The 56,951-nt window shown below is 68.4% G+C and carries 50 protein-coding genes, 1 tRNA gene and 2 pseudogenes (1 of these 53 cut by a window edge); 31 read left to right on the forward strand and 22 right to left on the reverse strand.

The window, feature by feature from the left end:
* From KVT44_RS27155 to KVT44_RS27165, 3 genes are all read right to left on the reverse strand, one after another.
* Positions 1–784: the 5' portion of an NUDIX hydrolase gene (locus KVT44_RS27155; protein ID WP_099921410.1), read on the reverse strand. The gene continues 86 nt to the left of window position 1, outside the view; only the first 784 of its 870 coding nucleotides appear in the window; the start codon lies at positions 782–784; the stop codon falls past the left edge of the window.
* 102 nt (positions 785–886) lie between these two features.
* Complete coding sequence (locus KVT44_RS27160) at positions 887–1,357, reverse strand: RidA family protein (protein ID WP_217569276.1); 471 nt, start codon at positions 1,355–1,357, stop codon at positions 887–889.
* The gene (locus KVT44_RS27165) at positions 1,354–1,515 is read right to left on the reverse strand and encodes a DUF4177 domain-containing protein (protein ID WP_075033571.1); all 162 of its coding nucleotides are present in this window, start codon (positions 1,513–1,515) and stop codon (positions 1,354–1,356) included. The genes KVT44_RS27160 and KVT44_RS27165 overlap by 4 nt, the downstream gene beginning before the upstream one ends.
* A 95-nt stretch (positions 1,516–1,610) precedes the next feature.
* On the opposite strand from KVT44_RS27165, the gene KVT44_RS27170 reads away from it, so the two are divergent.
* Both KVT44_RS27170 and KVT44_RS27175 read left to right on the forward strand, forming a co-directional pair.
* Positions 1,611–2,588, forward strand: coding sequence for an ArsA-related P-loop ATPase (locus KVT44_RS27170; protein WP_099921412.1), 978 nt, complete (start codon positions 1,611–1,613; stop codon positions 2,586–2,588).
* Positions 2,585–4,018 (forward strand): ArsA family ATPase, encoded by a 1,434-nt coding sequence (locus tag KVT44_RS27175; RefSeq protein ID WP_217569278.1) that lies wholly within the window; start codon positions 2,585–2,587, stop codon positions 4,016–4,018. Before KVT44_RS27170 ends, KVT44_RS27175 begins: the two co-directional genes overlap by 4 nt.
* 259 nt (positions 4,019–4,277) lie before the next feature.
* Here KVT44_RS27175 and wblA read toward each other — a convergent pair whose 3' ends face one another.
* Complete coding sequence (wblA, locus tag KVT44_RS27180; RefSeq protein WP_028799159.1) at positions 4,278–4,616, reverse strand: transcriptional regulator WblA; 339 nt, start codon at positions 4,614–4,616, stop codon at positions 4,278–4,280.
* A 408-nt stretch (positions 4,617–5,024) separates the two neighbouring features.
* Here wblA and KVT44_RS27185 point away from each other — a divergent pair, with 408 nt between their 5' ends.
* Positions 5,025–7,337: a transglycosylase domain-containing protein gene (locus tag KVT44_RS27185; RefSeq protein ID WP_217569280.1), complete on the forward strand. Its 2,313-nt coding sequence runs from the start codon at positions 5,025–5,027 to the stop codon at positions 7,335–7,337.
* A 297-nt stretch (positions 7,338–7,634) separates the two neighbouring features.
* Here the strand turns inward: KVT44_RS27185 and KVT44_RS27190 are convergent, their stop codons facing one another.
* Entirely contained in the window at positions 7,635–8,099 is a 465-nt protein-coding gene (locus KVT44_RS27190; RefSeq protein WP_060901596.1) for a GatB/YqeY domain-containing protein, read from the reverse strand.
* Positions 8,100–8,252: 153 nt separating this feature from the next.
* Between KVT44_RS27190 and KVT44_RS27195 the strand changes: the two genes are divergently transcribed.
* The 5 genes from KVT44_RS27195 (at position 8,253) to KVT44_RS27215 (ending at position 12,606) form a co-directional block, all read left to right on the forward strand.
* Positions 8,253–9,179 (forward strand): metallophosphoesterase, encoded by a 927-nt coding sequence (locus tag KVT44_RS27195; RefSeq protein ID WP_099921415.1) that lies wholly within the window; start codon positions 8,253–8,255, stop codon positions 9,177–9,179.
* Positions 9,180–9,460: 281 nt separating this feature from the next.
* Positions 9,461–10,261 (forward strand): Pr6Pr family membrane protein, encoded by an 801-nt coding sequence (locus KVT44_RS27200; RefSeq protein WP_217569282.1) that lies wholly within the window; start codon positions 9,461–9,463, stop codon positions 10,259–10,261.
* Between the two features lie 28 nt (positions 10,262–10,289).
* A tRNA-Pro gene (locus tag KVT44_RS27205) sits at positions 10,290–10,363 on the forward strand.
* 355 nt (positions 10,364–10,718) lie between these two features.
* The gene (locus tag KVT44_RS27210; protein ID WP_217569284.1) at positions 10,719–11,345 is read left to right on the forward strand and encodes a hypothetical protein; all 627 of its coding nucleotides are present in this window, start codon (positions 10,719–10,721) and stop codon (positions 11,343–11,345) included.
* Positions 11,346–11,460: 115 nt separating this feature from the next.
* Entirely contained in the window at positions 11,461–12,606 is a 1,146-nt protein-coding gene (locus KVT44_RS27215) for an exonuclease domain-containing protein (RefSeq protein WP_217569286.1), read from the forward strand.
* Positions 12,607–12,730: 124 nt separating this feature from the next.
* On the opposite strand, the gene KVT44_RS27220 is transcribed toward KVT44_RS27215, so the two are convergent.
* Complete coding sequence (locus KVT44_RS27220) at positions 12,731–13,870, reverse strand: hypothetical protein (RefSeq protein ID WP_217569288.1); 1,140 nt, start codon at positions 13,868–13,870, stop codon at positions 12,731–12,733.
* A 210-nt stretch (positions 13,871–14,080) separates the two neighbouring features.
* Here KVT44_RS27220 and KVT44_RS27225 point away from each other — a divergent pair, with 210 nt between their 5' ends.
* The 3 genes from KVT44_RS27225 (at position 14,081) to KVT44_RS27235 (ending at position 16,620) form a co-directional block, all read left to right on the forward strand.
* A complete protein-coding gene (locus KVT44_RS27225; RefSeq protein ID WP_217569290.1) occupies positions 14,081–14,887 on the forward strand; it encodes a hypothetical protein in 807 nt (268 codons plus the stop codon).
* The gene (locus tag KVT44_RS27230) at positions 14,874–16,043 is read left to right on the forward strand and encodes an ImmA/IrrE family metallo-endopeptidase (RefSeq protein ID WP_217569292.1); all 1,170 of its coding nucleotides are present in this window, start codon (positions 14,874–14,876) and stop codon (positions 16,041–16,043) included. Before KVT44_RS27225 ends, KVT44_RS27230 begins: the two co-directional genes overlap by 14 nt.
* 70 nt (positions 16,044–16,113) lie before the next feature.
* Entirely contained in the window at positions 16,114–16,620 is a 507-nt protein-coding gene (locus KVT44_RS27235; RefSeq protein WP_217569294.1) for a hypothetical protein, read from the forward strand.
* An 86-nt stretch (positions 16,621–16,706) separates the two neighbouring features.
* On the opposite strand, the gene KVT44_RS27240 is transcribed toward KVT44_RS27235, so the two are convergent.
* The 3 genes from KVT44_RS27240 to KVT44_RS27250 all read right to left on the reverse strand — a co-directional run bounded on the left by KVT44_RS27240 (position 16,707) and on the right by KVT44_RS27250 (position 18,956).
* Positions 16,707–18,227: a LacI family DNA-binding transcriptional regulator gene (locus KVT44_RS27240; RefSeq protein ID WP_217569297.1), complete on the reverse strand. Its 1,521-nt coding sequence runs from the start codon at positions 18,225–18,227 to the stop codon at positions 16,707–16,709.
* A 39-nt stretch (positions 18,228–18,266) separates the two neighbouring features.
* Positions 18,267–18,575 (reverse strand): helix-turn-helix domain-containing protein, encoded by a 309-nt coding sequence (locus KVT44_RS27245; protein WP_217569359.1) that lies wholly within the window; start codon positions 18,573–18,575, stop codon positions 18,267–18,269.
* Between the two features lie 123 nt (positions 18,576–18,698).
* Positions 18,699–18,956 (reverse strand): helix-turn-helix domain-containing protein, encoded by a 258-nt coding sequence (locus tag KVT44_RS27250; protein ID WP_217569299.1) that lies wholly within the window; start codon positions 18,954–18,956, stop codon positions 18,699–18,701.
* A gap of 483 nt (positions 18,957–19,439) precedes the next feature.
* Between KVT44_RS27250 and KVT44_RS27255 the strand changes: the two genes are divergently transcribed.
* From KVT44_RS27255 to KVT44_RS27270, 4 genes are all read left to right on the forward strand, one after another.
* The gene (locus KVT44_RS27255) at positions 19,440–20,288 is read left to right on the forward strand and encodes a helix-turn-helix domain-containing protein (RefSeq protein WP_217569301.1); all 849 of its coding nucleotides are present in this window, start codon (positions 19,440–19,442) and stop codon (positions 20,286–20,288) included.
* Between the two features lie 7 nt (positions 20,289–20,295).
* Positions 20,296–20,985: a hypothetical protein gene (locus KVT44_RS27260; protein ID WP_217569303.1), complete on the forward strand. Its 690-nt coding sequence runs from the start codon at positions 20,296–20,298 to the stop codon at positions 20,983–20,985.
* 641 nt (positions 20,986–21,626) lie between these two features.
* A complete protein-coding gene (gene mobC, locus KVT44_RS27265; protein ID WP_308314124.1) occupies positions 21,627–22,160 on the forward strand; it encodes a plasmid mobilization relaxosome protein MobC in 534 nt (177 codons plus the stop codon).
* Positions 22,157–23,845 (forward strand): relaxase/mobilization nuclease domain-containing protein, encoded by a 1,689-nt coding sequence (locus tag KVT44_RS27270; RefSeq protein WP_217569307.1) that lies wholly within the window; start codon positions 22,157–22,159, stop codon positions 23,843–23,845. Before mobC ends, KVT44_RS27270 begins: the two co-directional genes overlap by 4 nt.
* Positions 23,846–23,878: 33 nt before the next feature.
* Here the strand turns inward: KVT44_RS27270 and KVT44_RS27275 are convergent, their stop codons facing one another.
* The 4 genes from KVT44_RS27275 to KVT44_RS27290 all read right to left on the reverse strand — a co-directional run bounded on the left by KVT44_RS27275 (position 23,879) and on the right by KVT44_RS27290 (position 26,922).
* Positions 23,879–24,457: an HAD domain-containing protein gene (locus KVT44_RS27275; RefSeq protein ID WP_217569309.1), complete on the reverse strand. Its 579-nt coding sequence runs from the start codon at positions 24,455–24,457 to the stop codon at positions 23,879–23,881.
* A gap of 29 nt (positions 24,458–24,486) precedes the next feature.
* The gene (locus tag KVT44_RS27280) at positions 24,487–25,179 is read right to left on the reverse strand and encodes a bifunctional 2-polyprenyl-6-hydroxyphenol methylase/3-demethylubiquinol 3-O-methyltransferase UbiG (protein ID WP_217569311.1); all 693 of its coding nucleotides are present in this window, start codon (positions 25,177–25,179) and stop codon (positions 24,487–24,489) included.
* Positions 25,180–26,091 (reverse strand): aminoglycoside phosphotransferase family protein, encoded by a 912-nt coding sequence (locus KVT44_RS27285; protein WP_217569313.1) that lies wholly within the window; start codon positions 26,089–26,091, stop codon positions 25,180–25,182.
* Between the two features lie 72 nt (positions 26,092–26,163).
* Positions 26,164–26,922 carry a hypothetical protein gene (locus KVT44_RS27290; RefSeq protein WP_217569315.1) on the reverse strand — a complete coding sequence of 253 codons (759 nt, stop codon included), beginning with the start codon at positions 26,920–26,922 and terminating at the stop codon, positions 26,164–26,166.
* A 231-nt stretch (positions 26,923–27,153) separates the two neighbouring features.
* Here KVT44_RS27290 and KVT44_RS27295 point away from each other — a divergent pair, with 231 nt between their 5' ends.
* Positions 27,154–28,509, forward strand: coding sequence for a helix-turn-helix transcriptional regulator (locus KVT44_RS27295; RefSeq protein WP_217569317.1), 1,356 nt, complete (start codon positions 27,154–27,156; stop codon positions 28,507–28,509).
* 1 nt (position 28,510) lies between these two features.
* Positions 28,511–29,047, forward strand: coding sequence for an NUDIX domain-containing protein (locus KVT44_RS27300; RefSeq protein WP_217569319.1), 537 nt, complete (start codon positions 28,511–28,513; stop codon positions 29,045–29,047).
* A gap of 144 nt (positions 29,048–29,191) precedes the next feature.
* Here the strand turns inward: KVT44_RS27300 and KVT44_RS27305 are convergent, their stop codons facing one another.
* Complete coding sequence (locus KVT44_RS27305; RefSeq protein WP_217569321.1) at positions 29,192–30,187, reverse strand: hypothetical protein; 996 nt, start codon at positions 30,185–30,187, stop codon at positions 29,192–29,194.
* Between the two features lie 814 nt (positions 30,188–31,001).
* Here KVT44_RS27305 and KVT44_RS27310 point away from each other — a divergent pair.
* The 3 genes from KVT44_RS27310 to KVT44_RS27320 all read left to right on the forward strand — a co-directional run bounded on the left by KVT44_RS27310 (position 31,002) and on the right by KVT44_RS27320 (position 34,894).
* On the forward strand, positions 31,002–31,529 hold the full coding sequence (locus KVT44_RS27310) for a hypothetical protein (RefSeq protein WP_217569323.1): 528 nt from the start codon (positions 31,002–31,004) through the stop codon (positions 31,527–31,529).
* A gap of 15 nt (positions 31,530–31,544) precedes the next feature.
* Complete coding sequence (locus KVT44_RS27315) at positions 31,545–34,121, forward strand: hypothetical protein (RefSeq protein ID WP_254649922.1); 2,577 nt, start codon at positions 31,545–31,547, stop codon at positions 34,119–34,121.
* A gap of 299 nt (positions 34,122–34,420) precedes the next feature.
* The gene (locus KVT44_RS27320) at positions 34,421–34,894 is read left to right on the forward strand and encodes a hypothetical protein (protein WP_217569325.1); all 474 of its coding nucleotides are present in this window, start codon (positions 34,421–34,423) and stop codon (positions 34,892–34,894) included.
* Between the two features lie 601 nt (positions 34,895–35,495).
* Here KVT44_RS27320 and KVT44_RS27325 read toward each other — a convergent pair.
* Positions 35,496–36,086, reverse strand: a pseudogene (locus KVT44_RS27325) (site-specific integrase); the annotation flags it as partial.
* Between the two features lie 582 nt (positions 36,087–36,668).
* On the opposite strand from KVT44_RS27325, the gene KVT44_RS27330 reads away from it, so the two are divergent.
* The 5 genes and pseudogenes from KVT44_RS27330 to KVT44_RS27350 all read left to right on the forward strand — a co-directional run bounded on the left by KVT44_RS27330 (position 36,669) and on the right by KVT44_RS27350 (position 39,529).
* Complete coding sequence (locus KVT44_RS27330; protein ID WP_308314125.1) at positions 36,669–37,037, forward strand: GNAT family N-acetyltransferase; 369 nt, start codon at positions 36,669–36,671, stop codon at positions 37,035–37,037.
* A 430-nt stretch (positions 37,038–37,467) separates the two neighbouring features.
* Positions 37,468–37,767, forward strand: a pseudogene (locus KVT44_RS27335) (IS630 family transposase); the annotation flags it as partial.
* Positions 37,768–37,788: 21 nt separating this feature from the next.
* Complete coding sequence (locus tag KVT44_RS27340; protein WP_217569327.1) at positions 37,789–38,202, forward strand: cytidine deaminase; 414 nt, start codon at positions 37,789–37,791, stop codon at positions 38,200–38,202.
* A 467-nt stretch (positions 38,203–38,669) separates the two neighbouring features.
* Positions 38,670–38,951 (forward strand): hypothetical protein, encoded by a 282-nt coding sequence (locus KVT44_RS27345; RefSeq protein WP_217569329.1) that lies wholly within the window; start codon positions 38,670–38,672, stop codon positions 38,949–38,951.
* Positions 38,952–39,178: 227 nt separating this feature from the next.
* Positions 39,179–39,529: a hypothetical protein gene (locus tag KVT44_RS27350; RefSeq protein WP_217569331.1), complete on the forward strand. Its 351-nt coding sequence runs from the start codon at positions 39,179–39,181 to the stop codon at positions 39,527–39,529.
* Between the two features lie 256 nt (positions 39,530–39,785).
* On the opposite strand, the gene KVT44_RS27355 is transcribed toward KVT44_RS27350, so the two are convergent.
* Positions 39,786–41,060, reverse strand: coding sequence for a glycoside hydrolase family 3 protein (locus tag KVT44_RS27355; protein ID WP_190171291.1), 1,275 nt, complete (start codon positions 41,058–41,060; stop codon positions 39,786–39,788).
* Positions 41,061–42,028: 968 nt separating this feature from the next.
* On the opposite strand from KVT44_RS27355, the gene KVT44_RS27360 reads away from it, so the two are divergent.
* Both KVT44_RS27360 and KVT44_RS27365 read left to right on the forward strand, forming a co-directional pair.
* Positions 42,029–42,460 (forward strand): (2Fe-2S) ferredoxin domain-containing protein, encoded by a 432-nt coding sequence (locus KVT44_RS27360; protein ID WP_254649925.1) that lies wholly within the window; start codon positions 42,029–42,031, stop codon positions 42,458–42,460.
* A gap of 112 nt (positions 42,461–42,572) precedes the next feature.
* Complete coding sequence (locus KVT44_RS27365) at positions 42,573–44,519, forward strand: NAD(P)-binding protein (RefSeq protein ID WP_217569366.1); 1,947 nt, start codon at positions 42,573–42,575, stop codon at positions 44,517–44,519.
* Positions 44,520–45,308: 789 nt separating this feature from the next.
* On the opposite strand, the gene KVT44_RS27370 is transcribed toward KVT44_RS27365, so the two are convergent.
* On the reverse strand, positions 45,309–47,183 hold the full coding sequence (locus KVT44_RS27370; protein ID WP_217569333.1) for a prolyl oligopeptidase family serine peptidase: 1,875 nt from the start codon (positions 47,181–47,183) through the stop codon (positions 45,309–45,311).
* Positions 47,184–47,335: 152 nt separating this feature from the next.
* Between KVT44_RS27370 and KVT44_RS27375 the strand changes: the two genes are divergently transcribed.
* Complete coding sequence (locus tag KVT44_RS27375; protein WP_217569335.1) at positions 47,336–48,229, forward strand: SURF1 family protein; 894 nt, start codon at positions 47,336–47,338, stop codon at positions 48,227–48,229.
* On the opposite strand, the gene KVT44_RS27380 is transcribed toward KVT44_RS27375, so the two are convergent.
* From KVT44_RS27380 to KVT44_RS27395, 4 genes are all read right to left on the reverse strand, one after another.
* Positions 48,199–49,476 carry a hypothetical protein gene (locus KVT44_RS27380; RefSeq protein ID WP_254649926.1) on the reverse strand — a complete coding sequence of 426 codons (1,278 nt, stop codon included), beginning with the start codon at positions 49,474–49,476 and terminating at the stop codon, positions 48,199–48,201. The genes KVT44_RS27375 and KVT44_RS27380 overlap by 31 nt on opposite strands.
* Positions 49,473–50,048, reverse strand: coding sequence for a SigE family RNA polymerase sigma factor (locus KVT44_RS27385; protein ID WP_054231405.1), 576 nt, complete (start codon positions 50,046–50,048; stop codon positions 49,473–49,475). Before KVT44_RS27385 ends, KVT44_RS27380 begins: the two co-directional genes overlap by 4 nt.
* Before the next feature lie 622 nt (positions 50,049–50,670).
* On the reverse strand, positions 50,671–51,729 hold the full coding sequence (locus KVT44_RS27390; RefSeq protein ID WP_075033097.1) for an aspartate-semialdehyde dehydrogenase: 1,059 nt from the start codon (positions 51,727–51,729) through the stop codon (positions 50,671–50,673).
* A 34-nt stretch (positions 51,730–51,763) separates the two neighbouring features.
* Positions 51,764–53,041: an aspartate kinase gene (locus KVT44_RS27395; protein ID WP_067374019.1), complete on the reverse strand. Its 1,278-nt coding sequence runs from the start codon at positions 53,039–53,041 to the stop codon at positions 51,764–51,766.
* 298 nt (positions 53,042–53,339) lie between these two features.
* On the opposite strand from KVT44_RS27395, the gene KVT44_RS27400 reads away from it, so the two are divergent.
* Positions 53,340–54,125: a response regulator transcription factor gene (locus KVT44_RS27400; RefSeq protein WP_308314126.1), complete on the forward strand. Its 786-nt coding sequence runs from the start codon at positions 53,340–53,342 to the stop codon at positions 54,123–54,125.
* On the forward strand, positions 54,122–55,417 hold the full coding sequence (locus KVT44_RS27405; protein WP_217569337.1) for a HAMP domain-containing sensor histidine kinase: 1,296 nt from the start codon (positions 54,122–54,124) through the stop codon (positions 55,415–55,417). Before KVT44_RS27400 ends, KVT44_RS27405 begins: the two co-directional genes overlap by 4 nt.
* Here the strand turns inward: KVT44_RS27405 and KVT44_RS27410 are convergent.
* Positions 55,383–55,883, reverse strand: a complete 501-nt coding sequence (locus KVT44_RS27410; RefSeq protein WP_217569339.1) for an SgcJ/EcaC family oxidoreductase — start codon at positions 55,881–55,883, stop codon at positions 55,383–55,385. The genes KVT44_RS27405 and KVT44_RS27410 overlap by 35 nt on opposite strands.
* A 223-nt stretch (positions 55,884–56,106) precedes the next feature.
* On the opposite strand from KVT44_RS27410, the gene KVT44_RS27415 reads away from it, so the two are divergent.
* Positions 56,107–56,814: a sulfite exporter TauE/SafE family protein gene (locus tag KVT44_RS27415; protein WP_217569368.1), complete on the forward strand. Its 708-nt coding sequence runs from the start codon at positions 56,107–56,109 to the stop codon at positions 56,812–56,814.
* The last annotated feature ends 137 nt before the right edge of the window (positions 56,815–56,951 follow it).

Consider the following 56,951-nt stretch of genomic DNA (forward strand, 5'->3'; position numbering starts at 1 on the left):
GGGCCTTGGCCAGGACGGGGGTCAGATCACGGGCGGGCGCGGCGGCCAGGACGTCGGCGGCGCGGTCGTACGGGATGAGCTGGCGCAGGGTCGCGACGGTGGGCGGCATCATCAGGAGCTCGCCCTTGTCGTACCCGTCCGCCGCGTCCGCGGGGCGGATCCAGACCGTACGGTCGGCCTCCGTGGAGGCGTTGCGGGTGCGCTGGCCCTCCGGGAGGGCGGCCACGAAGAACCAGGTGTCGTAGCGGCGGGTTTCGAACTCCGGGGTGATCCAGCGGGTCCAGACGCCCAGGAGGTCGGACCTGAGCACGAGTCCGCGGCGGTCGAGGAACTCGGCGAAGGAGAGGTCGCGGGCGACCAGGGCCGCGCGGTCCGCCTCCCAGTCCTCGCCGGTGGTGTCGCCGACCACGGTGTCCGGAGTGGGCCCGGCCAGCAGGACACCGGCCTCCTCGTACGTCTCGCGGACCGCCGCGCAGACGACGGCCTGGGCGGACGTCTCGTCGGTGCCGAGCCTGTTCGCCCACCACGCGCGCGTGGGGCCCGCCCACCGGATCTGGTGCTCGTCGTCGCGTGGGTCCACGCCGCCGCCCGGATACGCGTACGCGCCTCCGGCGAAGGCCATGGAGGCGCGTCTGCGCAGCATGTGCACCACGGGGGTGGTGGGGGTGTCCTTGAGCAGCATGACGGTGGCCGCGCGCTTGGGGGGTACCGGGATCAGCGTGCCCTCCGCGAGCGCGCGGATCCGCTCGGGCCACTCCGGTGGATACCACTGCCCATTCGCCATGGCCGGAGGCTATCCCGAGCCGGGCGAATGTTCGAGGGGCCCTTGGGGATCCCCGGGCCGGGGGTGGGGGCGGCGAAGAAAACCGCCACCGGTCCCGACCGCCTACGCCCCCGTCAGCTCCACCTGGATCTCGACCTCGACCGGGGCGTCCAGCGGGAGGACGGCCACGCCGACCGCGCTGCGGGCGTGGACACCCTTGTCGCCCAGGGCCGCGCCCAGGAGCTCGCTCGCGCCGTTCAGGACACCCGGCTGGCCGGTGAAGTCCGAGGCCGAGGCCACGAAGCCGACGACCTTCACGACACGCGCGATGCGGTCGAGGTCGCCCGCGACGGACTTGACCGCGGCCAGCGCGTTCAGCGCGCAGATGCGGGCCAGGTCCTTGGCCTCCTCGGCCGTGACCTCCGCACCCACCTTGCCGGTGAGCGGAAGCTTGCCGTCCACCATCGGCAGCTGCCCCGCCGTGAAGACGTACACGCCGGACTGCACGGCGGGCTGATAGGCGGCCAGCGGCGGTACGACGCCCGGCAGCGTCAGACCGAGCTCCGTGAGCTTCGCCTCGACGGCGCCGCTCATGCCGACTTCTCGCGCTTCAGGTAGGCCACCAGCTGCTCGGGGTTGTTCGGCCCGGGCACGACCTGGACGAGCTCCCAGCCGTCCTCGCCCCAGGTGTCCAGAATCTGCTTCGTGGCATGGACGAGCAGCGGCACGGTTGCGTATTCCCACTTGGTCATGTCGCCGACTGTAGTCGTTGCCGCGGGGGGTCTCGCGCGCACGTTGTCCACAGCCTCCTGCGTAGTACGGCGGCGGACTGGTTAGGCTCGAAGACGTGAGCAGGCTCCAGGTCGTCAGCGGCAAGGGCGGTACCGGCAAGACCACGGTAGCCGCGGCCCTCGCGCTCGCCCTCGCGACCGAGGGCAAGCGCACCCTCCTCGTCGAGGTCGAGGGCAGACAGGGCATCGCGCAGCTCTTCGAAACAGAAGCGCTGCCCTACGAGGAGCGGAAGATCGCCGTCGCTCCGGGGGGCGGGGAGGTGTACGCCCTCGCCATCGACCCCGAACTGGCCCTTCTGGACTACCTCCAGATGTTCTACAAACTGGGCGGCGCCGGCCGGGCCCTGAAGAAGCTCGGCGCCATCGACTTCGCGACCACCATCGCGCCCGGTCTCAGGGACGTGCTCCTCACGGGGAAGGCGTGCGAGGCCGTCCGCAGGAAGGACAAGAGCGGGCGGTTCGCGTACGACTACGTCGTCATGGACGCGCCACCCACGGGCCGCATCACCCGCTTCCTGAACGTCAACGACGAGGTCGCGGGGCTCGCCAAGATCGGGCCGATACACAATCAGGCGCAGGCCGTGATGCGCGTCCTGAAGTCGCCGGAGACGGCGGTGCACATGGTGACGCTGCTGGAGGAGATGCCCGTCCAGGAGACCGCGGACGGCATCGCCGAGCTGCGGGCGGCGAAGCTGCCGGTGGGACGGATCATCGTGAACATGGTGCGACCCGCGCTCCTGGACGACGTCGACCTGGAGCTCACGAGCGCCGTCTCGCGCAGCGCCATCGCCAAGTCGCTGTCCGCGGCCGGGCTCGGCGGCGCCCGCCGCGGCGGGAACGCCGAGCGGCTCGTCGGGCCTCTCCTGGAACAGGCCGAGGAGTACGCCGAACGGCACACCCTGGAGCGCGAGCAGCGGGCCGTCCTGACCGAGCAGGACCTCCCGCTGCACGAACTCCCCCTGCTCGCCGAGGGAATGGACCTGGCGGGCCTGTACGAGCTCGCCACGGAACTGCGCACTCAAGGGATCTCATGAGTCTGGACCCGGCCCGCGTACTCGACCTCGACCCGCTGCTCGACGACCCCGACACCCGCATCGTGGTGTGCTGCGGCTCGGGCGGCGTCGGCAAGACGACCACGGCGGCGGCCCTGGGGCTGCGCGCCGCCGAGCGGGGCCGCAAGGTGGTCGTTCTCACCATCGACCCGGCGCGCCGGCTCGCCCAGTCGATGGGCATCGACTCCCTCGACAACGTGCCACGCCGGGTGAAGGGCATCGACGACTCCGCGGGCGGCGAGCTGCACGCCATGATGCTCGACATGAAGCGCACGTTCGACGAGATCGTCGAGGCGCACGCGGACGGCGAGCGGGCGGCCGTGATCCTGAACAACCCCTTCTACCAGTCGCTTTCGGCGGGCTTCGCGGGCACGCAGGAGTACATGGCGATGGAGAAGCTGGGGCAGCTGCGGGCCCGGGACGAGTGGGACCTGATCGTCGTCGACACGCCGCCGTCCCGCTCGGCGCTCGACTTCCTGGACGCGCCCAAGCGGCTCGGGTCCTTCCTCGACGGACGGCTGATCCGGCTCCTGACCGCGCCGGCGAAGCTGGGCGGGCGTGCGGGGATGAAGTTCCTGAACGTCGGGATGTCCATGATGACCGGCACCCTGGGGAAGCTGCTGGGGGGACAACTCCTGAAGGACGTGCAGACGTTCGTGGCGGCGATGGACACGACGTTCGGAGGCTTCCGTACGCGCGCGGACGCCACGTACAAGCTGCTCCAGGCACCCGGGACGGCGTTCCTGGTGGTGGCGGCCCCGGAGCGGGACGCGCTGCGCGAGGCCGCGTACTTCGTGGAGCGGCTGGCGGCCGAGGACATGCCGTTCGCCGGTCTCGTACTCAACCGGGTGCACGGCAGCGGTGCCACCCACCTCTCCGCCGAGCGGGCGCTCGCGGCCGCGGAGAACCTCGATGCCGAGGCCGCGGAAGATCTTGAATCCACGGCTGTAGAAAATCTTGACGACGCCCGCATTGTGGATCAGGAGGGCGGGAAAGCTGGACTTCGTAACTCTCCCGACACGTACGGCAGTTCAGAATCTCCCGCTTCCGAGACATCAGCTCCCGACGGCTCCGAAGGTCCAGCCGGCTCCGACGGTTCCGATGAAGGCTCCCCCGCCGCCACGGACAGCACAGACGCCACGGACAGGACCGACGCACCGACCGACACGCCGCCGCACGGGCACCGGACCGTCGAACAACTCACCGCAGGCCTGCTGAGGCTGCACGCCGAGCGCATGCAGCTGCTCTCCCGCGAGCAGCGCACGCGTGACCGCTTCGCCGCGCTCCACCCGGAGGTGGCGGTTGCCGAAGTGGCCGCACTGCCCGGCGACGTACACGATCTCGCAGGACTGCGGGACATCGGAGACCGGCTCGCGGCCAACCGGCCGGAGCTGCCTGAAACCGGCGCCTGAGCGGCGCCGTCCACGGGCCCGGGACCGGGTCTGAGTCATGAGCTCTGAGTCATGAGCTCTGAGTCATGAGCTCTGAGTCATGAGCTCTGAGTCATTAACTCGTGGTCATGAGTTCGTGGTCATGAGTTCATGGTCATGAGCTCATGGCCGGCCCGAGATGGCCTGAGGCAAGTGGGTCCGAGGCGGTGAGTGGGTCTGAGGCGGCGGGTGGGTCCGACGCGAGCCGAGGTGGCCCCGCGGGACGCCCTCCGTGGCGCCCTCAGCCCACCGCCGCGTAGCGCTCGTACACCTCTTCCTCGTCGAGGGGCAGCAGGCCCGCGCCGCGCTCGTACTCCGTACGCGCGGTCTCCAGCAGGCGACGCCACGAGGTGACGGTGGGACGCCTGCGCAGCAATGCGCGACGCTCCCGCTCCGTCATGCCACCCCACACGCCGAATTCGACGCGGTTGTCGAGCGCATCGGCGAGGCACTCCGTGCGTACCGGACATCCGGTGCACACTGCCTTCGCCCTGTTCTGCGCTGCTCCTTGAACGAACAGTTCATCCGGATCGGTAGTGCGGCAGGCCGCCTGCGCACTCCAGTCGGTTACCCAGCCCATACCGGCGCCGTCCTCTCCCGAATCGAGGCTCCCCCACGGCGGCAGCGGCATATTCACCGCCGCCAGTTGAGGACGTTACGGAAGGCAGGCACAGCGCAACACCCCCTGCGGGCCCAATCTTGAATGGCCCGAACGGACTATGCGTAAGCGGCAGATCACCCGGGGGAGTGAGCGGCGGACATACGTGAGTACCCCGGCAAACCGGGACAGTTCAGTTGAGTCACAACGGACGCCTGGTGACGCATGAGGCTGATTCGGACACGACCTCCCCAAAAAAGTTGGGGAACCTCCGGAACGATTCGGGGTCGCCGGACGTATTGATACGTGGCCATACTGCTGTGACAGTTGAGAGCAGCTTAGGCCAAGGCATATACGCGTGTCCGGCGAATGAGAACGTAGGCTGCCCCTATGCCAAAGAAGCGCTCGGGCGGTGGTCTGTCGCCAACGCAACAGGCCGCCAAGTTCCTCGGTGTCAGCGTGCTCGCTGGAGCAGTCATGGCCGGAATCGCGCTGCCCGCAGCGGGCGCGCTCGGTCTCGCGGCCAAGGGTTCCGTCCAGGGGTTCGACGAGATTCCCGACAACCTGAAGAGTCCCGCGCTGAGTCAGCGCACCACCATCCTGGACAACAAGGGCGGTCAGATCGCGACGGTCTACTCGCGCGACCGCACGGTGGTCGACCTCAAGGACATCTCGCCGTACATGCAGAAGGCGATCGTCGCGATCGAGGACTCCCGCTTCTACCAGCACGGCGCGATCGACCTGAAGGGCGTCCTGCGCGCCCTGAACCAGAACGCGCAGAACGGCGGGGTCGCCCAGGGCGCCTCCACGCTCACCCAGCAGCTGGTGAAGAACTACTTCGTGGAGGAGGCCGGCGACGACCCGACGAAGGTCGCCCAGGCCACCCAGCAGACCCTCGGCCGCAAGGTCCGCGAGCTCAAGTACGCGATCCAGCTGGAAGAGAAGCTCGGCAAGAAGAAGATCCTCGAGAACTACCTGAACATCACGTTCTTCGGCGAGCAGGCCTACGGCATCGAGGCCGCCGCCCAGCGTTACTTCTCCAAGCCCGCCAAGGACCTGAACCTCCAGGAGTCGGCACTGCTCGCGGGCATCGTCCAGTCGCCCAGCCGGTACGACCCGGTGAACGACGAGGCGGAGGCCACCAAGCGCCGCAACACCGTGCTGCAGCGCATGGCCGAGGTGCACGACATCTCCCAGCAGGAGGCCGACCAGGCCAAGGAGGCGAAGCTCGGCCTTAAGGTCAGCCAGCCGAAGAACGGCTGCATCACGGCGGTCAAGGGCGCGAGCTTCTTCTGCAAGTACGTGGAGAACGTGTTCCTCACCGACCCGGTCTTCGGCAAGACCAAGGAGGCCCGGGCGAAGCTCTGGAACCAGGGCGGCCTGACCATCCGTACGACGCTGGACCCGCAGGCTCAGAAGTCGGTGCAGTCCTCGATCAAGTCCCACGTCAACAAGTCGGACTCGGTCGCCACGGCGGCCACCCTGGTCGAGCCGGGCACCGGGAAGATCGTCGGCATGGGCCAGTCGAGGCCGTACGGCTACGGGAAGAACGAGACGGAGTACAACTACTCGGTCGACCGTGACATGGGCGGTTCGAACTACGGCTTCCCGACCGGTTCGACCTTCAAGCCGTTCGTGGCCGCGGCCGCGCTGGAGGAGGGCCGGCCGGCGACCCAGCAGTACCCGTCGCCGTACGAGATGGCCTACCCCAGCCCCGTACAGACGTGCAGCAGCAAGCCCTGGACCAACCTGACCAACGAGAAGCTGTCGAACGAGAGCACCGAGGAAAAGGGCCCGTACGCACTGAAGACGGCGATGGCCAAGTCGGTCAACACCTACTTCGTGCAGATGATCTCGGACATCGGCATCTGCCCCGTGGTGAAGATGACCGACAAACTGCACGTCGTGCAGGGCAATGGCGACAAGCTGCCCGAGGTGCCCGCCATCACCCTCGGCTCCAAGGGCATCTCCCCGCTGACCATGGCGAGCGCGTACGCCACCTTCGCCTCTCGGGGCATGTACTGCACGCCGATCGCCATCGAGTCGATCACCCAGAAGGCCGACGGCAGGGAGAAGTCGCTCGAGGTCCCGAAGTCGACCTGCTCGCGGGCCATGTCCGAGAAGACCGCGGACACCGTCAACACGCTGCTTCAGGGCGTGATCGACTCCGGTACGGGTCAGCAGGCCGGCCTCTCCGACCGCGACAACGCCGGTAAGACGGGTACGACGGACGAGCGCAAGAACGCCTGGTTCGTCGGGTACACGCCGAACCTGTCGGGCGCGGTCTGGGTCGGCAGCCCCAAGCAGAACGTCAAGATGACGGGCATCCGCATCGGCGGTGTCTACCACGACCTCGTCTACGGCGGTCAGGTGCCCGGCCCCATCTGGAAGGACGCCATGACCGGCGCCCTCTCGGGCAAGGACTCCCCGTCCTTCAACCTCATCGACATTCCCGACGAGAAGCCCAAGGACAACGGCCACGGCCCGGGCGACGGGAACAACGGCGACAACAACGGCAACGCGAACGGTGGGAACACCACCAACGGCAACACCGTCAACGGGAACACGATCAGCGGCAACACCGTCAGTGGCGCCAACGGCGCCACAGGTGACACGAACGGTGGCGGGTTCCCGACGCCCACGTTCTCGATCCCCTCGGGCTTCATTCAGGGTCAGAACGGCAACGGGGGGCGTCGCGGGTAACCCGCCCCGTCACGACCGCTGACAGAGAACGGCACAGCACAGCCGTCGGCCTCGGCGCTCCCCTGATCGGGAGCACCGAGGCCGACGGCTTTTGGTGAGCGGGGTGGTGTGGGTGCGGTACGGGTGCTCGTGCGGATTCGGGTGCGGGTGCGGGTGCGGATTCGGGTGCGGATTCGGTGCGTGCGGATGCGGAATCGGGTGCAGGTACGAGTACGGGTGCAGGTACTCGTACAGGTCCAGGTACCGCGTCTACTACTGGTTCCGGTCTTCCACCACTGTTTCCGGTCCCTCTCGGACTCAGCCCGCGAGCAGCTTCTTGACCACGGCGGCGACACGGCCGCCCTCGGCCAGCCCCGCGACCTTCGGGTTCACGATCTTCATGACCTGACCCATGGCGCGCGGCCCCTCGGCACCCGCCGCCCTGGCCTCCTCGACGGCCTGCCCGACGATCTGCTGGAGCTCCTCGTCGGACAGCTGCTTGGGCAGGTACGTGGCGAGGACCTCTCCCTCCGCCTTCTCCCGCTCGGCCGACTCGGGACGCCCGCCCTGCGCGAAGGCGTCCGCGGCCTCGCGGCGCTTCTTCGCCTCGCGGGTGATCACCTTCTGTACTTCGTCGTCGGAGAGCTCGCGCTTCGTCTTGCCGGCGACCTCCTCCTTGGTGATCGCGGCGAGGGTCAGCCGGAGCGTCGCGGAGCGGAGCTCGTCGCGCTCCTTGATGGCGGCGTTGAGGTCTTCCTGCAGCTTCGACTTGAGCGTGGTCATGCCGTCGATTGTCGCAGGTGTGGTGCGGCGGTCGCCTGCTGATTTCAGTGCCGCGCCCAGGGACTCGCCGTCGATGGGCGCGAGGCCGTCCACAGGTTCGAGGTTGTCCACAGGGCGGCACGCGGGGCTGTCAGGGTCTGACACGATGGACGTATGCAAGCGCGATACGGAGTACCCCTGGGAATCACGGCGGTGGGCGCCGCCGGACTGTTGTACGCGGCAGGTTTCGAGGCCCGCTCGTTCCGCCTCCGACGGGTGACGGTCCCGGTCCTGCCACCAGGCATGCGGCCACTCCGCGTCCTCCAGGTCTCCGACATCCACATGGTGAGCGGTCAGCGCAAGAAGCAGCGCTGGCTGCGCTCCCTGGCCGGGTTGCGCCCCGACTTCGTCATCAACACCGGGGACAACCTCTCCGACCCGGAGGGCGTCCCCGAAGTCCTGGACGCCCTCGGCCCGTTGATGGAGTTCCCCGGTGCGTACGTCTTCGGTTCGAACGACTACTACGGCCCCAAACTCCGCAACCCCGCCCTGTACTTGCTGGAGAAGTCCCAGGGCCGCCACGGTCTGAACGGCAACAAGCCGGCTGTGGGCGCCATCCACAACCCGTGGGAAGACCTGCGCGACGGCTTCGACACGGCGGGCTGGCTGAACCTGACGAACACCCGGGGGACGCTCAAGATAGAGGGCGCCGAGATCGAGCTGACCGGCCTCGACGACCCGCACATCAAGCGGGACCGGTACGCGCGCGTGGCCGGCGGCCCGTCGGAGTCGGCCGACTTCTCGATGGGCGTGGTCCACGCCCCGTACCTGCGTACGCTCGACGCGTTCACGGCGGACGGCTACCCCCTGATCCTGGCCGGTCACACCCACGGCGGCCAGCTGTGCCTCCCCTTCTACGGCGCCTTCGTCACCAACTGCGACCTGGACACCGACCGCGTGAAGGGCCTGTCCACGCACACGACGGAGGGGCGGACGTCGTACATGCACGTCTCGGCGGGCTGCGGTACGAGCCGCTACACGCCGGTACGGTTCGCGTGCCCGCCGGAGGCGTCACTGCTGACGTTGGTCGCTCGGCCGTAGGCCGGACGGCGGTAGACCGGACGGCGGTAGACCGGATGGATGCGGGTCGGACGGAGTGTGGCGGTCGGGCGTAGGGGACGAGCGTGGGGGGGGGCGAGCGTGGGAGGGGAGCGATCGGAAGCGGCGCCCAGGGCGACGGCGCCGTGCGGGTCGACCCGGTCGATCAGAGCGTTGATGTTGATGTTGATGTTGATGTTGATGGGACGCGGGTCCACGCTCGGCCGTCACCCGCTCGGGTGACCCATATCGCCCGATTCGCCCCCCGCGCTTAGCGTGGGGGCATGATCCCCCCGATCCCCAGGGACATACCCGACCTGCCCGCTATACCGGGCATCCCCCCGCCGACCCCCTTCATCGTCCCGGCGACGGCAGTGGTGGCCCCCGTGCGCCGCCCCCTGGTGGCCGTCTTCCGCCTCCTGGTCGCCCTCGTCGCAGCCGCGGGCGTGGCCATCGAGATGCGCCTGGGCAGTCCGCTCCACGTGCTCAGCTACTTCACCATCCAGGCCAACCTGCTGGTGGCGGTGGTCTTCGTCGCCTCGGCCCGGCGGGCATGGACGGCGCGTCGCCCGCTGCCCGCGGCCCTCATGGGCGGCACGCTGCTCTACATCTCGATCACGGGCCTGGTCTACCACCTGATCCTGGCGGACCCCTCCAGCGGCTTCTCCATGACCGGGGGCATGACCCCGCACACCGGCTGGCAGGCGGTGTCGAACCAGATCCTGCACACGGTGATCCCCATCGCCGCGGTGATCGACTGGCTCCTGCTGACCCGCCCGGCGCCGTTCGCGGTCCGGCATGCGACGACGTGGCTTGTCTACCCTCTCGTCTACCTGGTCTTTTCCCTCGTCCGCGGAAAGATGCTGCCGCCGGGCACCCCGGCGCGCTACCTCTACCCCTTTGTGGACGTCGACCGACACGGCTACGTGGGCATCCTCGGCAACACCGCGATCCTCGGCGTCGCCTTCTACGCCCTCGCCCTCCTCGTCATCGCCCTGGACCACGTCCGCCCCGACCCGTTCCGCCACCGCGGCCGACGCCCCGAAAACCGGATTTCGTCTCCGGCCACCGGTGGGCTAAAGTAAACGACGTCGCCGCGAGAGCAGCGACAATCGGGGTGTAGCGCAGCTTGGCAGCGCGCTTCGTTCGGGACGAAGAGGTCGTGGGTTCAAATCCCGCCACCCCGACAGAGAAACACCAGGTCAGGGGCCTGATCCGCTTAGCGGATCAGGCCCCTGACTCGTTCCCAGTGATCGTTTGGGAGAAAACTGGGAGACGATCTTGGTCGAGGTCTCCCAGCCCAAAGCGATCACCGCGGCGCAGCACACGTCACGGTCGGCTGCAGGGTACTGCGCGTTCGTGAATTTGGAGCAGGGGCAGCGGCGGAGCTGTGCAACTCCCCGGGGACCACCCCCCATACACGTCACGCCAGCCGACGCGGCCACCCGTTTGGCGGAATGCAGCGGCTTCACCGAAGCCACCAAGCACCGATGCCGTTGGACAGAGCTCCAACACCAGCATGTCGAAAGAACAGGACGGGCCATGCCTGACGACCAAGACGCATCACGCATTCACCCCGGTATCGAGGCACTGATCTGCGCCGAGCTGGACGGGCTTGGGGGCGGCTATTCCGCCGTCTTGGACGCTCGCGGACAGACTGGTGCTCACAGTGGTGAGTGGGTGCGGATCCTCCTAAGCCGACTCGACAGCCTTCACTTCTCGATCGAAACCTTGCGAGCGCTTCTGACGACGTACGCGATCAGTTGCAAGGTCGAGCGGCCGACCGTGGCACGCTGGCTCGGCCTTCCGGTCTCCGACGTGGACCTATACGTCACACGGTGGGCCACCGCGCAGATCGCTGGCGCCATCGGTTCGCAGTGCCCGTCCAAGGACGTGGATTCCCAGGAAGCGTTTCGTGGCGCGATTCTCATCTCCGAGCAGCCCGACCGGTACGTCAACAAGGCCGAGCAGGTGATGGAGCACCTGGCACTGCTCTACACCAGCGACTGGGCAGCAGACCAATGCACCTGGGTCTCCGAGAAGACCAGGAAGGCGATCAAGTCCGGATGGTATGTGCAGCCCAAGCGCGCGGCATCGCCAACGAAGTCCCCGTCACGCATCCCCCCTTCGCCCTCCCCTGACGCCGGAGAAGAGGCGGAGGCCGCGTGACTGTGGGCCGAGGATGACACCAGCACCGTAGCCGCGGAGGCAGACCACTTCTGGACTCATGGCCCCCGAACTCCACCGAGCATGTGAAGATCCCATGGAGTCCGGGGAGGGGATCATGAGCAACGACTGGGTTTCAATCGACTTCGAGACAGCCAACTACTGGGCCGGCAGTATCTGTTCGGTCGGTATGACTGCTGTCGTGGGCGGAAAGATCACAGGCAGGTTCTCCACCCTGGTGAGCCCTCCCGGAGACGGTGGCTTCGCGGCGTACAACACCTCGATCCACAGAATCACTGCGCAGATGGTCGATGGCGCGCCCTCCTGGCCAGCGGTTCTGAACCAGATCCTCGACTTCGCAGACGGCCGTCCCTTGGTTGCGCACAACGCTGCTTTTGACATCGGAGCGCTGCGCGAAGCCTGTACGAAGACGGCCGTGAAGTGGCCGGAACTTCAGTACGCCTGCTCCCTGGTTGTCGCCCGTCAAACGTGGAGGCTGCTGGCATACCGCCTTCCGTTCGTCGCCGAAGCCGCTGGTGTAGCCATGACGGGTCCCCACCACGATGCTCAGGCGGACGCCGACACCGCTGCTCGCATCATGCTCGCCGCCATGGCTGAGCACGGGGCAGACGAACTCGACGACCTCCTTAGGAAACTCCAGATCCGCTACGGCCAGCTCTACCCGGCTTCTGGTTCGTGGTCGAACTGCCGCCGACGCGTCCAAGAAAAGCGGCCGCCCATCCCGACGGCGAACCCGGACGCGGATCCAGAAGGCCCCCTGTACGGGCGCCACGTCTGCATCACGGGCACGCTCAACTCCCTCTCCCGCACGGATGCCCAGCAGCGACTGGCGGACGTCGGAGCACAAGCCACAGCTGGAGTGAGCCGCAAGACCGATGTCTTGGTCGTCGGCACCGCCGACCCCACACGCTTCGCCCCCGGTATGACGCTCAGCGGAAAACACCGGAAGGCGCAGGAACTCCTCGACGCCGGACACGAGATCGAGGTCATCTCCGAGACCGACTTTCTGGAGCTGCTTTCCCTCTGTGCCGCCAGTGCGCTTAGCCCAGAGGCTCTACAGCGGGCAGAAACTCTGTCTCCTACGGAGGCAACCGCCCGACACGCGAGCCTCAGCACGGAGATCGACGACCACAGGTTCCGCTACCACGTCCAGGATGCCCCCGTAATCAGCGATGCGGCGTTCGACCAACTCGTAATCGAGAGACGGGCACTTGAGAAGGCACATCCCTCGCTACGGCTCTGACCCGGTACGCCAGGCTGAACGGCTAACCCCTCCTGGCCTGCACACACCACTAACGAGCGGTGGCACTCGGGTTTGTGCGCCACCGCTCCAGGTCTCCGAAACCTGACCAGTCCAGTGGGGCAACTCATTGCGCCCCCACCTCTGGTTCGTCCGCTGCGGACGGATGGACGTACCTGCCCTCGTTGAACGGGGAGAACCACGCTTTGAATCCCATCGGCGCAACTCCAAGAGCCGCTCCGGCGGCACTCTCGTCAATCCCGTCCATGGAGTCGTCGTAGAGCCACTCGTGGTCCATGTCTTCGTAGACGTTGTTCGTGAAGGCATCGAGCGCGGCCGAGACGCCGTCGTCGAGCAGCCCGAAGGTCTCCAGGGTTACGTTCGTCTCGTTCAGTAGGAGCCTCAGGGCGAGTTCCTCGGCGACGCAGCTCAGCTGCTGGAAGCTGCCGTCCGTGAAGCGGGTGGTCATGGCGATCACCGTGACCAGGAAACGGCGGGCGAAGCGTGCGTCGTACTGGAGGGCGTACCGCTCGGGAAGGTCCTCGAAATGCCACAGAGGACCCTCGCATTCCGCTGCGCTGGTGTCCTCCTGCGTCAGAGTCTGCACGTCTTGGAACAGCTCATCCACCAAGATGTCCGTCGCGTAGACCAGGGCACCGGCAGCGAGCCTGGCCTCCTCCGGCGAGACAGCAAACTCACTGCCGATGTCTTCCTCGTCATCTTCGCCGTCGAGGACACCGAACATCACGGGCGGGAAGGCGCGCAGCTCATCTGCCAGCGTCAGCATCTGACCGCGTACGGCCTTGGCTTCTGCCTCAGCGTCATAGTCGTCTCCGTCGCTCTCTGCCGCGGCAGACTCCGCGTGCCGGGCCTTACGGGCAACTGGATCATCGGGCGGGGCATCGGGGCCGTCGGCAGCGGCCAGGCTCTCCTGAGCCAGCTCAGGATGCAGTTCGACCTCGCATCGCTCGAGGCGCCAGTCAGACAACAGCTCGGATCGATCCAGTAGTTCCCCCACGACCGACCGCACTGCGTCCTCGGCGAACTCCAGAGCGGGGGCATCCACGAACACTTTCAGGAGGGCCCCGCCTGGGTACACAGCCACGATGCTGTCGAGGAGGTCGACTTCTATGCCGTCGGGACCCTCGATGCCTTCGACCGAGGCAAAGCCGTCCTCGATCAGCGCGACAGCGCCCACACGCTGAAGCGGGTCCATCTCCGTCGCACCTTCAGGAAGTTGGACGTCCACAGTCACCACGTATGTCACGCGTCCGAGCCTGGCAGCCCAAATCTCCTGACGGAGAGGAATCCCGCCAATTGCCAGCGCACTTGCTTCGTGCCCTCACCCAGGCCATCGCAGTGCCGTGCGTGATCGGCGGGCTCCAACAAAGCAGTTGTGAAATGATATCGACATCAACTAAAGTGACCTGTGGCGCTGAATGGCCCGATGTGAAGTGCGACCGGAGGAGTCGTCCGCATGAGTGTTCCTCTTCCCCCTTGGGCGACTGAGGTGTTCGGCAAGCAGGCTGCAGCAGTGCGAGTAGGGCTCGGCCAGGCGCTGCGGAACATGCAGGCCAACGCCCAAGCGGCACAGGAGCAGGCCGACTCCAGGACCAACCACACCTATGGCTCCGCCCGTTGGCAGGGCCAGTACGAGCGGGTGCAGGAGGAGCTGCGGCATCTGCCGGGCGCCACTCCCGTGAAGCCCTTCCAGTTCCCGTTCGAGTTGATGCGTGTCGGGCGCGGCCTGATCTACCCGTTCTCCTACTCGAAGAAGAAGTTGGATGTCCGCATCGCGCGCATCCCGAACGAATCCCAGTTGGTGAAGGAGCTGTTCACCTTCGCGCCGGAACCGGCCGAGGTGCAGGGCATGTTCGAGTTCGACGGCTTCGGCGACAGCAGCCCTGCCGTCGAGGTGCGCGGGGGCCTCGCATCCTTGCCGCCCGACACGCGTCTCGTCCTGGTTCCATTCGTTTGCAACGCCTCAGGACTGCTGGAGGCGTACTGGGGAGTCGCCGCGCTGGGTGAAGATCTTCGCCTGCAGTGGGAGACAGACCCCGAGCCGCTCACCCTCCCCGAGGCCGTCACCTCCCACGAGCGTCTCACCGTGATTCCCCAGCAGCCGGCCTCGGCTGATCTGGAGCTGACCAGCTTCGACCATGGGGCGGAACCCACCCTTACGCTGTCGTCGCGATCGAACGTCGACCGGCAGCGAGACGTTCCGCCACTGACCGAAGCAGAGCCAGTCGACAACCAGATCAGCGAAGACGATGCGACCCATTGAGCAAGACCTCATCCCGGGCCTGGAAGAGCGGGGCACTACACCCCGCGCCATCTCGGATGGCTTCGACCCGACCCGGTTGACACAAGCCCGGCGGCTGGCCGAAATGACGAAGAAGGACGTTGCAGCTGCCCTCGGGGTGACTCCGGCCGCTGTGGGGCAGTACGAGACAGGGGTCTCCCATCCTCGTCCGGACCTGATTCCCCGCCTTGCTGAAACCCTCGACGTACCCGCCACCTTCTTCCTGGCCGGGCGTCCGGCAAACCGGCTCGACGCCTCCATGGCCCACTTCCGCAGTCTGCGCAGCACCCCCAAGTCGAAACGCGAACGGGCCCTGGCGTTCGCCGAGCAGGTGTGGGAGCTCACCTACGCACTGGAGCTGAGAGTCCAGCTCCCGCTGGTGGACCTGCCTGGCTTTGCCGGTGGCGAGGTCCACCCCGGAGCAGAACTGTCGACGGATCCAGCCGAGGCTGCGCGCGAGTTGCGGCGTCGCTGGGGCCTGGGAGACGGGCCCGTCACCTACCTGGTGCGGCGTATGGAGTCTCACGGAATCGTTGTGGTGATGCCGTCGGCCTCGGATCCTTCGGCCGCGACTGTAGACGCATTCTCCACCCGGGCGGCGCGACCACTCGTGATCCTCACCGCCAGCAGGGCCGACGACGTGTACCGCCACCGGTTCACGGCCGCTCATGAACTCGGCCATCTGGTCCTCCACGGCGACGCCACCGGCGACAGCCGCCAGGAGAAGGAAGCCGTCGCCTTCGCCGCCGAGTTCCTGACCCCGCAGGACAGCATCCTTCCGTTGCTGCCCAAGCGCATGGATCTCGCCCGGCTCGCCGAGCTGCGCCGCGTCTGGGGAGTGTCGATCCACTCTCTCATCTACCGGTGCCGCGAGCTCGGGCTCATCTCCGATGCCACGACGAGCCGCACTTACCAGCGCCTTCGCGCCTTGGAAGGACAGCCCGGCTTCGGTCCCGAGTCCGTATCGAACTACCCCGGTGAACGGCCCTCCCTGTTGCATCAAGCCTTCGACCTGGCCTCCAAGGAAGCCGACCTGTCCGTTCCGGCACTGGCACACGAACTGGCCTGGACACCACAGCGCGTCCGTGACCTCATCGGCGTTCAGGAACAGCGGCCAGTCCTTCGCCTCGTTCGGTGAAGCTCGGCACCTGAACGAGGCCAGAGGCTAGTGTCGAGTCACAGGAAGACGATCACTACTAGGGGGGCCGATGGAGCCGAGAAGTGCTGCAGCCGTGGGGAGGGACTTTCCGTACACGGCAGGGACAACTTGCTATATCGAGATCCACGAGGACGGCAGAGTCACCCACGGAGACTCTCGGGCCGCGTACGAACGTGCCGTTGCAGGCAAGTCCCGGTTGTTCGCCGTATGGCCTGGCCAGTGGTCGAGCGATCTGTTCGAGATCGACGACCTCGACGAGTACGCCAAAGCCCATGGGCTCAAACACGACCAGGACCGCACCGGACTTAATGAGCATGTCCATGATGTGCAGTGGACTGAGGACACGGCTTACAACACCAACCCTCGCAGCCCGTACATCAGCATCGATCTCACGATGACGTGCGGGTGCGAGATCCGCGACTTGGACGCCTTCGCGAAACAGATTAGGCAGCAGCGAGGGTGGGATGTCGCCACCAGCGTCGGCTGGAGCAGAAGCGGCGGCCCCGAGGGCATGACCTACTCCCTGCGGGTGCGGCGGAAGAGTCTCGGTGCTTGAGGGAGCCGGACGGGTGCCTGGTCGCTGTCAGGACGGCAGCTAAGGGCTCGATCAGCTCTGCGGCGGATCAAGCCCCCTAGCCTTCATCATGCGACGGTCACAAAGTCAGGTGCCCGCAGGAGCCGGTCCAGGACTATGACGGATGACCGAGGATGCAGACTCCGGCGAGCATCGAGCGACGTCTCCCACTGCTCGGTCAGGCCGGCCATGAGGCGCCTGCGCATGCCAGGGGTCACGTGCGAGTAGCGCGCCGAGACCGAGCCGTCGATGTGGCCCATGCGTTCGTCCATGAGGACCTTCTCCGTGCCGAGGTCCTCCATGTGGGTACGGTGGGAGTGGCGCAGGCCATGGGGTGTCAGGCCCGTGGCGATGGGGAGCCAGCAGGAGTCGGCGCGGTCCTTGGCGTTGCGGCCGCGGACCGGGATGCCCGGCCAGGGGTCACCGAGCAAGGGGACGGGGCGGGCCTCCTGCGGTGCCTTCTTCGGGTACCAGCCGGACGTGGCCGGGGTGAAGAGCCAGGTGGCGAAGCCGTTGCGGCGCCAGTGTGCGGCGTTCTCGGTCGGCAGACCGCCACGTACGAAGTTCAGCTCGGCGATGGCAAGTTCCACTCGGGTGCGTGTCTCCTCTCTTACGCGCTCTGGGTGGTTGAGGACGTTGGATACCGTGCCGGTGGACACGTCCGCGCGCCGGGCGACGTCCACCAGCTTGGCGCCTTGGTGGCCGCCGGTGCGGGCGGTGCCCTGACCTCGGAAGACGTACCGCTTGCCGTGGCAGGGGCAGGGGGTCGGCTTTGTACGGGCTATGTGATCGGCGACCAGGGCCGACAGCCAGTCCGTCGCGTCGATAGTGCGGTAGCTGTCGTCCTTGGGCGGGCAGCGGACCAGCTCACCCGAGTCCAGCTCGTACAGCTGGTGCTCCACGCGCATGGCGTCGCGGCGGGCGAACTCGGTCTCCAAGCCGACGATTTCGCCCCACCGCATGCCCGTGTATCCCTTGAGGATCACCGCGACGAACTCGTCGTCGCGGCCGGACAGCAGGGCTGCACGCTCGGCGATCAGGAGCAGGCCGAGCGGGTCGGTGATGACCTTCTCCGGTCCCCGGTCGCGGGAGCGGCCGGCGCGCTTGCCACGGCCTCGCCGCTTGGCCGCGGGGTTGGAGGCGATGAGTCCCTCGTCCACGGCGTCTTCCAGGATGAGGTGGAGCGTCGAGCGCCACGTCTTGACGCTGGATGCCGCGTAGACCGCCTTCTCCCGCTTTTCCCAGGAGTCCACGTCGGTACGGAGGATGCCGACGAGTGCCTTGTCCTCGAACTCCGGGAGCAGATGCTCCTCGATGTGGCGCCGGTAGTTCTGCATGGTGGACGCGGCCAGGTCCTGGGCGTCGTACCAGCGGCTGGCGTACTCGCCGAAGGTCTCCTGTCCGGCCGCCGGATCGCGCCAGGTGCCGCGTCGGACTTTGGCCTCTTCCTCGTCGGCAGCCTGCTTCGCCTCCCGCTTGGTGGCGAACTTGATGACCGCGCCGGTCGGGTCGACGACCGTGCCGTACTTGCCCTCGCTGACCTTGTATCTGCCGCGCCAGTAACTGCTGCGCTTCTCGGCGTAACCCACGCTCCGTGTGCCCTCCCTTCTGTGCTGTGCCGAGTGCTGTCAGGCGGCAGTGCCGTACTGGGACCTGCGGGGCGGTCGGGCCCGGAGGCGTGGGGTGGAGGAGGTCGAGGGCTGGGCTTGGCGGGTCACGGGCGCGGAGGGACCGGCCGACGGGAGCATGCGTTGTGCACGCTGTAGCCCCGGCTCCTCGTGGATGCGGATGATCTCGGCGAGGTGATCGGCGGTGAAGCGGTACGCGCGGCCGACTCGGGTGTGCGGTATCAGCCGCCGACGTGCGCGGTCCTTGACCCACCAGGCCGAGCAGCCGAGGGTCTCAGCGATCTCCTCGGGGCGGTAGAGACGGGGCAGAGCGAATTCGCCGTTAGTGCGATGCGGAAGGCGCGCGAGGGCAGGGGGCGTCGCGGAGTGGGGCAAGAGAGGTCGGTCCTTACTCGGGGAGGGTGCTTGATCGGTGGCGCTGGGCCGCTCTTCTCAGGCGGTGCCCGATCCCTGCAGCAGCACGAGCGGGGAGACGACAAGGGCCTCGGCTATCGCGGCGAGATCGTCGATGTCGCAGCGGCGTTGGGCGCGTTCGATCCGAGACAGCATCGTGTTGGTCATCGGACGGCCGAGGGCGGTGACGCGGGCGGCGAGCTCGCGCTGGGCAAGGCCGCGTTCAGTGCGGAGGATTTCGATGGTGCGGGCGGTCCGTATTCCGGCCGGTCCGATTTCCAGGGATCGTGCTGCCATGGCTCCATTTGTAGCTTGCATTCGCCGGTTTGGTTAACCGGCGATCGTCGGCTATGTTCCGCCCGGCGGACGGCCAGGAGTTACCTCTCGGCTGGGGTTCCGGGTGTCCGGCGGGCGCTATCTTCGCCAGCCCGATGGTGGGCTCTGACGTGGGGTGTTGTGTTGTAGCTTGCGCTCGCAGTGGGAGTCAACGGTCTCCCAATGTGATCCTTCTGGCTTTAGCTGACGGACCATTATTTCGGCAACCGGCGATCCGGGTTTATGGTTTTGGTGATGCCTCGCAGCACACGTTCGCCGTCAGCTGTCCGATTTCCCTGCGGAATGCTGGACTTGCGCGGCATTGATCTGGCTGTCTTGGCTATACGACGCCACCAGCCCTCCCCCGCGCCTTCGGACCGGGGCTGTGCGCCACCCCCCTTCCCCGTGCACCGCCCGACGAGGGCCGCCGCACCGCCACGCCCTCAACCTAGGAGCCGCCGCCCGATGAGCTACGACGCCCGCGAATGGGTGTGGGACCACAGCCACAGCAAAGGCACCGCCCGCATGGTCCTCGCCCTCATCGCCGACCGGTGTCGCGACCGGCACTGCGTCGCGTACGCGTCCGTGCCCACCCTCATGAAACGCGCCAACGCCTCCCGCACCGCCGTGCGCGACGCACTGGCCAAGCTGATCGCCAGCGGCGAGCTGGTGCAGCTCCCCGGCCGCAAGGGGCCCCGAGGAGAGACGTACTACCTCCTCCCGGTCGCCGCCCGGTTCCTCGCCGATCAGCTCCGGGAGGGGGACCAGAATCCGGCCCCCAAAGGGGGTCAGTTTCCGACCCTCGGGGGGTCGGAATCCGACCCTGCCGAGCACTTTGAGGGGGGATCGGAATGTGACCCCGGGGAACGGAATCCGACCCCCGGGGGGTACGGATTCCGACCCGAGGGGGGTGCAGATTCCGACCCCCAGAACTGTAGAGAACCGAAGGTGAACGGTAAGAGCAGCAGCAGCTCTGCCCCGCTCATCTCCGCCATCGAGTGGCAGATCGACGACGACGCCCGTGCCTGGCTGCAGCACCACGGCCACCTCGACCGCCTCGGCGAGGACGCGCTGCAGGCCGCCGACGAGAAGTGGCGCACTTACCGGGCTGCCTGGGCGCCCCGCACCGCCGCCGCGTGGGCTGCTGACTGGCGCGCGTGGATTGCCCGGGAACACACCCCTGCCCCCGGCCGCCCCAGCCTCAACGCCCTGCCAGGCGGCAAGCCCTCCCCACCAACGCCCGCCATGACGCGCTCCGAGGCGCACATGGCCGCCCTGCTCGCCGCCCTCGACGAACCGACCGGAACGGAGTAACCCGCCTTTGGACCGACGTGAAGTCGCCGCCGTCCTCGCCTACATCGGGCGCCTCGATCCCCGCACCATCCGCACCGGCACGGGCGAGGCCCGTGACCAGATCGCCCAGTGGCAGGCGCTGCTCGACGACGTACCCTTCGCTACCGCCCACGGCTGGGACGTCCGCGAGGCGATACGGTCCCACGTCCTCGACTCGCCGTACCCGATCCTGCCCGTTGACGTCGCCCGCAGATGGCGTGCCCATCGACGCGATCGCCTCGACCGGCACACCGACCCCAATCCCGCCGCCGACCCGGACCATCCGGCCGCCTGGCGAGCCGAGCTGCTCCGTGCCCGGAACGCGGTCGCCGCCGGCATACCCTCCCCTTCGACGCATCGGCAGATCACCAGCGGTAGCCGGCCACGCGACGTCGAGGAGCGGCTGCGCGAGATCGGGTCGTGCATCCCGCCAGCCGTCCGCGCCGATCTGGCCCGCTACCGTCCGAGCCGCGCCGCGCGCGAGGCCGCCGTAGCCGAGGGCGTCCCCGACGCGCTCGGTGCCCGGTGCGACTGGTGCCACGCACCCGTGGGCTCCCCTTGCCGTCAACGAAGGGCGAGCCCCGACGGAACCGCCCGGGGCCACGCCATACGTGCGACTCCTCACCCGTCACGCGTCGACCTCGCCGCTGCCCGGATCAACCGAGTGCGGACTGTGTGACGAAGCCAAGCCTCGGCCCCCGCGGTAGCCACCTGGGGCTACGACCGTCGGTCCCCGAACCGTGTACACGGTCTTCGACGAACACTTTGGGGACCGTGTCCCGGAGAAGTGAGGACGACTTTCGGGGACGGTCCCCTCTGAAACCGCAGCTCATAGGGCCTTTTATGCCGGTCCCCAGAGCGTCCCCGAACGGGGACCGTCCCCACAGCGGACCCTTCGGTCCCCTCGGGGGACCGGGACCGCGCAGTGGAACGGGGACGGTCCCCGTGACGACGTGTCAGGGGGACCGTCCCCGATGAGCACCGTGTCCCGGTCCCCAAGGGTCTGGGGACCGTGCACCGCAGCGCTTTGGGGACCGGTCTCCGTCCCTCTCGTTTCAACAGAAGCCCTCGCTCGGACAGCGCCTCTCTCGGTTGACCTGTCCAGACCTCAGCCCACCACAGCTGAACTGCTCCGGTCGCTGCCCTCGCACGGCGCCTCAGCTCCCCTACCGAACACGCCCAGGAGAACCACACGTGCACGACCGACACCATGAACACACCAACAAGCAGGAGACGCCGATCGCCTCAGACAACCGCGCAGCAAGGTATCCCGCTGGACCGTCCACAGGCCGGCCCCACGGGGAAGCCTCCGCCCCAGGGGTGGCGGAGGCACTCGGGCACCAGGGGGTGCCCGAGGAGGAACAGCCCGCCGACGCCGATCCCGCCGCTGCTGCCGAGCCGCTGCCGCGTGCCGCCGAAGCAGCTGCCCTGCAGCGCGTTGCCCACCGTCGCAAGCCCGACCCCAACGGCCAGCGCAAGAAGCGGGTCGATGCCCGCTACAGCGTCGAAGAGAAGGCCGCCATCCTCGCCAAGGCCAGGTCGCTGAACGTCAGCGGCGCCCACTACGTCGCCGTCGTCACCCTGGCCCACGTCCACGGCGACCTCACGGTGCCCGGCCAGCGCACCCAGCTGGACGACTACATCGACGAACTCAACGCCCTACGCCAGCAGGTCGCCTTCATCGGCCACAACGTTAACCAGATCGCCAAGAAGCTCAACTCCGGCGGCCATCCACACCCTGGGGACAGCGCCCTGCTGGCCCAGACCGACCGGACCCTGGATGCGGTCGGTGAGGCTGTGCGCCACATCGCGGCAGCCGCGAACCAGTCCGTCAGCCACAAGGCGGCCCGATGATCGCGAAGATCACCGGCGGCCAGAACACCGCCGACTTGATCCGCTACCTGTACGACACGAAGAAGAAGGGCCACAGCGACCCGCACCTGGTCGCCTCCTGGGATGGCTTCGCCCCCAACCCCGGCCGCGCCGATGACTTCGACGCCACCAAGAGTGCCCTCGTCGCTGACCTCGACCTGCACGTCAAGCAGGCCGAACGGCTCGGCCGTGCGCCCGAGAAGCACGTGTGGCACTGCTCGATCCGTGCCGCCGAGACCGACCGTCACCTCAGCGACGAGGAGTGGGGCGACATCGCCCGCCGCGTTGTCGCAGCCACCGGCATCGCCCCCGACGGTGATCCCGACGGCTGCCGCTGGGTCGCCGTACGGCACGCGTCCGACCACATCCACATCGCCGCCACCAAGGTCCGAGCCGACCTGCGCGCCGCACGCCACTGGAACGACTACCTCACCGCCGACCGCGAACTCGCGGCCATCGAGAAGGAGTACGGCCTGTTCCAGATCGTGCGCGGGGATCGCACCGCCGCGAAGCGGCCCACCCGCGCCGAGCAGGAGAAGGCCAAGCGCGCAGGCCAGGCCCGCACTGCCCGCGAACGGCTGCGCACCACGGTGCGTACCGCGGTGGCCGCCGCCACCAGCACCGAGGAGTTCGTCCGTCTGCTGGAGCACGCTGACGGCGTCTTGGTCGACGTCAAGCACTTTCCATCCGGGGACGTACGCGGCTACACCGTCGCACTCGAAGGCGACGTCAACGGCAAGCAGGAACCGGTCTGGTACTCAGGCTCCGAACTCTCCCCGGACCTGTCCTTGCCCAAAATCCGAAAGCGCCTTGACGCCACCGAGCCGCAAGGCTCACGCAAGCCGAATCCGTGGCGCCAGGCCACGGCCGCCGCGGAACGCATCCCCCATCGCCTCGAGCACGGTGACGACGCAGCCGCTCAGGCCCACCTGGCCGCGTTCGGCGAGGCCCTCGACGTCCTGCCTCTGCTCGCGCCTCAGACCGTTGGGTTCCAACTCCGACAGGCTGCGGAGGTCTTCGAGCGCGCCACCCGATCCCGCATCCAGGCCGAGCACCAGCACGCTCGCGCCCTACGCGGCGCCTTGCGAGCCATGGTCCGCGAGCCCGCTCCCAAGGACGGCGCCCTGCTGGCGATGTTCCTCGACGCCGCGATCCTCGTCGTCATCGCCGCCGCCCGCTGGCACCAGATCCGTCATCATGACCAGCAGGTGGCTGCGGCCCACCAGACCCTGGTCCACCTACACGCCGTCTATGAACAGACAGCTGTCGCGCCGCTGTCCGTGCTCGCCCAGCGCCGGCCACCCCGGCAGGTGGTGGAGCGGCACATCCTCCTCATCCGGCAGGCAGTGCCCGATCACGCGGAACAGGTACTGGAGGACCCGGCCTTCGACGCACTCGCTGCTGTGCTGGCGGACGCCGAGAAGGCTGGTCACGACCCGAAGCAGCTCCTGCAGCAGGTCGCCGACCAGCGTGCGCTCGATGATGCCCGTCGGCCCGCGCGGGTCCTGACCTGGCGCGTCGAACGCCTCAGCACGAGGGCGGCACCCAGCGACCGCGCACGCGCGGCACAGGCACAGAGTGCCGCACGCCGTCCCGGCACGCCGGTGTCATCACCACCTACTGCCCCGGCAACTCAGCCACAGCCGCCGCAGGCACGGCGGCGCTGACACATCCGCCGTGGGCCGCACCTGGACTCGTCGCTATGCGGCTTCGACTCCAGGTGCGGCGCCGGGTGCGCCTGTCCCGACTCGGGACAATCGATCTACCCACACGGTGGCCTGGGCCAGGTGCTCGACCTGCAGCCCGACGTGCGGGTCGGGTTGGATGAGGAGGGTCGCCATGCCACGGGCGGTGCGCTCGACGGCCCATGCGTGGTCGAGGCTGGCGAAGTCGTCGTCGATCCAGATCGCGGGTGCATCGCCCAGCCACGTGTCGACGTAATCCCGCTTCCACAGGTAGCCGTTCGGATGGCTGGTGGTGATCTGCGGGCGCGGGAGATCGACGTACGGCAGCGGCGGGAGCCCGAGGAGCGGGCCGATCAGGGTGGTGGCGTCCCGGCGCCAACTGGTGCACCAGACAGGGCTGACCGTTCCGTTTCGGAACACATCCACGAGCAGGCGCCCGTGGTCGGGGTTGAGCCAGACGGCAACGGGGTCGTCAGCGCTGCGGCCAGCGGGTACGACGTCGTGCCTTACATGAGTGGCCGGAGTGGTCCCGTCGTAGTCCGGGAACGGTATGAGGACACCGTCTATGTCGAGGAGCAGGTAGGGCTGGCGCATCGGTTCCTCCAGGAGAGCTGGAGCGGGGGTCAGACCTTGCGGGCGGTGATCAGCAAGGTGGTAGGCCAGCGGCCGTGGCGGGCGTCGTGGAACTCCTGAGTTGAGGTGAGCCAGAAGCCCGCACGGGAGAGGTGTGTCTCCCAACGGCTGGCGTCGAAGTCCCATCGAGCGACAGGGAGCCGGGTGCGGTCCGGGAGCATCACGTGATCACGACGTGGCCGATCATCCGCTGGGGGACGGCGGCCTCCACGCTCGGGGTGAGGCACCGTGAAGGCCAAGATGCGGCCGGGCTTCACGTGCTGGGCTATCGCCGGGAGCAGGAGTTCGGGTGCTACCAGGCCGATGGCGCCGAAGACCGAGTAGATGGCGTCGAACTGCTCGTCGCTGGCTTGTAGGTAGTGCAGAGCGTGGCCGGCGACGAAGGTGAGGTTGCCGAGCCGTCCGTAGTGGGAGCGGGCTCGACGGACTTGAAGACCGACGAGGTCGAGGCCGGTGACGTGTGCTCCGTGCCGGGTGGCGAGGTGGGCGGCGTTGTGGCCGGGGCCGCAGCCGAGTTCGAGCAGCCGCCTCCCTGCCAGGTCTGGGCCGAGTATCTCGCCGCCGGGGCCACTGCCGGGCCTGGTGGTCCATTCCATACGGGCTGGCACGGGAAGCGCTTCGGCGGGGCGAGCGGTGCGCTGGAGTGCGTGTGCGTGCCAAGGCGACACCTGAGCGAGCGACATCTAGACCTCCAGGAGCCGGAGGGCATCGGTGAGATGGCGGCGTACGACCTTGATGTACGCGGGGTCGGTAGTCGGATCGTTGATCCAGCGGATGGCCTGCTCCATGAACCACTCCACCGCCCACATGCGGTGCCAGCCCAGCGCCCACTTCTCAGCGGGGAGACCACCGCGCTCGGCAAGGGCGTCGGGAGTGCCGCCTTCGGCGACGTAGGTCTCCAGGAAGACACGCAGACGTGCGGGGTCGGTCTCCTCGAGGGTGCCGTGCCAGCTGGCGAGGTCGAGCAGGCCAGGGCCAGTGAAGGCGCGGGCGAAGTCCAGGAGCCGCCAGCCGCGTTGGCCGATGTGGAGGCTGGTGGGGTGGAACTCGGAGTGCACCCAGCCGAATGGCTCCGTCATCGCTCCGGCCGAGCGTGCCTCGGCTGCCTGGGCCAGCCGGTCGAGCGCACCTTCGACGTCGTCTGCGTCCGGCCACCGCTCGGCCTTCCACAGTTGGTCGAGGTGGTCCAGTGCCCTGCTGGGCAGGGCCCGCAGGGCTTCCTGGTCGAGGAGGGGCAGGGCCGGCGCGCTACGCGTGCGGTGCAGGACCACGGCTGCGGCGGCGCCGTCGAGGTCGTCGGCTTCGCGGATGGGGGTGCCGAGGTCTTCCAGCAGCATCCCCAGCCAGCCGTCCAGTGCGGCGGAAACGTGGACCTTCGGGACGGGTACGCCGAGGGTGTGAGCAAGGCGGAGGGCTTGGTCCTCGCTGTCGAAGGGCTTCTTGGCGTACTTGAAGATGGCGGTGGAGCCGTCGGAGAGTGTCAGGCGTTCGACGCCGGACATGGACCAGACGCGCACCTCGTCGCGCGCTACGGCGGACTGGCCGGTGGCGGTCAGTACGTTGTCCAACAGTTCGGCATTGAGGTTCGCGTCCATCAGGGACTCCTGTGGTTGAAGGCGTCCGGGGCGGGCGAGAGTGCCGGCCCGCCCCGGAGCCAGGCGTACGGGCTATACGGCGGGGGCTACCCGGTGGGCGTAGACCTGCTCGATCCATCCGGCCTTGAACTGGGCCAGGTCATCACGGAAGTTGGCCATCGACGCACCGTAGGGCGCGACGACTCCACCGGACTGATCCGGCACGGACTGGCACCCGTGCACGAGCCGTCCGCCGAGCGCGGCGTGGGCCTTGATGGACTCGATGCGGCGGTGCTCGTTGAACCAGCCGCCGTGGTAGACCTCGTCCAGCAGGCCGCCCATCTCCTCGTCCAGGTCGAAGACGACGGAGGTCGCGGCGGGGAAGAACCAGCACGCGCCGACGTTGGAGATGTGTCCGTCCAGCTCGACCTTGTTCAGTGCCATCAGCGTGGCCGCCTCACGCAGCATCCGCAGGTGCTCGGCAGTGATCTGCGGCAGGCCGAGGCCGGCGAGGTGCTCCTCGCGGAACAGGTACGCGTACACCTCGTACGCGATGGACAGCACCCGGGCCGCATCCGAGGTGGACTCGCTGTGCTGCTTGATGAAGTCGAGAGCGAGCTGCTCGACTGCACTCTCGGTCGTCTCGTCCACCTCCAGGAGCTGGGACTTGACCAGCGCCCAGTCGGCGACGAGCCAGCTGTTGGACTCGAAGCGGAAGAAATACTCCGCCGGGTCGATGGTGATGCGCCGACCCTCGCCCTGGATGCCGGGCAGGCGGCTCCAGCGCTCGTCGAAAGCCTCGGGGAGTTCGACCGTGATGGCCGTGCGGGTTGCGATATCGGTGGTGATCACCGGGGTCTCCGTCTCTGTTCGGCCGGGTCCGGGCACAGGAATGCCCGAACCCGAAGCGGATGTACGGAACTTGGGAGCCGCCCGGCCAAGTGGGGAGCCTGGATTCACGGTCGGACCTGGAACCGTTCCGGGCGGCTGATGATTAGTGAACCCGCCATCACGCACAGTGGGTACGGTGATGGGCAGTTGAAGCGGTATACGCGGTTTACAGCCCCAGACACGGAGGCGATCGTGGCAGTGCAGAGAGCCCCCAACTCCCGCCTGCGCGAGATCATCGACGCCATCGGCTGCACGTACGAGGCCCTGGCGAAGGACGTACGGCGCATCGCCGCCGAGAACGGCGAGATCATCCAGACCAACAAGTCGGCCATCTCCCATTGGGTGAACGGCACTCGCCAGCCCAGCGGCCGGACCGGCCGGTACCTCGCCGAAGCCCTGACCCGCCGCACCGGCCGCATCGTCACTCTGACCGAGATCGGCTTGGGCACAGCGGACGGCAACGAACAGGACGAGGGCGACCCAGTCCTGGCGGTGGCCGATCTGGGCCGCGCAGACGTCGAGCGCCAACACTTCCTCGCGGTTGCCACCTTCACCACCACGGGCGTCGCCATGCCGCTCGCCTACGACCACGAGGCCACCGCCCGCATGCTCCGTGCCCGCACCGGCACCACGCTGGTCGGCGCGGAGGACGTGGACGTCGTACGTCAAATCACCGCCGCATTTAGCGCAGCCGACGAACGCCTCGGCGGCGGCCACGGCCTGACCACCGTCACCGCCTACCTCGCCGACACCGCCGCCCCCATGCTCCGCGGACGCTTCACCACCGAACCCTTACGCCGGGCAGCCTTCGGCGCCGTCGCCGAACTCGCTTACTTGGCAGGCTGGAAGCACCACGACCTCGGGCAGGAAGGCGCCGCCCAGCGCTACTACCGCGTCGGCTACCAGCTAGCCTGCGAAGCCGACCCGCACGGCCACGCCGCCTGGATGATGCGCGCCCTCGCCCACCAGGCCCTCAGCCTCAAACAACCCCACCACTGCATCGACCTCGCCGAAGCAGCTCTCGGTCAGGGAGCCGGTCACATCGACGGACAGACCGAAGCCCTGCTCCACATCACGCACGCCCGCGCCTATGCGGCCACCGACGAGAAGCCCGCTGCCGCACGCGCCCTGATCGCTGCCGAAGACGCCCTTCTGCGCGACGACGGTCCCCAGCCCAGCTACTCCCGCGTCAGCGGCCCGGCCGCCGGCACCGTGGCCAGCCACACCGCCCGCACCCTGACCGACCTCGCCGATCACGTCGGAACCGAACAGCAGCACCGCGATGCCTTGGTCCGCTGGGACCCTGTGAAGTACAAGCGCGTCCACGCCCTGACCTACGCCGACCTGGGCGACAGTCTCGCCGCTCAGGCCCGAGCCGACGAGGCCGTCGCCGCTTGGTCACAGGCTCTGACGCTCATGGAGGGCATGACCTCCGACCGCACCCGCAAGGCGATCACGTCGCTGCGGTCCACTCTCGCGATCTATCAGCGCCGCAAGGTACCAGGGGCTACCGAACTCGCCCGCCGTGCACGCGAAGCACTCGCCTAACATGCCCAGCAACTGGCCGATGAAGGGACGCACAGTGGCTCAACCGACCACCGACGACCAGCCCAAAGCTCTCAAGCCCGCGCTCGAATCCATGACCCTGCTGGTCGCCGCCGTCATCGTCCACGACACAGCCACCAACCGCGTCGTGCTCCTCCAGCGCAGCGAGAACGCGAAGTTCGCCCAGGGGATGTGGGACCTGCCCGTCGGCAAGAGCGAGCCCGGCGAGCCGATCACCGAAACCGCGGTGCGCGAGCTCTACGAGGAGACTGGCCTGACGGTGAAGGCCGAGTCTCTCAAGGTCGCCCACATCATCCACGGAGCATGGGGGGTTGAAGCCCCGAACGGCTTCCTTACCGTCGTCTTCGTTGCCCATGAATGGACCGGCGAGCCCGAGAACCGCGAGCCGCGCAAGCACGCCCAGGTCCGCTGGGTTGGCGCCGACGCCATCCCCGAGGAGTTCGTGGACACCACCGCGAGTGCCCTCCACCGCTACCTCGACGGAGGTCCGGAAGTCTCCCTGAACGGCTGGGGTCAGTAGCGCCAGGCCGTCAGCGAACCAGGTAGCACAGACCGTCCTCGCATCTGGGGACCGACAGAAGGCGCTGCTGTCGTAACCCGTAACGTTCCCCAACGAGAAGATGCATCCGCAGACGGTGCCCGCCAGCTCGATCCACAAACCGCTTCACGCCACCGCATCAATCCGCTCAGCGCACACACCTCGAATGATCTTCAAGTCAGCCACCGCCTGAGCCCGCGCCTCCTCATGACCGGGCAGCCCGCTGTTCACCTTCTCAACGGCTTCGCCGATTGCGGAGATAATCACTTTCGGGGCGAATCGCATACCGAAGACGTAGCCAGTATCCACGCGGGTTCGCAAATCCAACTCCACCACCTCCCAGGCAGCCATAACTTCCGAATGCGCTCCGGCTCCGGACGATTGCTCCAGCGCCCGGATCAGGGCCTGGATGTTCTTGTACGCCTGCGTGCACAACTTGCGGTAGCGGGTCCACATTTTATGCGTGGCCACCACGGTGGCAATTGCGACAGTGACCGCTAGAGCTGGCAGCACCTTGGTGTAGTCACGAGAAATCGTCGGCAGCACGGCGTATAGCAAAATAGCCACACCACATGCTCCGTTAAAGTTTCCGACCGTCCGGCTGACCATGGCTCGAAGGACACGCCCCTCCAGCCGCTCAAGCAGCCTGTCCTTCGGCTCGAGCCAGTGCGCCAAGTAAGGAAAGAGGAGGCAGAAGGCCAGCATCTTCTGGGCGTCCCCGTAGCGAGCGATGAATTGCTCTGGAGCAGCAATGATCCTGTCAGTCACATTGAGCGGATAGAAGGAGATCTTGAACGCGATAATCCCCCAGATCACTACCTTCACCTTCTCTCGGCGACTGAACCATACGGGCGTATGGAAAGTCATTGTCAGCCAATGACGCAGCCGACTACGTATGCGGCGTACAGGCTTCGGCGCCTGCAAACCAGGAGAGATCTTTCGCCAGTGACGTCCCGCCACAACAATGAGGGCGATACTGAAGACAAAGATCACGACCCCAACGGCCTGGCGCCCCGTCTCATAAAGCTGGTTGCCCCAGAGGTTCAGCACGAACCCGACCGGCAAGAAGGCGAGCTTCCAGTGGGCGCGCACAAGGCCAACAGGCCGGTACCAAATCGACATACCGTCATGCTCCGGCTCAGTCACGGCGCGGCGGACTGATTTGATGGAGATCAGAGGTCCAATGTCGTGAAGATCCGAGGGGCCAGGACCAGCCGGGCCACTTGACGCGGGCTTGGTCGAACTGCACAAACAGAAGCCCGCTCGGGAAGCCTCCGCGGAACTGGATGCTGCCACCGCCACCGCGTCCGGATACGACGACCGCCATGCGCATCGCCATGGTAGCTACGGCGCGCCGGCGGCTGTCTTTGATGCGAGCGGACCGTGTCGGTCGATGGCCATGCTGCGCCCCCGGTGGCGCACCGTCTGCCGCTCGTCAAACCACCGGGCGCGGGAGCGGATGCTGAGCGGAGGGCCGACCATGAAGCGGGCGAGGTCGACGCAGTAGGCACAGCAGCCTTCCCGGGGCAGCCCAGGGAGTCGTCTGTCGCGGTGTAAGGCGAGTGCCAGCTCCAGCTTGACCTAGACGCAGCACCGGCCCGGTGTCGACGCCGATGTCGCGCAAGAGTGCTCCGTTCTGGGCGCGGATGAGTCGTGCGCCCCTTGCCGCATTTCGGCCACGCCAGCAAGATCGCACTGGGGCGATTCCGCATGATTCCAGCCGGAATTGCGCCTGCTATATGCGCATCGAATGGGCACCACGGGACGACGTACACGTCAAGGACATCGCACACATGAACGCCAGGGGCATTTCGGACATCACCTCCGGCGACCGGAACATCTCTTCTCTCTGAGTGACAGTGAACGTACTGTCAGTCAGGTTTTGCGCCCGCACGTACGCCGCGGGATGCGCAATCAACGGGGAGGGCATGCAGCCATGGATCCACTGACGTTTCCGATGCTCGTCGGCACCGCGCTCACCGAGGCGGTCAAATTTCTGTTCGATCGGGCCGGGGCCGTCCTCGATCGGCGCGCGGGCCGAGTTCCCCTGGAGGAACCGGAAGAAGTGGAAGGACGAGGCGGACCGTTTACCGTCCACCCAGCTGAACTGTCCTCCGCGCGAATCGAGCGCATCACCGAAGCCCGCGGAGCACTCCAGGTGTATCTGACGCGTCCTGCGCTGCTGCAGGGAGGCGATCCAGAGCTCAGGGATCTCTTGGGTGCGCTGCGCCTGGACTTGGAGGAGATCTACGGGCGGCAGCTGCCCTTCGGCGACGAGGAGGAGCGGCCAGCTCGCCCAGGAGTCTCCGTCACACAACGCGCGGACCACCTCGCCGGCCACCAGGTCGGCGTACGCGCGCAAGGCATTTCCCAAAAGGGCCGCGTGCGTGTGGACCAGTCCGCGAAGGTCATCGAGGCGTCGGCGGAACAAGTAGGCACCGAGATCGACGGAACCATCGGCTGAGAGGCGACGCGACCGATGGCTTTCGATGACGAACCGGACTTTGCCCAGCAGCAGCCCGCTCCGACTGCCGGAGTGCCGCACAGCGCTACCGAAGATTCGCGCGTGCGTCCACCACTGCTTGACCGCTACACAGATGAAGAAGGAACCAACCACGCGGAACATCACGGCAGTTCCACCGGCTTACCCACGACGGGCTCAGTGGCCAACGCCGATCCATCAACGGACTTTCGCCCCGACGTGGTGACGGCGCCGGGCGCGCAGTCCGGCTCCGGACCCTCGTCGTATCCACCTGTCCCTGTCGCCCCACCGAGTGGCCCGGAGCCATCGGCCCAGCGAGAAGCCGAGCGGGGCAGGACGGCATCACCGTCCCCTGAGGCGATCGAGGCTGTCGGGCAGGCGGCCACGCTCCAGCGCGCGTTGATCAACCTGGGCGAGATGATCGGCACGAAATACGTGTTCGAGCAGACCCTGGACGCCGACGCACCCATCGACGCCGAGTACTTGGCAGTAATCCGCAGGGTTTATGCCAAGCCCCGCTCTGAAGACGCAGACCGGCTCCGTAGTCCCTTCGCCCAGGCCCTCGCGACCCTGCGACCTTCAGGTTCTGTGCTGGTCATTAACCGCCCCCCTAATAGCAGCAGAACTACGACTGGATACGCCCTTCTCGACCAGCTCGTGGAAGAAGGCTTGATCTCAGAAGTACGCCCGCTCTCCTTCGGCGGCTCCCAGCACTTCCCCGCCCGACGTCTGCCTCATGACCGCCGGTGCGGCTTCCTGCTCGAACTCCCACCAGACGAAGACGGATTCCAGGTAGCCGACACATTCGGTTCCGGCCTGGGAAAGCTCGGTGAGCGGCTGGCCCGACGAGACAACCGACTCATCGTCCTGACCCGGCCGGAACAGTGGCGACGAATCAGCCACGGCGCAGCGCCGAGTGCCGCGCCGGATCTGGGCGAGATCCACCCTCACGACATCGCCACGCGCTGGCTGCTGGCGCAGGAGCCGTCGTTCCCCGTCAGTGCCTGGCTCGGCAGTGCCGGCATACGCCGCCTCATCGGCGGTATGACGCCCACGGACATCTTGAATGTCACTCCCCTCATGCTCGACGAGCACCGGAAGGCCGAGCGACTCGCGGCCGATGACCTCTCTGACGTAGCCCGGGATTCGGCACAGCAGGTTTATGCCGAGCGGCGCCGCTCCCTCGACGAGCAGATCGCCAATGTCGTGGCCGTCCTCAGCAACTGGGAAGACGCGCTCTACGAGTGGCACGAACCAGAAGACCGCGTGCGGACCAGCTTCGAACGGAACTTCCTCCTGACCGCAGCGGTCCTGCGCGGTGACCCGGTGGGCCATGTGTACGCCAAGGCCGCGGAGTTGACCGACACACTCGACAAACGCGACACCCCTGTCCCTGTGCACGGGCAACAGGCACCAGGCGTGATCGCCATGACCAAGGCCATCAAGGCGCGCCGCGAGGAGGACGGGACCCTCCGTTTCGACCGGCCGCACTGGGATGATGCCGCGATCGAGTATTTCTGGAACGACCGTCCGCTGGCCCGTACCTCCTTCCTCAAGTGGCTCGCCCAAGTCCCCATCGACGACACAGGAACGAACAAGGAAGCCCTGGAGACCATCACCAAGGACGCCCGCCGTGCCTTGGCAGGCCGCATCGGTGAGTTCGCGCTGCGTTGGGCCGTACGCCATCGCAGACAAGAACCGCTAGAAGCGATCGTCACGGCGTGGTACGCACACGGCACTGACAAAGAACTGTGGCCCTTGGCCGTGACGTTGCTCGACAACGCAGCGATTCACGCAGCCAGCGCTCCGTACGTGCACTCCCTATTGCTGTCCTGGGCCAAGCGCAAGGATCCCTCCCTCCAACAGGCCGTCGTCGAGGTCTGCACCGGACAGTTCGGGCGGCGTCACACCGGGAAGGCGCTACGCCGCCTGAAGCGCGTGGCCAACAGCGGGCTGCCGGAGGTCGTGGACAGCCTGCGCGAAGCGATCCAGGTGCTGTGGGCGGACACCTCCGTCCGGAAGACGCTCTTCGGGTACGTCGTCGATTGGTGCGGCGACGAGAAGATCCGGGACACCGTTGGCCACCGTACGTTCACGGCTCTCGCCGCGTCGTCTGCGCCAGAAGCCGACCGAGTGCCGCTGGTGCTACACAGCGACACCACGCCGGACGCCGACGAAGAGGAGGACTTCCGCCCTCCAGTCGCGGGCCTTGTCACCGGGTGGCGCACTCTCCTACGTCAGGCGACCGGAGCGGCGGGGGATCGCGAACTCGACCGGGCCATCTTCCTGTGGCTTGATGCGGCCCTTGAGCGGCCGCCTCTGCGACCGATCATCCTCGACACCCTTCGCCGGGCCGTGGACGTCCGCGGCCCTGAAGGCCCGACCCTGCGCGAGGCTCTGCGTACCTGCTCACAGGTATGGGTCCAGAGCGAAGACCGCCCGTACTCGCCCGACCGGGCAAACCTGAAGCTCGAACTCTCCTCTCTCCTCGACGCCGACCTCGCCAAGGTCCAGCAGCTCCTGCTGCAGGAACACCCCGAGGCAGACACGTCAGAGGAGCGCGAAGCCGCATGAAGCGTCGCCCCACCCCCGAAGGCGCCTCCCAACCGGGCGCCACCTGGGTCTCCACTTTCTCCGACCGACCACGCAGCGCGGACCCGACGCTCCACTTCTGCGCACATGTCCGAGCGACATGGCGGCGTCGTGACGACACCAACATCCCTGCGGCCCCGTACGCAGCCGGGCAACTCGTTAGGACCGTGATCGAAGAGGCAGCCGCCGCCTGCGATGTCCTCCGTCCTGACGCCGCCGAGCAGGACATTGGTACCGCACTCGCCGAAGCCCTGCCTCTCGGTGGCGTGGGGGTGTTCGTCGTGGACGCCACCGTGAGCATCGAGGTGGACGAAGCAACCCGGAAGGCCGCGTTCGCCGCGGAACAGATGCAGCAGAACCACCGTCGCCAGGAAGAGCTGCTGCGCCGCGAACTCGAGCTGGACGAGCTGGCCCGTCGCCAGGCCAAAGCGCGCGAGGAGTTCCTCCAAGAACACATCCTCGCCAACCCCGCCGCCGCCCGGCTCTACACAGCTCTGGAAGGCTCGACCGAGAACTGGCCCCGCCTGGGCGGACCACCGGCCGGTACGGATCTCGAAGATCTGGTCCGCACGGTCAGACAGTGGCAACCCGGACAGCAGTGGGTCGTTGTCGCTCAGGTGATCCACGATTTCGTCGGCAAGCTGACCCCTGAAGGCTGCAAGGAACTACTCGTCCTACTCGCAGGCACCGTAAGAGCATTCGGCGACGAGGACGCCGCCCGTGCCCTCACCGCCATCGCTGGCGAGTTCCAGTGAGGTTGATGCTCTTGCGCTGGCTTCTCGATCCGGTCACCAGCTTGCTGGCGGTGCGGCTCCGTGCCCAGAACCGCGGACGTATGTCGTACGAGGCGGCCTGGCGACTGGCCCGCGTCACTCGGCACCCTGACGAGATGGGGTATCGCCTGTACGGCCATCTCCCGGAAGACCGGCGGACGTGACCGAGCCGCCATGTACGCAGCCAGCGGTTCCTTAATCTCCCAACGTGAACCCGACTGCTAGGCAGCCGGCCCCCTCGCCACATGAGTCGACGACATCTGCAAACTCACGCCAGCAATCGTTGACAAAGCACACCCGAGACAGGGAGGCTCTCCGCCCCTGGGAGAATTCTGGGAGATGATCTTCCTTCGGAGAGCAACCGAACCCCCGTCACGCCACCCCAGACCAACCGCCTGACCTGCATGTTTACAAGCTCCGCAGGTCTCGATCTTGCTCGAACCTCATTCGGGACGAAGAGGTCGTGGGTTCAAATCCCGCCACCCCGACAGCTAAATAGCAGTTCAGAGGGCCCTTACCGGATCGGTGAGGGCCCTCTGGCGTTGCTGCGTGCCTATCTGCGTGACTATCGATTCCTGCGCGCCTACCACCGCTGCTGGACGGCGCCGAAGATGCCGTCCATGACCACGGCGCCGGTCTGGATCACGGGCCGGATCTGCTTCCGGTACACCTCCTCGGTCACGGCCGTGCCGGAGTGACCGACGAGTCGGGAGATCTCTTCCAGCGGGACGCCCCGGTCGGAGCGCAAGGACACGAAGCTGTGCCGGAGCTCCGGAGGCGTCCGCTCCTCGGCGCTGATCCCGTCGACGTCCTTGAGCGCCTGGCGAAAGGCGCGCCGGCAGAGCGAGGGTGCGCCGGGACTTCCGAGTCTTGGTGTCTCCGCCGCGCCGGACCGAGCGCCACACCGCGATGTGCGGGGCTGCGGCGGCTCGGCGTCCAGTTTGCCCTTGAGGAAGACGTGGTCCCAGGTGAGCGCCTTGGAGGGGAGCCCGGCTTGGCTCTGGGGCACTGAGCACAGCTCGACGACGTTGCGCTTCACCTTGTCCCGCGTCATGGCCCGCTTGACCGAGCGGTCCAGGCAGGAGTGGACGGCCTGAAGCGAGCGTGTACTGAGGGTCGTTGCCTTGGCAGCGAGCCAGCGGTCGATGTCTTCCGCGCTGAGGTCACGGAGCTTGGTGACGCGGGCGGGGTGGTAGACGGTTCGGGCACGGGTGTCAGGATCAGACCTGCAGCTTGGGATGGCGGAGAAGGGCACGCGCGCCCCCCTGTGAGCCCGATCGGACGATCAGAGGCGGAGAAGCGGGGAACGTCTGCGGGTCGCCCTGGGACTCGCGGCTCAGCGTCTTGCCAGGTCAGGCCCAGCGCGGTTACGCGATCTTCCAAACCGGTGCGGTGTCCCACCCCCCGGCGGGGGCTTTGGGCTCTGGGGACGAGCATCGCCACGTCGGGCCGAGTTGCTCTCCACTAGGAGCTGCCTCGGGCGCGGTCACAGTCCGGCGTGCCAGTCCCGCTCCAGATCGCCCGTGTCGAATACGCTGCGAAAACGTCCAACCTGGCGTCCTCGATGACGCGTACGCACAAGGGAATGCCGAACGGTGGCGGCCCTTCACGCCGGTTCGGACGGCGCGGCTGCCGGATGCGGAAGGGGTGTGGCATGAGGTCCCCAGGTGTGCACCTACGGGAGATCACCGACGCAAACCGGGATGCCGTACGTGCCCTCCGGGTCCGACGTGACCAGAAGCAGTTCGTCGCCTCCGTGTCCAAGTCGCTCAAGGAGGCGGCAAAGAAACCGGAGGCCAATCCCTGGTATCGCGCCGTGTACCGTGGCGACGAGCCAGTCGGCTTCGTGATGCTGTCGTGGAAGCCGCCGTCCGGTCTTTTCAAAGGGCGGCATTTCATTTGGCGCCTCCTCGTCGACAAGCGGTACCAGCGGCGAGGGATCGGCCGCGAGGCGCTCACGCAGATCGCCGCCCTGGTTCGCGCGGACGGCGCCACCGAACTGCTGACCAGCTACGAGCCCGGCGACGGCGAACCGTTGCCCTTCTATCGGAAGTTCGGGTTCGAGCCCACCGGGGAGATGGACGACGGTGAGATCGTTCTGCGGCTCACCTTCCCCGCTCAGTGAGCTCACATGGGAAACCGCCGACGGTTTTGACTGTCGGCGGTCAAATGACGAAGAAGCTGGTGGGCACCTCGCTAGTCGATGCCCCCGTGCGCGCAGGTTCGAACGTTCCCTGCTCAACCCTGGAAAGGCGCCCAGTCTTCAAGAGCCGGCCTCGGTCTCGTCGGGTCCGGCTCTTTGCCGTGCTCCCGCACCGGCGGGATCCCAGTCCTTGACCTCAATCCGGGCGGCGAAGACATGGGACCCCGCGGCCCTCTGCTCGGTAGGTTCAGGCATTGGGACGCTTGCCGTGATTGGCCTTCTTCTTCTTACGGCCGCGTCTCTTGTTCCCTCGCTTAGCCATGGCACATATCTCCCTAATCCAGTGCTTTCTACGCCTTCGCCAGTCTAGATTTGGACCGCGATGTCCGCATCAGGGGTGCCGCGGGCACAGCGCCACCTGTTCGCCGCCTTGGACCTGGGCAAGGACAAGCTCTACGGCCACATCAAGCCGAGGAAGAACCGCACGAGGTCCCTGGAGTTCTGCCGCTACCTGCGCAGCCTCTGTCCGCCCGAGATCCGTATCGCGATCGTGCTCGACAACTTCTCCCTGCACTACTTCACGCTCGACGGCACCGACCACGCCAGCCACAAGGAACAGGCCAGCATGATCCGCCGCTACATCATCCGGCGGAACAAGCACACCGCCGATATTCGCTTGCACACCATCGTCACTCGGGTCAACGTCGCCTGACACCTGACGAAGGCAGAGAAGATGACCACGCAGACCCACCCCGTCGACCACGAACTCATCCAGGCCGCGGCCCACGTCGCTCGCACTCGCTGCCAGGGCGACAACCACACCATGGCGGCCGCGGCCCGTGCCCGGGACGGCCGGATCGTCACGGCGGTGAACGCCTACCACTTCACGGGAGGACCCTGCGCCGAGCTGGTCGTCATCGGCGCGGCAGCAGCCCACGGCGCCTACGAGCTGGACACGATCGTTGCCGTGGGCGACCGCGACCGGGGAGTTGTCCCCCCGTGCGGCCGGTGCCGTCAGGTCCTTCTCGACTACTTCCCTGCCCTCAAGGTCATCGTCGGCGAAGACCACCGCATCCGAACCGTCCTCATCACCGACTTGCTCCCCGAAAGCTACATCTGGGCCGACCACCAGCTCGACGCCGAGTAACCGCGCCACGGGAGCTTTCCAGGCGTCGGCCTCGGTGGGTGCCCAACTGCGTGACAACCGGAAGAGGTCGTGGGTTCAAATGCCGCCAACCCGACAGTGAAGTACCAGGTCAGGGGCCCTTGGGAGAAGTAAGGGAAGCCACGCGTCGAGCGCCGCCCCACGGAGTACGAAACCCCTCCATGCGCGTCTTGGTCGCGTGGCGCAGCCCGTGAGGCGCGAGTCCCTTCGTGGACTTTCTGCACGCGGCAATCCAAAAGGGCGCCGTCAACGTACTGATAAGAGAGCTGCAACCCGGGGATACGCCCCGGTCGGCTGGTTCCCGTACAGAGGGGATCTTGGCTGCAAGACGTGCTCCCGTCTGTGCGAGGCGACGCCTGCGACCGCGCCGCTCCTCCCTTTCGGCTGCGGCTGTCCATCTCGTGCCGCTGAGAGCTGCGCGAGACGATGGAGGAGAAGGTGCATGCATCATGCGAGCACAACGCGCGAGGCGTCTCGCCGCGGTGTCCGTGGCCGGCATTCTGATGGCCGGCGGCGCTGCGATCGGCGCAGCAGGGACGGCCGCAGCAGCAGCCCCTGCCGTGCACACTCAGGTGACCACCAACTGGTGCGGCGGCCACGATGACTGGGGCGGAGGCTGCTTCGACCACCGCTTCGACCACAACGGGTTCCGCTTCGATCACCGCTTCGATCACCGCTTCGATCACCACCGCTTCTTCAACCACGGAGGTTTCGTGATCATCGTGCTCTAGTACTCCCTTGTCTTCCCTTGTCGAGTCAGTGCGCGCCGCAATGTCGCGATCGGTTCGCCCCAGGGAGCGTTGTGGGTGCAGGACACCTGCTCAATTTCCCCCAGTCCGGGTGAAGATCACACCAACAACCGCCGCTGTCCATTCCCGTCGTACGACTGGCCTGACACGCTCTCTACGCTGCTGGAACGAGTCGCAGAGCCAACGTGGTGAGGGATGGGTCTCCGGTCATGGACACCTTTGAATGGGCAGTGGCGATCTTGGCCGTAACGATCTGCTTCGGGCCCGGCCTGGCTGCCGTGACAACGGACTGGCTGTTCCCCTGGCTCAGAGGCTCGATTGCACGGCCACGCCTTTGGGGCTGGGGCGAGCTGATGCTCGGCCTCTTCTTCGCCATGCAGCTCATGGACCAAACGATCATTTTCACCCCCCACAGCGGCGACGTGCTCTTCTACGGGGGATTGGCATTCGGCATCGCCGGCCTGTATCTGATGATGCTCGCCCGGAGTCCGGGCACAACTCCTGAGGTGCCGGCGCAGCCGTACAGCAGCGTGCCCCTGCCGTGCCCGATCGACCGGTAGCTGACGGGGAATCATGACGCGGGCAGGCTCACTGACTCAGGTCCTCACCGTCACGAGTTCCATCACAGTGATCACGACGCCCACGATCCCGAACCCGACCCTCATGCGCTCAGGGGTCTTCCCGATCCACTCCCGAGTATTGACCGCGTCCAACCAACCCCAGACCCACAGGGCAACGTTGCGGTAGTTGCAGGCCTCGCCCCACGACCAACGTCGCCCTTCACGGCATGATCCCCGCCTTGCGCTCCGGGCGCGTTCAGGAGCAGAGATTCACGTGCCGGACGGCCAGGACGTGCCCCGCCGCGTCGATGAGGCGGCTGCGGGAGAGGTGTCCGCCGGTCACCGCGTTGGTGATCGCCGTGGCGATCGAGGACGTTTGGGAGCTGACGTTGCTCCCCAGGTCGAACAAGACCATGTCGGCGCCGGAGCGCAGGGCCTGGACGGCGGCGGCGGGGACGCTGAAGCCGGCGGCGGAGATCGCCTTGGCGCTGAGCGAGTCGGTGACCACCAGCCCCTTGAATCCCATCTTGCCGCGCAGCTCGGAGCTGATGGCGGTGGGTGACAGGCTCGCCGGATTGGTGCCCAGGCCCGGCACGATGTTGTTGGAGACCATGATGGCCGGGGCACCGGCCTTGATGGCCGCTGTGAACGGCGGGATGCCCACCTTCTGCAGGGTGGACCAGGGCAGGGTGCGGGCGGGGCCGAAGTCGGAGTTGTAAGTGGAGCCGCCGAGGCCCGGGAAGTGCTTGACGACGGGTATCACGCCTCCGGCACGCAACCCGTTCATGTACGCGACTCCGGCCTTGGAGACCACCGAGGTGTTGCCGCTGAAGGACCGCCATCCGTCGGGGTTGGTATGGCTGGGGGCCACGTTCCTGCCGTCGACGTCGACGACCGGCGCGAGGTCCATGTTCACCTGGGCGGCCGCCATCTTGGTGGCGACCTTCGTGACGTTCTGCTGGATCTGGGCCGGGGTCCAGTGCGCGCCCATGTACGCGGGCCAGGGCAGGGATCCGACGAGGTTCGCCATGCGCTGGATGCCGCCGCCCTCCTCGTCGGTCATCACCAACAGGCCCAGATGGCCGGGTACATGGGACTTCAGGGTGGTCAGCCGGGAGCCGAGGTCGGACGGCGCCTTGCTGCCGAACAGCAGCACACCGCCCGCACCGGCGCTCACCTCGGACGTGGCGTCGGACACCGAGGTCTCCGACACCGGGACGGCGATGGTCAGCATGGCCAGCCGACGGTTCGACCACCCGGCCAGCTTCGAGCTGTTGGTGCACGCGGTGGCGGCGGAGGTGAGGGCCGGAGCGAAGGTCGAACGGGAGTGGGAAGGCGTGGCGGACGGGGCGAGAGACACGCCGGGACCACTGGAGTGCGGGGACGCCTTGGGAGTGCCCGTGTCACAGCCCACCAGGAGCATCGCCGCCACGGCGGCGGCAGCGCTCAGTCTTCGTGCGTTCCTGGCCCGGCCGGGGAGCCGCGGCGGTGCTGTCGCTCTTCTGCGGTCACGGTACGACGGGAGATTCATCGCCCGGCCTCCTTCGGGAAGGCGCGACGGTACCCGTCGCGCTGAGGGCCGTATGACCATGAGGTGGGCTTTACGACGCGTGAGAGGCGCACCAGCCCGCATTTGTTCGCTGGTCCACGGTCGGAATACCAGGATCTCGCGCCTCGGAGCCGGGCGAAAGTCCAGCCGCCGTGAGTCAGGGCTTGCCTTCGAGGGCGCTTCACCCAGGTCGCAGCGCGGTTCACCGTGGGACGGGTGTGAGGTGAGGGCGCCCTCGGGCCGGGAAACGGCAGGTCAGGGGAGGCTCCCAGCGCGGCTTCAGCGACCGGCGAGCCGGTAGATCTTGTCCAGCGGGACGCCTCGGTCGGAGCTCCGGTCGTGGTGTGAGGGGTACGTCCCGCTGAACGGTGACACGCCCAAAGGGGTGGTCACCGAAGTGGAATGCGAAACCGATGGTGCCCGGCGTCTCCAGTCACCAGATAGCGAGCTTTCGGGAACGTTTGTGCGAGCTTTCGAGCACCTCGACGTCCTGCGGAACGTGCCCCAGCGCGGTCAGGGTGTCCAGCAACACCAAGCCCGGCGTCGATCAGCAGGCAGCCGGCCTGGCGCTGGACGTGGTGCGCGGTCGGCGCTGGCAGGTTGTCTCCTGGCCATCGACGAAGCCCGACCGTCGGTTGGGTCCCGGACGAATCTCCGGGCCGCCCCCAGACAGGCCGGGGATGCAACCATTCCCTTCAGAGCTGGAACCCCCGGAAGCCGACCGCGCGTTGGAGACCATAGCCGCGGGCACTGACAACGGACCTGCCGGTGATCGACGGTATGGGCACGCGTTCCCGAATCGAGAGCGTCGGCCGGCCGGTCACGGACGTAGCACCTGGCCTGCCCGGCCTTCGCTGTTGCGCCGCTGTCCATCTCGAACCACTCGCGACGGGGATCGTCAACTATCGTCTGCGGCTGTAGACGTACGTTCGAAAAGGAGAGCCGATCCGTTGAACCGAGCCTCGGCCGACAGGTCTCGTACGGTGGCGATCGGTGCCGCCGCGTCGCGGCCCTGCACGCTGGTCGTCTGCCGTGGGTGTTGTTGTGGCGATCCGCGGAAGTATCCCGACGACGATCACGCCTGGCAGCTGGAGCGGTTGCGGGCCGGGGCCGAGGCGTCCAGGGGACGGTTCGTGGTGCGGACCGTGGACTGTCTCGGACCCTGCGACCAGGCCAATGTCGTGGTCGTACAGCCCTCGGGGGACGCGCGGCGCCGGGGTGCGCGGGCGACCTGGATCGGGTTCGCGATGGGGGACGACTGCACCGAGGAGCTGGTGAGTTGGGCGTCCGCCGGAGAGCCGGGGGTCGCCGAACCCCCGGTCGCGCTGGAGTTGCAGTTCGTCCGGCCGCCGCGCGAGGCACGGGCCCGTACGCGTCGCTGAGGCGATGTCGGTCCGCCGGCCGCCCTCTGGAACCACACCTCCCCGTGCGGCACTCTTCTCCCTCGTGGGGACCCTTCCGTATCAAAGCCCGTCGACCGACACGACCGCGCACATGGTGGTGGCCGGTGACGACGCCCTGGCGCACCGGCTGGCCGCCGAACTGCGGGGTGTCTACGGCGAACGGGTGACCCTCGTCGTGCCGCCCACCCAGCGCAGTGTGCGCCCGCCGGTGGTCGGGCGGGCGCGGGCCTCGACTCTGTTCGACCGGATGTCCGCGGCGGTGAACCGGGCCGCGGGCAACGGGGAGGGGCCGCCCAGCCGGACGGCCGAACTCGCCGGTTCCGAGCGGGTGTTGGAGGCCCCCGAACTCACCGAGTCCGTACTCGCCGAGGCGGGTGTGGAACGGGCCGCCGCCCTCGCGCTCGTCCATGACGACGACGAGACCAACATCCGGGCCGCGCTCACCGCGCGCCGCCTCAATCCGCGGCTGCGGCTCGTCATACGGCTCTACAACCGGCGCCTCGGGCAGCACATCGAGGAACTCCTCGATCAGGCCTCGGCGTTGGCCATGGCCGTGGCCGATGGTGAGGGAGACGGTGGCGGCGGGAGCGGGGGGCTCGGGTTCGATGCCTCCACCACCGTGTTGTCCGATGCCGACACCGCCGCGCCCGCGCTCGCCGCGACCGCCGTCGCCGGGACCAGCAAGGTCGTCCAGACCGATGGGTTGATGCTGCGGGCGGTGGAGCGGCCGCCGCCGGGGCCCGGTGAGGTCGCCGATCCCGGGCTGTGCACGCTCGCGCTGCTGTCCGCCACCACCAACGACCCCGCCGGGGCCGACGGTTCGGAGAGCAGCGGGTCGCAGGGGCCTCGGCTGCTGCCCGACGAGCGGGCCGTGGCGGCGGCCACCGGGCGCGGGACCGTCGTCCTGGAGACGGTGTCGTACGCCGCGACCGCGCCGTCCGCCGGGCGCAGTGTCGTGCCCTTCGGCTCGCTGCTGTCGCGGCGGCTGCGCTGGTCGTTCGCCGGGCTGGTGGGGTGTGTGGTCGGGCTGGCGGTCGCGTCGATGCTCGTCACCGGGGAACCCCCGCTGCAGGCGACCTATCTGACGTTGCTCGATCTCTTCGCCATCAACAACCCCGCCATCGGTGAGCCCATCGGGCGGCAGATTCTTCAGCTCTTCTCCGGGCTCGTCGGGTTGTTGCTGCTGCCTGTGCTGCTCGCGGCCGTGCTGGAGGCGCTCGGTACGTTCCGGAGCGGGTCCGCGTTGCGCAAGCCGCCGCGGGGGCTGTCCGGGCATGTGGTGCTGCTCGGGGTCGGGAAGATCGGGACGCGGGTGCTGACGCGGCTGCGGGAGCTGAACATTCCGGTGGTGTGCGTCGAGGCCGATCCGGAGGCGCGGGGGCTGGCGCTGGCGCGGCGGTTGCGGGTGCCGGTGGTGTTGGGGGATGTGACTCAGGAGGGTGTGCTCGAAGCCGCGAAGATTCATCGGGCGCATGCGCTGCTCGCGTTGACCAGCGCGGACACGACGAATCTGGAGGCCGCGTTGTACGCCCGTGGCGTGCGGCCCGATCTTCGGGTCGTGCTGCGGTTGTACGACGACGACTTCGCCACCGCCGTGTACCGGACCCTGCGGGCCGCGCATCCGCAGGCGCTGACCCGGAGTCGTAGCGTGTCGCATCTGGCGGCGCCCGCGTTTGCCGGGGCCATGATGGGGCGGCAGATCCTCGGGGCGATGCCGGTGGAGCGGCGGGTGTTGCTGTTCGCGGCCATCGTGGTGGGTGGGCATCCGCAGTTGGAGGGGCGGACTGTGGGGGAGGCGTTTCGGGCGGGGGCGTGGCGGGTGCTTGCGTTGGATACGGCTGCGTCGGGGGGACGGCGGGGTGGTGAACCGGTGTCCGCCGTGGGGGGTGGTGGGGGCGAGCGGGGTGGTTCCGGGCTGGTCTGGGATCTTCCCTCTACGTATGTGCTTCGGGCGGAGGATCGGGTGGTGTTGGCTGCGACTCGGAGGGGGCTGGCGGAGTTGTTGGGGCGGCGGCGACGGGAATCGGCGGGTACGTAGGTTTTTGGTCTCGGGGGTGGCTGGTGCCGGTGCCGGTGCCGGTTCTGGCGCGGGGAGTGGGGTGGGGGGATTTTTTTCGCCCCCGCCGCCCCTACCCGTCCCATCCCTCTGGGGCTCCGCCCCAGCCCCCACCAAGGGGCTCCGCCCCCACACCCCGGCGGGGCTCCGCCCCTGCACCCCGCCAAAAGACGCCGCCCCCAGACGCCTGCGAGGCTGCGCCCCAGACCCCGCCGAACGACGCCGCCCCCGGACTCCCTCAGGGCTGCGCCCCGGACCCCGCCGAACGACGCCGCCCCCAGACGCCTGCGAGGCTGCGCCCCAGACCCCGCCGAACGACGCCACCTCCGGACTCCCTCAGGGCTGCGCCCCGGACCCCGCCGAACGACGCCGTCCCCAGACGCCTGCGGGGCTGCGCCCCAGACCCCGCCAGGGGCCCCACACACAGGGGGCTCCGCCCCTGCACCCCGCTAAAAGACGCCAGCCCCAGACGCCTGTGGGGCTCCGCCCCACAACCCGCCAAAGGACGCCGCCCCCGGACTCCCTCAGGGCTGCGCCCCAGGCCCCGTGAGGGGGCTCCGTCCCTGCACCCCGGCAAACGACACCGTCCCCAGACCCCCTCGGCGCAGTGCCCCCAGCCCCCGCGTACGCCCCCTCGAGGCTCCGCCCCTGCAGGCCCGTCGAGGGGGGCGTCCTCGGAGTCCTGCGGGCTGGGTCCTTGTACTCACCGGGGCTTTGCGCCTGTCGTTGTGTGGGTGCTTGGGGGTTCGCCGTGGTCCTGTCGGGGGTGGATTACTGGGGCAGGTGTCTCGTTGCGAAGTCGAGTTCGAGCTTTACCTGTTTGATGCGTTCGTCGACGACCAGGGAGCCGTGGCCCGCGTCGTAGCGGTAGACCTCGTGGATGGCGCTGCGGGCGGTGAGGCGGGCTACGTAGTTGTCGATCTGGCGGATGGGGCAGCGGGGGTCGTTGACGCCGGCCGAGATGTAGACGGGGGCCTTGACCGCGTCGACGTAGGTGAGGGGGGAGGACGCCTCGAAGCGTTCGGGGACCTCCTCGGGGGTGCCGCCGAGGAGGGTGCGGTCCATCGCCTTCAGGGCTTCCATCTCGTCGTGGTACGCCGTCACGTAGTCGGCGACCGGGACGGCGGCGATGCCGAGGGTCCACGCGTCCGGCTGCGTGCCGAGGCCCAGGAGGGTGAGGTAGCCGCCCCAGGAGCCGCCGGTGAGGATCAGGCGGGCGGGGTCGGCGAGGCCCGACGTCACCGCCCATTCCCGGACCGCCGCGATGTCTTCGAGTTCGATCAGGCCGACTCGGTGCTTGAGGGCGTCCGTCCACTCGCGGCCGTAGCCCGTGGAGCCTCGGTAGTTGATCCGGACCACCGCGTATCCGTGGTCCACCCAGGCCGCCGGGCCCGCCGCGAAGGAGTCGCTGTCGTGCCAGGTCGGGCCGCCGTGGATGTCGAAGACGGTGGGCAGGGGGCCCGTCGTGCCCGCCGGCTTCTGGATGAGCGCGTGGACGCGGCCGCCGGGGCCCTCCACCCACAGGTCCTCCACGGGGACCGAGCCCGGGGACCTCAGGCCGGGGGGATCGAGGACGATCTCGCCCGTCGTCGAGCGGACCACGGACGGCTCGGCCGCCGAGGACCACAGGTACTCCACGGTTCCGTCGGGGCGGGCCGTCGCCCCGGAGACGGTGCCCTGCGGGGTGGGCACCTGGACCAGCTCGCGGGACGCCAGGTCGTAGCGCCACAGGTCGCTGCGGGCCTCGAAGCTGTGGGCGATGAGGAGGGCCGAACCGTCGGGGTACCACTCGGCCGCCACGTCGCCCGGGAGGTCCAGGGCCAGGTCCGTCTCCTCCCCCGTCGCCACGTCCCACACCAGCGGCTCCCAACGGCCGCGCCGCTGATGGCCGATGAGGAGGCGGGTGTCGCCGTCGACGGGGGCGAAGCCGAGCACTTCCAGGCCCAGCTCGACCGTGCCGCCCTTGGTGTCGTCCAGCTCGGTGACCGTCGAACCGTCCGGGCGCAGCACCCGCAGCGCCGAGTGCATCGCGTCGCCGTGCTCGGTGTGCTCGACGGCGATCAGGGAGCCGTCGTGCGAGAGGTCGCCGACGCCCGCCGACTCCCGGTGGCGGTAGATCTCCACCGGCTCCTCGCCGAGGCGGACCACGTGGATCGTCGAGCCGTCCTCGTCCGTCGAGCGGCCCACGACCGCCGTCCGGCCGTCCCTGCCGATGGCCAGGCCCCCGGGGTAGGAGGGCTCCAGGCCCGGAGCGGCGGGGGCGTCAGCCTCAGTAACACCGTCATCGCCACCGAGGCCGCCGTCGCCGTCGCCGGTATCCGTGCTCTTGGGAGCGGTGAAGCGTTGGCGGCGCCAGATGCCGAACTCGTCCCCGTCCTTGTCGTCGAACCACCAGATCCACTCGCCGTCCGGGGAGAGCACCCCGTCCGTCGTACCGTTCGCCCGGTTCGTGACCTGGCGCTGCTCCCCCGTCCCGCGGTCCCACGCGTACAGCTCGTACGTCCCCGTCGCGTTGGAGACGAACAGCGCGCGGTGCGGGGCGTCCTCCGCCCAGTCGGGCAGCGACACCCGCGGCGCCCGGAAGCGCTTCTCCCAGTCGGGCATGGCTGCCTGCTGCTGCTCGATGGACCCGTTGCTCTCAGTCATGGCCCCATAGTGCCTGGCCCGACCGACCCCGCGCTGGCGAGGTCCCCAGCCTGTGGATAACTTCGCCGATCGCGGCGAACCAACTTCGAAAGAGCACCGGCAGGAGGGGCCCCGAAGCCCCGGCGTCGAGCTCGGCACCGTACCTTTAAGTCGTGTACCGGTTCCTGCTGACGCCCCGCTGGTGGGGGATCAACGTCTTCGTGCTGTTGGCCATCCCCTTCTGCATCTTCATGGGGTCGTGGCAGTTGAGCCGGTTCGAGGCTCGGGTGCAGGACCACCGCGCGGCCGGTGAGCAGGCCGCCGCGGCCAGGACGGAGGCGGCCCGTCCGCTCGCCCGGCTGCTGCCGGTGAGCACGGAGACCTCCGGAAAGCAGGCCACCGCGACCGGCCGGTACGGCAAGCAGCTCCTCGTGCCGGGCCGCGAGCTCGACGGCGAGCGCGGGTTCTACGTGCTGACGCTGCTGCGCGTCGACGGCGGCAAGGCACTGCCCGTCGTGCGGGGCTGGCTGCCCGGAAGCGCCGACCCGGCGAAGGCGCCCGCCGCCCCGACCGGTGAGGTCACCGTCACGGGTGCGCTCCAGGCGTCCGAGAGCCCGGGGACGAACGGAGTCACCGCCGCCGGGGGTCTGCCCGCAGGACAGACCGGCGCGATCAGCTCGGCCTCACTGGTGAACCTGGTGCCGTACGAGGTGTACGACGCCTGGATCACCCTCGCGAAGGCCGACAGCGGGATGCGTGCGGTGCCCGCGACCGAGCCTCAGGGCACCGGCCTGGACCTGAAGGCGTTCCAGAACCTCGGTTACACCGGTGAGTGGTTCGTCTTCGCGGGCTTCGTGGTCTTCATGTGGTTCCGGCTGCTGCGCCGCGAGGCGGAGTTCGCCCGGGACGCGGAGCTGGGACTCGTCCCGGAGCATGACGAAGAAGAAGCCACGGTCACCGAAGCCACCGCCCAGGCCGAAGCCCCCGCCGAAACCGCTGCCGAAGCCACCGCCCAAGCCGCTGCCGCCGGCGCCCCTCAGGACGCCGACAACATCCCCGTCCGGTAGATCGTCCCGGCGCACGCGTTGGGCACGGTCGTCGTGGCCGTCGCCGCACCCGTCTCCGCCGTGTACGACACGGTGACGCTGCCGTCGGCCAATCCGCCGTCCTCCGTCACCATCTGGGTCGAGGTGCCGGTGCCACCGGTGTCCGTGGCCGTGCCGCCCGTGCTGGTGGCGCCGTCCGTGGTGGTGGTCGGGGTCGGCGAGGGCTGACCGCCGCCGGTGGTCGGACAGGTCTCCGAGGGCACCCAGGCGAACTTCACGACGTACGAGGCGCTCGGCTTCAGCACCACCGAGGCGACCTCCGTGGTGGGGTCCGGCAGCCCGGTGGCCGCGTCGCCCGCCACATGCGTCACCACGCTGATCTTGGCCGAGTCCGCGGCGCCCTGCGCGAGGGTGCCGACCGTGCCCGCGCCGCTGACAGTGCAGCTGGTGGCGGAGACGTTCGAGAGGGTGAAGGAGCCGTAGACCGCGCCGGTGGCGTCCGGGGTGCCGACGGTACTGGTGCCTCCGCCGAGCTGCGCCGGTGTGCACGCGGGCGAGATCGCGGCCGAGGCCGAGGGATCGGGGCCGCCCGTGGCCGACCCGGTGTTCGCCCCCTTGCCCTTGTCGGGCGTGCCGGTCTGGCTGCCCTTGCCCTTGTTGTCCTTGGAGGAGCCTGTGCTGCCGCCCACGGAGCTCTCGCCGCCGTCGGGGCCCTTGCCCTGGCTGGTGCCGCCCTGGGCCTGTGAGCTGTTGCCCGCTATGGACGGGTCGGCGTTCGACCCGGAGGCGTTCGAGACGTGCACGAGGGCGGGGACGGCGGTGCCGATGAAGAGCGCGGCGGCGGCCACGCCGACGATGGCCTGACGCTTGCGGGCCCGCCGTGCGGGGACCGCGCGGCGCAGGTGCTCCAGCGTGCCGTCGGTGGGTTCGATCTCCTGGACGGCCTGGTGCAGCAGCCGGCGCAGCGCCAGCTCGTCCGAACCGAACCCGTCGGAGCCCAGCTCGTCCGAACCGGACCCGTGCGGGCCCAGTACGTGCGGGCCCAGTGCGTCCGAGCCCTGTGCGTCTGGGCCCTGTGCGTCCGGGCCCTGTGCGTCCGGGCCCTGCGGGTGGGGGCCGTTTGCGTCGGGGCCGTGGTTCACAGTTCCGTTCCCAGCTTGCTGCTCGTGCTCTTGCTCGTGCTCGTCTTCGGCGGGCGTGGGCCGGTGTGTCGGCTCATGCCACTCGTAGGGCTCGTGTCGGTCGTGGTTGTCGCGTCGCTGGCTCATGCCGGGGCCTCCATGGCGACACGGAGCGCCGCGATGCCGCGCGAGCCGTACGCCTTGACCGACCCGAGCGATATCCCGAGGGTCTCGGCGACCTGGGCCTCGGTCATGTCCGCGAAGTAGCGCAGGACGAGGACCTCGCGCTGGCGGCGCTGCAGGCCCTTCATCGCCTTGATCAGGGCGTCGCGCTCCAGCTGGTCGTACGCGCCCTCCTCCGCGCTCGCCATGTCGGGCATCGGCTTCGAGAGGAGCTTGAGGCCGAGGATGCGCCGACGCAGCGCGGAGCGCGAGAGGTTGACCACGGTCTGACGCAGATACGCGAGCGTCTTCTCGGGGTCACGGACGCGTTTGCGCGCCGAGTGCACGCGGATGAAGGCCTCCTGGACGACGTCCTCGCAGGAGGCGGTGTCGTCGAGCAGGAGAGCCGCGAGGCCCAGCAGCGACCGGTAGTGGGCGCGGTAGGTCTCGGTGAGATGGTCGACCGTGGTGCCGGCGGCCATGCTGTCTTCAGCGCCGTCGCGCTGACTGGGTATGCGGGCGGGCCGCGCTGCGGGCATGGGCGCGATCACCGGCATGCCGCCGGGCACGCCGGGGCTGCGGAGTCGGCGGGGTGGACGCAGGGCCGTGCCCCTGGTCTGTACCGCGGTGAATTCGAGAACCTCTGCCACGCCAGTTGGACACGCCTACCCCCGTCAGGGTTGTACGCGACAGGCATCACATTCGCTCCAGGGTTCACACCGGCCGAAGCGCCCGCTCCCACGCACCCTACGACGACTGTCCCCACGCACCGCACAACGCCCGCCCCCACGCGCTCCACAAGACCCGCCCCCACGCACCTCGCAACGCCCGCCGGACCATGTGCCGGAACGCCTGCCGACGCGACCGGTAGCGCGCCTGGCAGTGCATTGAATGCCCTCATGCGTACTAGCTCATCCCCTATGCCCCGTTATGCCGTGCCGCCCCCGGACACCCGTTTAGGGCGACCGCAAAGACGCTCCCCGCCCTCCGCGCGGTTGCGGAGAACGGGGAGGGAAATCTTCGAACGCCAAGCGGGTCCTGTACAAGTGGTCCGGACCATTATTCCGGCCACACAACTGACACAGATCCTACAAACGAATCCGGTCATGACCAGGGAGATTTTGCCCCCTGGACACCCTGGGCAGGGAAACCCACCGGCCGGACACCTGACGCGGGGGTCTAGAACAGCTCCGCGGCCACCAGTTCCGCGATCTGGGCCGTGTTGAGGGCGGCGCCCTTGCGGAGGTTGTCGCCGCAGACGAAGAGTTCGAGGGCGGTCGGGTCGTCGAGGGCCCGGCGGACGCGGCCCACCCAGGTCGGGTCGGTGCCGACGACGTCCGCGGGGGTGGGGAACTCGCCGGCGGCCGGGTTGTCGAACAGGACGACTCCGGGCGCGGTGGCCAGGATCTCGCGGGCCTTGGTCACGGTGACCCTGCCCTCGAAGCGGGCGTGCACGGTGAGGGAGTGCGTGGTCACGACCGGGACGCGGACGCAGGTCACGGCCACGGGCAGGGCCGGCAGCCCGAGGATCTTGCGGGACTCGTCCCGCACCTTCATCTCCTCCGAGGACCAGCCGTCCTCGCGCAGCGACCCGGCCCACGGGACGACGTTCAGCGCCACCGGCTCCGGGAAGGGGCCCGTGTTGTCGCCCACGGCCCGGCGTACGTCACCGGGGCTGGTCCCCAGTTCCGTACCGGCGACGAGGGACAGCTGCTGGCGCAGGGTGTCGACGCCCGCGCGCCCGGCGCCGCTCACCGCCTGGTACGAGGAGACCACCAGCTCGCGCAGGCCGAACTCGGCGTGCAGCGCGCCGAGCGCCACGATCATGGAGAGGGTGGTGCAGTTCGGGTTGGAGATGATCCCGCGCGGGCGCACGCGCGCGGCGTGCGGATTCACCTCGGGGACGACCAGCGGCACGTCCGGGTCCATCCGGAACGCGCCCGAGTTGTCGACCACGATGACGCCCTTGGCCGCGGCGATCGGCGCCCACTGCGCGGCCACCTCGTCGGGGACGTCGAACATCGCGACGTCGACCCCGTCGAAGGCGGCCTCACTGAGCGCCACCACCTCGACCTCCTCGCCGCGCACGGCCAGCTTGCGGCCGGCCGAGCGCGGGGAGGCGAGCAGACGGATCTCGCCCCAGATGTCCGCGTGCTGGGACAGGATCTGGAGCATGACCGTGCCGACGGCCCCGGTCGCGCCCACGACCGCCAGCGTCGGTCCTGCCGGCCTGGTCATCAGCGGCGGCCAGTGCCGCCGTACGAGAGGACGGTCATCGTCCGGTGCCTCCGTAGACGACGGCCTCGTCGCTGTCGGAGTCGAGTCCGAAGGCGGTGTGCACCGCGCGGACGGCCTCGGGGACGTCGTCGGCACGCGTGACCACCGAGATGCGGATCTCGGAGGTGGAGATCAGCTCGATGTTCACCCCCGCGTCGGACAGCGCCTCGAAGAAGCCGGCCGTGACACCCGGGTTCGTCTTCATACCCGCGCCGACGAGCGAGATCTTGCCGATCTGGTCGTCGTAGCGCAGCGAGTCGAAGCCGATCACGTTCTTCGCCTTCTCCAGGGCGTCGATGGCCTTGCGGCCCTCGGTCTTGGGGAGGGTGAAGGAGATGTCCGTCAGGCCGGTGGAGGCGGCGGACACGTTCTGCACGACCATGTCGATGTTGATCTCGGCATCGGCGATGGCGCGGAAGATCGAGGCGGCCTCGCCCGGCTTGTCCGGGACACCGACAACCGTGACCTTGGCCTCGGAGGTGTCGTGAGCGACACCGGAAATGATGGCCTGCTCCACCTTCTGGTCCCCTTGCTTGATCGGTGCGCTGCTGACCCAGGTGCCCTGCAGCCCGCTGAAGGACGAGCGCACGTGGATCGGGATGTTGTAGCGGCGGGCGTACTCCACACAGCGGTGGAGCAGCACCTTGGAGCCGGAGGCGGCGAGTTCCAGCATGTCCTCGAAGGAGATCCAGTCGATCTTCTTCGCCTTCTTCACCACCCGCGGGTCGGCGGTGAACACGCCGTCCACGTCGGTGTAGATCTCGCAGACCTCGGCGTCCAGCGCCGCGGCGAGCGCGACGGCCGTGGTGTCGGACCCGCCGCGCCCGAGCGTGGTGATGTCCTTCTTGTCCTGCGAGACGCCCTGGAAGCCGGCGACGATGGCGATGTTGCCCTCGTCGAGCGCCGTCCGGATGCGGCCCGGCGTGACGTCGATGATCCGCGCTTTGTTGTGGACCGAGTCGGTGATGACGCCTGCCTGGCTGCCGGTGAAGCTCTGGGCGCTGTGGCCCAGGTTTTTGATCGCCATCGCCAGCAAGGCCATGGAGATCCGCTCTCCGGCGGTCAGCAGCATGTCGAACTCTCGCCCGCTGGGCATCGGAGATACCTGCTCGGCGAGATCGATCAGCTCGTCCGTCGTGTCGCCCATCGCGGAAACGACCACGACCACCTGGTGGCCGTTCTTCTTCGCTTCCACGATTCGCTTGGCGACGCGCTTGATGCCCTCGGCATCGGCTACGGAGGAACCTCCGTACTTCTGCACGACAAGGCCCACGTGCGCTCCTCGCTCAATCCGTCTCTGTACCGCACAACTGCGGTCGGCTCAGTCTAACGAGCGGCCGGATTTCCCTTCCGGAGTATCGAATCGTGAGATGTCCCGCTCACGACGTGATCACTCCGGACCGTCGAGGTCCACCGGGAGTCCACCGGAGTCGTCAGATCCACCGGTTTCGGCAGGGTCCCTCCGGCCGCTCCGAGCGGCACCTGCCCGCCCACACGCCCCGCCACTCCGGAAAGTGCCCCGTGTCACACGACACCGCCGTGTCTTAACTCTCAAGCACTAAGGTTCGGCTGTGCGCGTACTCCTGGTGGAAGACGATGAGCCGGTCGCCGAGTCACTGCGTCGGGGACTGCTGCGCTACGGCTTCCAGGTCGAGTGGGTGACGACCGGCCACGCGGCGCTGGCCCACCAGGGCCCGTACGACGTCGTCCTCCTCGATCTCGGCCTGCCCGACACCGACGGCCTCGACGTCTGCAAGGCGCTGCGGACCCGCGGTGACGTGCCGATCATCGTGATCAGCGCGCGCAGCGACGAGACCGACCGGGTGGTGGGCCTGGAGATAGGCGCCGACGACTACGTCTCCAAGCCCTTCGGCGTACGGGAGGTCATCGCGCGGATAAGGGCGGTGATGCGGCGCGTCCGGCCCCGTACGGAGATGTCGGCGGGCCCCGACCGGTACGGGCCACGGCTCACCGTCGACCGCAAGGCCGCCCGGGTCCGCCTCGACGGCGTCGAGGTGGCGCTCGCGCCCAAGGAGTACGACCTGCTCGCGTTCCTCACCGAGGAGCCGGGCGCGCTGATGTCACGCGAACAGATCATGGAAGCGGTCTGGGACGCGAACTGGTTCGGCCCGACGAAGACGCTCGACGTCCATGTCGCCGCACTGCGGCGCAAGCTCGCGGGGGCGATCACCATCGAGGCGGTCCGGGGGGTCGGGTTCCGTCTGGAGGTCGTACGGGATCCGGTGCCGGACTTGAAGACGGCCTCGACCTCGAAGCCGGCCTCGACCTCCGACTCGGCCTCCGGCTCGGACCCGCAGGCGGCCCCCGCTCCGGATCAGGGCGCGCCCGGCTCATGATCCGGCAGCTCATCGTCAGTTACGTCCTGCTGGTGGCCGTCGCGCTGACCGCGTTCACCGTGCCGGTGGCCTTCACGCTGACCTCGCAGCTGCGCGGCGACACCGAGGCCTCGGTGCGCCGGGAAGCGAACACGATGGCGCTGATGCTGGCGCAGGGCGACCCCGCCTCACGGGCCGCGCTGGACCGGCTGGCGACCGCGTACGCCGACCGGACGCCCGGCCACGTGGACGTGCTCCCGGCCTCCGGCACGGACGGGACGGACACGGCGCGCTGGGGCGACGGCGCGCTGCGGGTGACGGTTCCGGCGATCAGGGACAACCACATCGTGGGCGCGGTGCGCGTCACGTACCCGACCTCCGATCTGACCGCCCGGCTGTGGCGGATCTGGGGCTTCCGGGCGATCCTCGCCGTCGGTGTGCTGGCGGTGGCCGCCGGGCTCGGCGCGCTGGTGGCACGTCGGCTGACCCGGCCGCTGCGGCAGCTCAACGAGATGGCGAGCAAGTTCGGCGACGGGGATCTGACCGCGCGCTCGCCGGTGACCGGACCGCCGGAGACCCAGCGCCTGGCCCGCACCCTCAACTCGGGCGCGGAACGCCTGGACACCCTCATCGACTCCCAGCGGGTCTTCGTCGCCGACGCCTCCCACCAGCTCCGCACCCCGCTCACGGCGTTGCGCCTGTCCCTCGACAACATCGCGGACGGGGTCGAGGACGCGTTCGTGCGCGAGGACGTGGACCAGGCCACCGCCGAGGTCGTCCGGATGAGCCGGCTGGTGAACGGACTGCTCGTGCTCGCCCGTGCCGAGGCGAAGGTCTCGGCGGCCGAGGCGCTGCCGCTGCGGGAGTTGGTGGAGAACCGGCTCGCGGTGTGGCGGCCGGCCGCCGAGGAGCGCGGGGTGACCATCGCGCAGGAGGGGGATCTGGGCGGCCGGTCGCTCGTGCTGGCCAGTCCCGGTCACCTCGACCAGGTGCTGGACAACATCCTGTCGAACGCCCTGGAGGTCTCCCCGGACGGTTCGGTGATCACCGTGAAGGTGGCGGTCCGCCCCGACGAGGTGGTGCTCTCGGTGCTGGACCAGGGCCCCGGCATGTCCGACGCGGAGAAGGCCCGCGCCTTCGACCGCTTCTGGCGCGGCCAGGGCCTGACCGGGCGTTCCGGGTCCGGGCTCGGCCTCGCCATCGTCAAGCAACTGGTGGCGGACGACGGCGGGACCGTGGCCCTGCGCGACGCGCCCGGCGGCGGGCTGTGGGTGGCCGTCAGCCTTCGGGCATCACCGAGGAGTGGTGGTTGACGATCAGCCACTTGCCGCCGCGCTTCTCGTACTCGTACGTGTAACGGGCCTCGACGGTGCGCTTGGCGCCGGTGTCCGGGTCGGTGAGCGTGAACTCGTACAGGCCGGTGTCGAGGGCCGAGTTCTCGTCGAGGACGTTGACGATCGTCTCGATCTTCTTGCCGACCGGCTTGTTCTCGAGGAAGTGCTCGAAGTAGTCGACGATCTCGGCGTGCGTGTCGCGGATCTTGTTGGAGACGGTGGGCAGCAGGACGGCGTCGGGGGCGTAGCGGTCGGCCACCTTCTCCGGGTCGCCGGTCTTCAGCGCGGCGTTCCAGCCGTCGAACAGTGCGGCGATCTGTGCCTTGGTGGGCGGCTTCTGCGGGGCCGCGCCGGCCGATGTGCTGATGCCGATGCTCACGGCGGTCGCGGCGGCGAGGGTGGAGACGGTGATGACGGCGGCGCGCTTGCGTATCCGGCGCTTCATGAGAACTCCAGTGCGGTGGGGGTGCTTGCGGTGGGGGTACTTGCGGTGGGGGTGCTCCGCTTGCTGTGGGAGCGACTCCAGCTTCTCTTCGCGCTGGTTAGGGGCCGTCCAGCGGACGTGCAGGGCTGATCCAACTCCCGGCCAACTCACGCTGTGCGAGGGGGTGGTGACGGGCGTGTGGGGGTGCCGGGTGGGGTAAGGGGCGTGGGTGACGGGCGAGTTGATGCTGGGCGGGATCGTGCTGGTGGGGTCCTGTGTGCAGTGGCTGACCGGGATGGGCTTCGCGCTCGTCGCCGTGCCGGCGCTGGTGCTGCTGCTCGGGCCTGCTGAGGGTGTCGTCCTCGCGAACTGCGCTGCCGGGGCGATCTGTGTCGTGGGGCTGGCCGGTGGGTGGCGGCGGGTGCGGCCGCGCGCGATGGTGCCGTTGTGTCTGGCGGCGGCGCTCACCGTGCCGGTGGGCAGCTGGGTCGCACGGCGGCTGCCGTCGGCCGAGCTGTTGGTTTTCATGGGCGCGCTGGTGACGGTCGCCGTGGTCGTGGTCATGCGGGGCGCCCGGCTGCCCGCGTTGCGGGGCACGCGGGGTGCGGTGGCCGCGGGGGCGGCGGGCGGGTTCATGAACTCCGCGGCGGGGGTGGGGGGTCCGCCGGTCTCCCTGTACGCCCTCAACGCGGGGTGGACGGTACGGGAGTTCGTGCCGAACGCGCTGTTCTACGGGGTGGTGGTGAACGCCTTCTCGGTGGCCTCGAACGGCGTTCCGCACCTTGGGTCGGCGCGGTGGGGGGTCGTAGTGACGGGGATGGTGGTGGGGGCCTCGATCGGGAGGGTGCTTGCCGAACGGGTGCCGGAGCAGCGGGCGCGGGTGCTCGTGCTGTTGCTGGCGTTGATCGGTGGACTCACCACTTTGGGGAAGGGGTTGTGGGGGCTGGGGTGACCTGTGACGCGGCGGGGCGCCGGGGGGCGGTTCGCGGGGCGCCTGATGCCTGTGGTGGGGCGGGGCCGTGGCGGTGCGTCGAGCCCGTCGCCGCCGGATCAGACGTGGGCCGGGCAAGGGAGCCGCTGCTCGATCCG

Origin of the sequence: Streptomyces sp. GbtcB7 (genome assembly GCF_019091445.1) — a bacterium.
In the GTDB taxonomy this organism is placed as follows: domain Bacteria; phylum Actinomycetota; class Actinomycetes; order Streptomycetales; family Streptomycetaceae; genus Streptomyces; species Streptomyces mirabilis.

Bases quoted from the DNA above. Each gene is read 5' to 3' on its own strand.
- KVT44_RS27160 (WP_217569276.1), bottom strand. From the start codon at position 1,357: ATGAGCGGCGCCGTCGAGGCGAAGCTCACGGAGCTCGGTCTGACGCTG.
- KVT44_RS27165 (WP_075033571.1), bottom strand. From the start codon at position 1,515: ATGACCAAGTGGGAATACGCAACCGTGCCGCTGCTCGTCCATGCCACG.
- KVT44_RS27175 (WP_217569278.1), top strand. From the start codon at position 2,585: ATGAGTCTGGACCCGGCCCGCGTACTCGACCTCGACCCGCTGCTCGAC.
- wblA (WP_028799159.1), bottom strand. From the start codon at position 4,616: ATGGGCTGGGTAACCGACTGGAGTGCGCAGGCGGCCTGCCGCACTACC.
- KVT44_RS27185 (WP_217569280.1), top strand. From the start codon at position 5,025: ATGCCAAAGAAGCGCTCGGGCGGTGGTCTGTCGCCAACGCAACAGGCC.
- KVT44_RS27190 (WP_060901596.1), bottom strand. From the start codon at position 8,099: ATGACCACGCTCAAGTCGAAGCTGCAGGAAGACCTCAACGCCGCCATC.
- KVT44_RS27195 (WP_099921415.1), top strand. From the start codon at position 8,253: ATGCAAGCGCGATACGGAGTACCCCTGGGAATCACGGCGGTGGGCGCC.
- KVT44_RS27200 (WP_217569282.1), top strand. From the start codon at position 9,461: ATGATCCCCCCGATCCCCAGGGACATACCCGACCTGCCCGCTATACCG.
- KVT44_RS27210 (WP_217569284.1), top strand. From the start codon at position 10,719: ATGCCTGACGACCAAGACGCATCACGCATTCACCCCGGTATCGAGGCA.
- KVT44_RS27215 (WP_217569286.1), top strand. From the start codon at position 11,461: ATGAGCAACGACTGGGTTTCAATCGACTTCGAGACAGCCAACTACTGG.
- KVT44_RS27225 (WP_217569290.1), top strand. From the start codon at position 14,081: ATGAGTGTTCCTCTTCCCCCTTGGGCGACTGAGGTGTTCGGCAAGCAG.
- KVT44_RS27230 (WP_217569292.1), top strand. From the start codon at position 14,874: ATGCGACCCATTGAGCAAGACCTCATCCCGGGCCTGGAAGAGCGGGGC.
- KVT44_RS27235 (WP_217569294.1), top strand. From the start codon at position 16,114: ATGGAGCCGAGAAGTGCTGCAGCCGTGGGGAGGGACTTTCCGTACACG.
- KVT44_RS27250 (WP_217569299.1), bottom strand. From the start codon at position 18,956: ATGGCAGCACGATCCCTGGAAATCGGACCGGCCGGAATACGGACCGCC.
- KVT44_RS27255 (WP_217569301.1), top strand. From the start codon at position 19,440: ATGAGCTACGACGCCCGCGAATGGGTGTGGGACCACAGCCACAGCAAA.
- KVT44_RS27270 (WP_217569307.1), top strand. From the start codon at position 22,157: ATGATCGCGAAGATCACCGGCGGCCAGAACACCGCCGACTTGATCCGC.
- KVT44_RS27275 (WP_217569309.1), bottom strand. From the start codon at position 24,457: ATGCGCCAGCCCTACCTGCTCCTCGACATAGACGGTGTCCTCATACCG.
- KVT44_RS27280 (WP_217569311.1), bottom strand. From the start codon at position 25,179: ATGTCGCTCGCTCAGGTGTCGCCTTGGCACGCACACGCACTCCAGCGC.
- KVT44_RS27285 (WP_217569313.1), bottom strand. From the start codon at position 26,091: ATGGACGCGAACCTCAATGCCGAACTGTTGGACAACGTACTGACCGCC.
- KVT44_RS27300 (WP_217569319.1), top strand. From the start codon at position 28,511: ATGCCCAGCAACTGGCCGATGAAGGGACGCACAGTGGCTCAACCGACC.
- KVT44_RS27305 (WP_217569321.1), bottom strand. From the start codon at position 30,187: ATGTCGATTTGGTACCGGCCTGTTGGCCTTGTGCGCGCCCACTGGAAG.
- KVT44_RS27310 (WP_217569323.1), top strand. From the start codon at position 31,002: ATGGATCCACTGACGTTTCCGATGCTCGTCGGCACCGCGCTCACCGAG.
- KVT44_RS27315 (WP_254649922.1), top strand. From the start codon at position 31,545: ATGGCTTTCGATGACGAACCGGACTTTGCCCAGCAGCAGCCCGCTCCG.
- KVT44_RS27340 (WP_217569327.1), top strand. From the start codon at position 37,789: ATGACCACGCAGACCCACCCCGTCGACCACGAACTCATCCAGGCCGCG.
- KVT44_RS27345 (WP_217569329.1), top strand. From the start codon at position 38,670: ATGCGAGCACAACGCGCGAGGCGTCTCGCCGCGGTGTCCGTGGCCGGC.
- KVT44_RS27350 (WP_217569331.1), top strand. From the start codon at position 39,179: ATGGACACCTTTGAATGGGCAGTGGCGATCTTGGCCGTAACGATCTGC.
- KVT44_RS27355 (WP_190171291.1), bottom strand. From the start codon at position 41,060: ATGAATCTCCCGTCGTACCGTGACCGCAGAAGAGCGACAGCACCGCCG.
- KVT44_RS27365 (WP_217569366.1), top strand. From the start codon at position 42,573: ATGGTGGTGGCCGGTGACGACGCCCTGGCGCACCGGCTGGCCGCCGAA.
- KVT44_RS27370 (WP_217569333.1), bottom strand. From the start codon at position 47,183: ATGACTGAGAGCAACGGGTCCATCGAGCAGCAGCAGGCAGCCATGCCC.
- KVT44_RS27380 (WP_254649926.1), bottom strand. From the start codon at position 49,476: ATGAGCCAGCGACGCGACAACCACGACCGACACGAGCCCTACGAGTGG.
- KVT44_RS27385 (WP_054231405.1), bottom strand. From the start codon at position 50,048: ATGCCGGTGATCGCGCCCATGCCCGCAGCGCGGCCCGCCCGCATACCC.
- KVT44_RS27390 (WP_075033097.1), bottom strand. From the start codon at position 51,729: ATGACCAGGCCGGCAGGACCGACGCTGGCGGTCGTGGGCGCGACCGGG.
- KVT44_RS27405 (WP_217569337.1), top strand. From the start codon at position 54,122: ATGATCCGGCAGCTCATCGTCAGTTACGTCCTGCTGGTGGCCGTCGCG.
- KVT44_RS27410 (WP_217569339.1), bottom strand. From the start codon at position 55,883: ATGAAGCGCCGGATACGCAAGCGCGCCGCCGTCATCACCGTCTCCACC.
- KVT44_RS27415 (WP_217569368.1), top strand. From the start codon at position 56,107: ATGCTGGGCGGGATCGTGCTGGTGGGGTCCTGTGTGCAGTGGCTGACC.